Source organism: Echinicola shivajiensis (assembly GCF_018642165.1).
Taxonomy (GTDB): domain Bacteria; phylum Bacteroidota; class Bacteroidia; order Cytophagales; family Cyclobacteriaceae; genus Echinicola; species Echinicola shivajiensis.
This window is the reverse complement of sequence record NZ_JAHHZM010000001.1, coordinates 1-57,671: the sequence shown is the minus strand read 5'-3', so window position 1 is coordinate 57,671 and position 57,671 is coordinate 1. Positions and strand designations below refer to the sequence as shown.

Genomic DNA, 57,671 nt, shown 5'->3' with positions numbered 1-57,671 from the left:
TTCTCGGCGGAGCTTTTCTTCATGTTCACCCATAACAATTTCTTTTTTGTATACTCGGTTAAAAATTTCAGAGACCTTATTTTTGAACAATCCATCTCTATACCAAGCAAGCTGAATAGCTACTAGTTCTTGATGCTTGATTAATATCATTTCTGGCTGATCCTGTTGTATTTCATACTGAGCCTCTAGGATTTTTTCTAAAAGCATAGCTCTAACCCATTCTTTATAAGGGCCAGGTCCTGGCATTCCATTTTTACGAAATTCCTCCCTCCATTCTGGATCATTTCTATAGTCAGCAATAAGGTTTCTAATCTCAACTAATGGGAGCATCCAATCCTCACCATTATCAATTAAGCCCTCCATGGATTTATCCTTTTTAACCACTGTACATACCCAGCAGCCAAAACGACTATTACCACAGGATGGTGTAGTATTATCAATCACTAAGGGACAATCGTCGCTGTTTGCATTTCTATAAAGCGTGACCAATTCTTTATGAGTACCTCCCCAAGGTGGTGACATCTGCATTAAATACTGCCATAATTGATTAGTTGTAATATCTTTTATGGGTGCATAAACAAAAGCATTAGGAAGCACATGTTTTCTTAATCGATCCTGTCCATATTTTTCATGCTTTTTCATAGACCTAGCACGAGTTGAACTTTCATCAGATCTTGTACCCAATAGTATAATAGCTTCCCCTCTCTTTTCAATAATACTTTGAATGTATTTTGTGGTAGGCTTTATTTTTAACCTATCTGTACACCATCTAAAATTATTAATGGGAGCCGGATATCCTCTGCCTATTAGATTTGTCCAAAAGCTATCTTCTAATTCAGGTGTAGTTTGATGAACTATAATTGGAATGTCTGAAGATGAAGCAGCCTCTTGAATTTTTTCTAAGGTCCTATCTATAAAAGTTAATATTCTTGGATTTTCTACAAGAGTATTATTACAAACTACATGTATTTCACGATTTCTTAATTCTTTAGGGATTTTACGCAAAGCATTCCACACTAACTGTAATAACAAAGTCGAGTCCTTTCCTCCACTAAAACCAATGATCCATGGACGATTTACATTTTCGTCATATAAATACTGGGAGGTTATTTCAGATTCAATTTCGAGAAATTGGTTTGACATATTTTTAAAAACTAAACACTAACAATAGTTAAATCACAGATTACCAATAAGATATCGTGGTGCTACAAAATTTAAAGACGTAGTACATCCCTAAAATTAAATACAAAGTAGTATTAAAATTGAGGATTCTGCTAATTTTAGGTAAGCAAAAAAATAAATTTCAAGGTCAAAAAAAATATTATTCATTAGTTTTTTGTTTTTTCTACCTGAAAATGGTCTTTCTTTCTAAATAATACCAAAATTAATGTTCAAAAGTAATCATGTATGACCACATCAAAAATTAAAAAATAAACTGGCCAAAATAACTATACATTCGTGTGGTCGGAACGGCCAGATTTCCTTCAATAGGCAGGTGTGAATATGTTGTTAAATGAAGCTGTGCTGAGAAGAAGATAACTATCAGGAAAGCTTTTCCCTTTTGTATTATTTGAAATTAAGATTCAAAAGTTAGCACTTTGAATAATTACTTGCTTGGTGTTATTTTCTTTCTTAGAGTTTATTCAATATGAATAATTATAATTTAAGCAGTGATTTTAAGCTTCCAACTGATAGCGTGTCAAAGCTTTTGTGTAACATTCTATGACAATTAGAACAGACCAAAGCCAAATCTTCTAATCTAGTATCAACCGTCCCATCAAAATCAGACAAAGGTACTTTGTGATGGCATTCTATATATCCTGCCCCTAAATCACCATATTTTACTTGGAAATTAAAACTGCAAGCCTCGCAATCCAAACTACCATATTTTTGAAGGTGTTGCGATTTCTTTTTTAGCACAAGTTTACTGTTGCGCTCTCGGTACTTGTGCAATTTATACAGCACTTTTCCTTCTTTAAAGATAAAATCCGATTCCTCCTCGTTTTCAGGGATTTTATAGAGCTTATTGCTCAGATTTACGTCTTTGACAGCATTTCTGATAGAATTGGCAATTTTCTTTAATTCATATCGCTTTCCATCAAATTCTTTGAAAACCTGCTCGTCTAGCTTGCTATAGCTTTGCATTCCTTTCCCATGATATTCGGGGTCTATCGCAAGAAAATTGCTCAACTTTAGCCCAACTCCATTTGGGTTTCTGAATTTGACCGCATCAGGTCTTATATCAAAAATAGGTAAGCGATTTAATAATTCCGATAATTCAATCACTGCTGGGTTTCTTCCATGAATTTGACCCGGCTCTAAAGAATGATACAAATCAAGAGCAAGAATAATTTCATCTCTGTGCCACTTAGGATTACGCATTAATGTTATAATGTTATGTTTAAAAATTCAATTGAAGATAATAAAACATAATCTTAAAAAATACCCTACTATCCTGGGAATTTGTAATTCTTGTTATGTAGAACGAATTTAGTTCTCGTGAGTAAGTAGTAGTAAAGAGGAGACATAGAGGGAACATCGAGGAGACGTCGTGGGAACGTCTAGGGAACGTCCAAATTTTATTTGGGGCTTTGTGAGGAGAATCAGCTCTTAAATGAGAGTTCCTGCCCTGCAGGCTGGCTACTCGCTAAAAACAGTCACAGACTGATTTCTTTACGCTCGTCCCCCTATGGATGCTCCCAGTCCTATCCGATGCCTAGTATACTATCCGTTTACTTTTGGCTAAAATCTAAGAATACGTGGTACTTTTTGGAGAGGGTTTTGATGGGAAATATACCTCACGTAGGGTGTTTTAATATTTGAAATAATTCTACCTAAAAATGAAATTTATTTACCTTTAATTGGGTTTTAGTCCAAATACCTTTGTAAATGTAATAAAACAAAGGACTATGATATTCAATGACTTTAAGTTAGGAAAACTGGAATTATCCAACAGGATCGTAATGGCGCCAATGACCCGTACACGCTCAAGCAATGGTATAATGACAGACATGAACGCTGAATATTACCAACAAAGGGCATCTGTCGGACTGATCATTACAGAAGGAACTTCTATTTCCGCATCATCAATGGGATATCTTTACGTCCCTGGCCTATACAATGCGGCACAGACCCAAAGCTGGAAAAAGGTAACCAATGCCGTTCATGAAGAGGGAGGGAAGATATTTACCCAACTTTGGCACGTTGGAAGGGTAGCCCATATTTCCAACCAACCTAACCATTTTGCCCCAGTGGCACCTTCGGCAATACAGGCAAAGGAAAGCACAGCATGGGGAATTGAAGATGGTAAGGAAGGCAGGGTGCAGGTATCCGTACCTCGTGCATTGGAAACTGTGGAAATTGGGGAAATTGTACAGGATTATATTAAGGCTGCCCAAAATGCTATTGAAGCTGGTTTTGACGGGATTGAAATTCATGCTGCCAATGGGTATCTCATTGACCAGTTCTTAAATCCATACACAAATCTCCGTAAAGATGCTTATGGTGGTTCCATAGAGAATCGAGCACGTTTTGCCTTGGAGATTGTAGATGCGATAGCTACCGTCATTGGGGCAAACAGGGTGGGGATTCGGTTTTCTCCATATGGTACCCAACATGATATGGCGATATTTGAAGAAATTGAAGATACTTATCAATATCTTGCCAATGAACTTTCAATAAGAGAAATTGCCTATGTACATCTCCATGATCAAGGTGATTTATACAGGGACCATTATGATTTCATCGAAAAATTCAGAAAATGGTATAATGGAAATATCATGTTTGCAGGATTTTTAACCAAGGAGAGGGCATCTTTAATGATCGAAAAGGACCTGATTGATCTTGCGGCATTTGGCCGTCCATTGATTGCAAATCCCGATTTGGTGGAACGTTTTAAATACAACTATCCTTTGACAGAGGGCAATAGGGAATTTTATTATGGGAATTCTCCTGAGGGATACATAGATTATCCTAGGTACGAGGACGGTCCGGGCGTTTCATAACGACAAATTCATAGCGACAAAATAGTTATAGTCGATTTGCTTCTCTATTAAACAAGCGATTAGTAGGGCCAAATTCTGTGCTAGTCGTTTGTTTTCAAGGAATACATGTATTTAGTATTTATGGGCGATAAATCATCGAATGGTAAATTACATTAATCCGAAACCTGATTCATTGAAAAAATATCTGACCATGGCCATATTAAAACAGTTTGACCCTTTGATTATTGAGGAGGTAGAGGAGTCTTGCTTCAGTTGTTCTCATCATTCCCATAGCTATTATGAAATGGTATATATCGATTCCGGTAAAGGGAAACATTTGTTCAATGATGATGTCGTTCCATACGAAATGGGTAATCTATTTCTGATTGCTCCTGGGGATTATCATTCTTTTCAGATCGATGAGCCCACACACTTTATCTATATCAAGTTTACTGAGTCCTATTTCGAAAGCAAGCAGCATTTGGCACCTGATGAATTTCGTGTAGGATCTCCGGAGATCCTGATGGAAATGAAGTGGCTGAAAGAGGTGAAGATATGCATCAAACCACCATGTGACAGCATCTTGAGGTCGACAGTACATAACCTGATGGGATATGCCAGTTCCTTGGATGTAAGCAATTCTCCGATCGTTTATTATCAGCTACTCAGTATCTTTGGAATGATACGTGAGATTTTACGGGAGAGAAACCTAAACCCAAGTATTAATGGGGTGAACTTTGAAAAATTGTTGTCCTATTTGCACGAAAATATTTACGATAGAAATAAACTTGGGGTCAGCACAGTTGCCAATAAATTTAATATTTCTACCACCTATTTCAGCAATTACTTCAAAAGGCACTTTAATGTTTCCTATCAAAGTTATCTTGATCAATACCGCGTATCGCTGATAAAAAAACGTCTGGCAGTAGGTGGAGTGAAATTAAAGGAAATCGCCCTGGAATTTGGATTTACAGATACCAGCCATCTAACCAAGACTTTCAAAAAGGTGACAGGTCTGACACCAAAACAATATAATGGACATTAGCGCCCATTGCTAACCTTCGGAAAATTGTCCAAAAGGCAGGATAAGATTAAATTGAACTAAAAAAATGGATAACAAAACTAAAATAGCTCATCAATATATCGAATTTCTAGAGAAAGGAGATTCAGATAAAATCATTTCATTATTTGCCGAAAATGGAATTGTAGAGTCTCCCCTGTATGGAAAAATGAAAGCTTCTGAATTTTACAAAGCGTTGTTTTCTGATACTACCCATTCAGTATTGGAGCTAAAGGGCGTTTTTGGGGAAAAAGCTTCCGATAAGCTTGCCTTGTATTTTAATTACAAATGGACTTTGAAAAATAATGAGGTCGCTGATTTTGATGTGGTCGATATAATTGATTTTAACCAATCAGATGAGATAAGGTTTCTAAAGATTATTTATGATACGGAAAAAAGCAGGGAGATAATGAACAGAATAAGGGATTGATCAGTGAAATAGTGGGTATTATTTGCCTGATAAACTAATGAGGTTGTTTAAAGGATCAAATTTAAATCCAATCTTTAACCAGTCCTGACTTTATCAGTAGTAGATTGTTTACTCATCACATGACCTTAAAGATTGGATATATGAGTACACCGCTTCCTCCTAATATCCAGTGAATTTGTAATTCACGTGACGGTGAACGAATTATAATCTCGTGAGCAGGTAGTAGTAAAGAGGAGACGTCGTGAGGATGTCTAGGGAACGTCCAAATTTTATTTGAAGGATGAGGGCTTGGGATTCCAGATTGAAGTACTAACCTTATCAGGTGTTTGAGTGTATCGTTTTACAGCTGATGGTTAACTAAAGAAATATTTAGCTTATTTTTAATCCTTACTACTTTTTCCATTGATGAAAAAGTAGGCAAAAAATCTAGGCCGTGGAGCCTCCCGCCACGGCGGGCAAGATATTCAAATTGAGAGAATTTGATTACTGATAACAATTCAATTGCCTCAATTTAATTTTGTGCCACTTGTTCCATGCTAAAAATGAGTGGATCTCGCTCGCCCACTTCGCGAGCTAACTCATTATTTTAACGCCCCCATCAACTGTCCCAAAACCGAATGCTCCAAAGGCCCATTAATGGAGTTTCGATGAGTAATTCGTTTCTTTAGGGAAAAGGAAGTAATAAAGAAGAATGTCTTACCGATTGGCCAGATGAGCACGAATTCTTGATGGTTAAACAGTGATGATCCGAGAAATCCGTGAGAAACTTTATTACTGGCAAGAAAACGGATAATCTTATATCTCTAAATATCTAAATAATTGAAAAACTTATCCTTGTCAATTCCAATGGGTTTATTCCAATTGAGCAAATCTAAATGTCAAGGGTTAAAAGCAATAGCAGCCATTTGTTCCGGTATTCATATTATCAATCACCAAAACAGCATTCTTTACCTATTTAATTTTAACCACCCTTATTATAAGAGTGGTTAAAATGGACTTTCTTATTGGATAAGCGTTTTAACTTCAAGAAAATCTTTAAGACCATGTAAACCATTTTCACGGCCAAATCCTGAATTTTTATACCCCCCAAAAGGAGCCAGTGGATCATGTTTTAAGGTGTTAACAAGTACCCTTCCTGCTTTCAGTTTTTTAGCTACCTCTTTACCTTTATCCTGATCAGATGTACTTACAAACGCCATAAGTCCATATTCTGAATCGTTCGCAATTGCTATTGCTTCTTCTTCATTATTATATGTAATCACAGAAAGTACCGGCCCAAATATCTCTTCCTGTGCAATGCGCATACTATTATTCACACCAGTAAAAATTGTTGGTTTAACATAATAGCCTTTATCCAGTCCTGCTGGATGACCAAGTCCTCCATAAAGCAACTCAGCACCTTCTTCCATACCTATTTGAATATATTCTTGAACACGGTGGTATTGTTTACTGCTCGCAAGCGGCCCAATATCTACAGTCTCAATCAATGGATTTCCTACTTTGAACTTGTCTGCTTCTGCAACTAATAGTTGTTTTATTTCTTTCATTTTTGATTCAGGAACCAATAATCTGCTCCCCGCTATACAAGCTTGGCCATTATTCATAAAAGCTATCTGAAGCGCCAAAGGAATAGCTTTTGATAATTCGGCATCTTCTAATATAATATTGGCTGATTTTCCACCTAATTCAAGCGTTACACGTTTCATGGTATCCAATGCTTGTTTCGCTAAAATTTTTCCAACTACTGTAGAACCTGTAAAGGAAATTTTAGTAACCTCCGAACTTTCCATGAGCACCTTACTAACTACCTCTCCTCTGCCATTAACCATATTTACTACACCATCCGGTAAACCTGCCGCGGCAATACTTTCCATAATTATTGCCGCCTGCCATGGCGCAAACTCACTTGGTTTAAGTACCACTGTGCATCCTGCTGCCAGAGCTGCGGATAACTTCACTGCAATTGAACCTGCGGTTGAGTTCCATGGAGTAAAGAGGGCTGAAACACCCACTGGCTCCATAATGACAGTTGATTCATTGACCTGCTTTTCAAACGAATAGTTATCTAACACCGATACCTGATCTAAAAAAACAGAGGCAGAAAGTAGGTTAGACCATTTAGAGCGTTCTCTGGATGCACCATACTCTATCATGGTTGCTTCAATTAAATCATCCAATCGCTTCACAATCTCATCATGAATGGATTTTAAATACGTTTTTCGTTGTTCTTTAGAACTATGCTGAAAGCCTTCTAGAGCTTTACTGGCAGCATGTATGGCTCGCTTAGTATCTACTTCATCTGCATACGTTAGCTGAGCTATTGCCTTTTCATCAATTGGACTAATAATGTCCATGATTTCAGTTCCATGGGGTTGCTCAAATTTCCCATTGATGTAAACACTTTGTATCTGTCTCATAATAATTGTATTTATAATTTGTTATTTGAAATGATTGTTTTGTGTGATTTAAATTCAGGCATAGGGGTACACTTTCGACCAAAACCAATTGATCTAACATCTGATTATCATATACTATAATGATTATCCTATTTGACGCTCATGCCTTCAGAATAAGCCAGCCTATGGTATGTTAGATGGAGGATATCCAAAAAACTTTTTAAATGAAAAAGAGAAATGCGAAAGGTTTTCAAAACCAACATCAAGATAAACCTGACTTGCTGTTTGCCCTTTTTTAGCCAATAGATAATGAGCCTCCTTTAGTCGTTTTTCTTGTAACCACTGCCTTGGTGACATTTGAAATATCTTCTGAAAATCTCTTTTGAAGGTTGCCAGGCTTCTCCCTGTTAAATAAGCAAATCGGTCTACTCTCACATTGAAATGGTAATTCTTTACCATAAATTCTTCAAGATCTATCTTATGCGGCTCGGTAAAATCAAATAAGATATTCTTCAACTCAGGCTTAGTTTGCAAAACAAATTGGAGGCATTCCTTAAGCTTTAGATCAATTAAACTTTGGTCAGCTAAGGCTCCCAATTTTTGATACTCCATCAAGGATTGTAGAAAAGACTGCAATACCGGGGTAACTTCAATATTCAATACTGGTTTGGATGGGACATGGGGTTCAGCTGTAAGATTGTTGACTCTGCTAAAATTTTTAAGTATGTCTTGACTTAGATGGATATTAAGAGATTCAAAGTTTCCAAGGGCTGGCGGCTGCTTTGTATATTTCAATAATTGATTTCTTCTAATCAATCGAAAAGCTCCAGCTGAGGCACTGTATTCATTAAGCCCATCGCAAAAAACCATAGAGCCAGCTATCTGAAAACTTAAAGAGTGCTGTGGTACAAAGTGCTCACCATCTCTATTCAGCGTGTGGTAGCAAGAATAGACCACCTCTGATAACTCATTTTTTTGCTTCTCCATCTTAATGATTTCTTTTATTAATCTTCTAACACAAAGACTAAAGGTTATAAAACTATCCCTCGTTGCTTTAAGTAATTCTTCCCCTCATCACTTTGGTAAAATGTACCTGCTTCTTTATGATCGGTCGAAAGACTTAATGCCATCCATTTTTCCATTTCTATTGACCTGGTTTCATCAGCCTTTTTCAAAATACATATTGCTTCACTCCCCAATACCAGATGCATTGGCGGCTCGGGGGTTCGTACAATTTCCATAATCGCCATTGCCGCTTTATCAGGATCACCAATAGGCACAAATTCTCCGGAGGTGAAAAGCGTTTTCATTGCGCCAATAGAATTTTCATAGCCTGGAACATCTGGTGCATAATTCATTGAACTTCCAGCCCAATCGGTTCGAAACCCTCCCGGCTCAACTGATGTTACATTGATACCTAAAAGACTAACTTCTTTATTCAACGATTCAGAGAAACCAGCTAAACCAAACTTTGCAGCCTGATAAATGCTCAAGCCTGCATTGCCAACTCTACCTCCAATAGAACTGATTTGAATAATTCTTCCTGATTTCTGCTTTCTCATGTGAGGTAGTACCGCTCTTGTGATTGAAATAGGAGCATACAGGTTGACCATGAGTTGACTATTTACCTGTTCCTCGGTGAATGCTTCTGCCGCTCCTGTGATACCAAATCCAGCATTGTTGACCAATACATCAATCCGGCCTGTCAATTCAATGGCTTGATTAACTGCTTCTCTTATTTGCACCGTATCAGTTACATCTAGTTTTACTAAATAAATCTGATTAGGGTAAATGTCCTTCAAGTCTTCCAGTTGTTCTACATTCCTTGCTGTAGCGATTACTGTATCTCCTGCTTTTAAAACTGCCTGTGCTAGGCTTCTGCCCAACCCTCGGCTACTTCCTGTGATAAACCAAACTTTTGCCATTTCTCTTAGATTCTGTTAGTACAAATATCCGACAATAATAAAACCTAAGCTTTGTTGTATGGCTCAAAGTATGTTTGCTATATGGCTCACCATTTAAAAGAGTTTAATCAATTATTTTTTTACTTTGTAATTCTCATTTGTAGCGTGAAGCTGCCCGCAAGCAGCATCAATTTCAGAACCAAACTGTGTTCTGCGTGTTGCATGAATACCCTTTTCATTTAAACCCTGAACAAACAGTGACAAATTTTTTAGAGTAGGTTGTTGATATAAAGGATTAGCCCCAAACGCTGGATTGTATCTGATCACACTCACGTGATACAATTCTGATCTTGCTTGTGATTTTATTAGATTTATAAGACCATTCAAGTGTTCTTTCGAATCATTTACTTCAACAATGAGTAAATATGCCAGATAAACTTTGCGTTTATAGGTTTTAACATACTTATCAAGAATTTTTAAGTTTTCACGTAATGAAAATCGTTTTTCCAATGGTATTAATTCTGCTCGTTGCTCTGAAAAAGGAGAATGTACGGATAAGGTTATGGTTACCTGAGGAAATTGATTAATTAAACTTTCCAAATTAGGCGCAAAACCAACAGTGGAGACCGTGATTCTTCTAGATGATATTCCTCCAAAAGCTTTGTTCGTTAAAACATCTATAGCGGTAAGCGTGTTTGGATTTGCCAATGCTTCACCCATTCCCATAAAGGAAATACTATTTGGTAGATGATACTTCCAATAAGGATGAAAGACCTGTGCACAAATTTCATCTACACTAATGTTTTTCATCAAACCCATTGCAGCTGTGGCACAAAATGTACAACCTAGACCACATCCTGATTGAGAAGAGATGCATATTGACTTCCAGCCCTTACGATAGTGAGAAAGAACAGTTTCTATTTTATAGCCAGATTGTGTTTGAAATAATACTTTCTCAACTTGTTTTGAAGCATGTATTTCCGCCAGACTCAAAGGTAAAGGTGTTTGTCCGTATTCAGATTTCAACGTTTCTCGGACATTTATTGGTAACTCATTAATGTCATCAAAATATTCAACACCATTTTGCAGCGAATGAACCAGTTGCCGATAGCGATAGTCTGGGTACTTCATGTTTTTTAGAAAGGAATGTATTTCTGATAGAATCCCTCCATTCGGTGGATTTGAAAGCATTTCATGAGTGATTTTTCTATTCATATTATTAATTGTTTAGCAATAGGGTCTTGTTTATATGCACTTCATCCAGGAAGGTTTCATCATGAGAAACAACAATCAATGTACCCTGATATTCATTGATTGCAGCAGTCAAAATTTCCAGACTTTGTACATCAAGGTTATTTGTTGGCTCATCCAAAATAATCAAATCAGGTGCTTGACTATTGATTGTTAAACAACATAGCATTAAGCGCATCCGTTCTCCACCACTTAATACCATACAGGGTTTATCCCAATCCTTCTGTGGAAACAAAAAACGATTGAGCCGTGTTTTTACCTCGTGCTCCTGAAGTCCGGAAGTATTTACACTTTGTGCTTGCTCATGTACCTTCAAATTATTATCGATAAGGGAATAGTCCTGATCAATATAAACAGCGTTGCCTGACACAAATGACGAAAGCATTCCCAAATCCGGCTCTAGCTCACCCAAGAGAAGTTTGATCAATGTGGTTTTCCCAGAACCGTTTTCACCCTTGAGGGAAACACGCTCCCCACTCAATAGTTGAAAAGACAAGTTGTTTTTCCATAGGTAATTCTGTTCATATCGGAAATTTATTTCTTTAGCTTCAAACAGTATTTTCCCTTTGTGTAAAACGGAATGATCTAGACCAAACTTCATTTTGTCCAAATCAGGCATAGTGTTTCTAAGAGAACATAATTCTTTCGAGATACCATCAATCTTTTCTGCATGAACCCCGGCAATCTTTGAAGAACTATTTTGTGCATCATTCTTCATCTTATCCATCATGGCCTTTCCCATCCCTGCTTTGGTCTGTTTTACTTTTCCACGGGCATCTTGCTTTTGCTGTCTTTGAATGGTTTCACGTTCTTTGTCCTTTGCCTTTTTTAATGTCTTTTCCAGTCCCTGTATGTCCTGATGAAGAGCATTCAACTCTACTTGCTTTTGTTTAGTATATTCATCATAATTTCCACCATAGGCTTTGATACCTTGGGGTGTTAATTCACAAACCGTGTTAAGCAGGTTCAACAGCTTTCTGTCATGACTTACTACGAGAAGCGTATATTTGGTGCTTTTTATAAAATCATAAATTAATGATCTACCTACAATATCTAAGTGGTTGGTGGGTTCATCAAGCAATATGAGATCAGGCTCGTGGATATCAATGCCAGCCAAAAAGATTTTTGTTTTTTGTCCACCACTGAGGGTATGCATCATTTGTGTTAGATTCAAATCAGCTAATCCCCAATGAGCCAAAGAACTCAGACAACGCTCTTCAATGGTCCAGTCATCATTGAGCATCTCATAGTTTTCCATGGATGGGTCACCTTCTAGAATCTTATGAAGTGCATCTATCTTGTGACTAATGTTTAGTGCTTCAGCAACGGTCAGATGATTGTATTGACCGAAAATTTGCGGAACATAATATGGTCTTTGTGCTAAATTTACTTCTCCTTTTTCAGGTGAAAACTGACCAGCAATTATTTTAAGTAAAGTGGATTTTCCTGTTCCATTATTACCTACCAAGGCTATTTTATCCTGTGGCAGTATGGAGAGAGTGATACCTTGAAAGAGTATTTCTTTATTGAGATGTCTGTATGACAAATTATGGATATTAAGCATCTATTTTCTTTTAAACATGAATAATCTGTCTCATTACTAATTGTATATGAGACTTGATTTTTTGTCCTAAAGAAATTTGCTATCACATAATTTATCTAATTATCTCTATGATTTGAGATGGCAAATATAGCTATATTTTAAAAAAAGGCAATTAATTCCTTTGAGTCAATGGTATCTGATAAATATTATTGGCGAAGACATTTTTCTAACTCTGATTAAATTGAAATAGAAAACCCCGGCTAGGTGAAGGTGTGTCACTTCGCCTAAATAGCCTGGGAATTTGTAATTCCAGTATCCTGATTTTATAGTTGTCGTTAGATTGTTAACATATATAATATTTCCAAGAATTAATTTACCTGAAGGCAAGGTATCCCCAAGACATCCCCTAGGTATATGGTAGAAAGATGTAAGGGAGAAGGAGGGTAGGGAAGTTTAATTGGTTAATTGGTTAATTGTTGAACCTGCCTTGCGGCAGCCAGGCTGTCGAATTGGGGAATTGTGAATTGGGAGGGAGTTCGGTAAGGGGGGGAAGTGTGTTGATTATTGGAGATGAGTTTTACTTCTTGCGACCAAACTAAGGTGAGTTTTTGCTTATTTTTAAGCTTTCCTACTTTTTATTCAGGTAATGTTTTATTCTTGATGGTCATCATGAATGCTTCGCATTTCCATCGATGAAAAAGTAGGCAAAAAATCTAGGCCGTGGAGCATTCTTCAATTTGAGTGAATTTGGTTGCTGATAACAATTCTTTTGTCTCAATTTGATTTTGTGCCAATTGCTGTTGGCTTAAAATGAGTGGATCTCGCTCGTCCACTTCGCGAGCTAACTCATTTTTTTAACGCCCCCATCAATTGTCCCAAAACCGAATGCTCCAAAGGCCAATTAATGGGATTTTGACAAGTATTTCGTTTTTTAGGGGTCGGATAGTAGTAAAGAGGAGATGCCGTGTGAATGTCTATGGAAGGGGCTGATTTTATTCGGTGGTTTGGGAGGGGGAAAAGGCCTGCCCTGCAAGCTGGCTACTTGCAAAAAAACAGTTATTGACTGTTTTCTTTATGCTCGTTCCCCTATAGATACTCCCATGCCTAGTATACCCCTAGTATAGGATACGTATATATTTTGGTTGAATTTGAGTGATTGAGCGCGCCTATTTTAATTGATTAATATAAAATGCACCTGTAATTATTGGTTGGCGCTCGTTTTTTTGGGTATATTGCTCCTGTAATTTATTGTTTATGGATAATAGCACTCATTTTTCTCAAAGAAAACCTGTTTTTCATGGAAGGCAAAGCCCGGAAGAAGGTGTGATAGTTGGATATGCAGCTATTATAGCTACTTTGAACCTGGAAATGCCCATGGTCAAGCCCATTTTGCTGGTTTGTGAACATAATAGAAAGTATCAGTCTGAGGACTGGTCAGTCCTTCCAAAAAGTTATTTACCAGAGGATAAGCCAGAATTTAAGGAAATTGAGGCACTTTATAAGCATTTGGTTTTTGCCCTTAAGTATGAAGGGATCAACCTTTTGTTATTTAAAAGACTATCCCAATATTATAGAGAAGCCCAGCTGACCGAGCTGGTCTCCATAGAGCCAACGGGGCAATACAGCAGGCGTATTTGGTTCATTTTGGAATGGCTGATGTGTAGGCCTTTAAGTGGAAAAGAAGGGCTTAGTAAAAAAGGCTATGTTCCCTTAGTGGATTCAAAGCAGCAGTATGGCGTAGAAGGAATAAAGTCACCAAGACATCTAGTGATCAATAACCTTCCTGGTACGCCTGAGTTCTGTCCAATGGTAAGGAAAACAGAAAAACTGGAAAAATATATCCATGCCGGTCTTTCCAATCAGAAGAATGCATTTATAAAAGGAATTCGAAAAGAAATTGTCCAAAGGGCCTCGGCATTTTTATTATTGAGGGATTCCAAAGCCTCGTTTTCCATAGAGGGGGAAAGTCCTAAAAGCAAGCGAGCGACACGTTGGGGACAAGTTATTGGTCAAGCAGGTTTAAATGAATTGTCAAGAGATGAGTTGATCAGGCTGCAGCAAGTGGTCATCGAGAATACCCGCTTTGTGGAAATGGGATTTCGTAAAAAAGGTGGCTTTGTAGGGGAACATGACCGGATAACGGGAGAGCCCATTCCGGATCATATATCTGCAAAATGGCAAGATGTACCAAGCTTATTGAAAGGTCTGATCGAAACGAATACCATACTCATCGAAAGTGAGATAGATGCAGTGATATCGGCAGCAATAGTAGCGTTTGGTTTCGTCTTTATCCATCCTTTTGAAGACGGGAATGGTAGAATCCATAGGTACCTTGTACATCATGTCCTGGCCAAAAAGCAATTTTCCCAGCAGGGCATCATATTTCCCGTTTCTGCTTCTATTTTAGACCATATCGAGGATTATAGGAAAGTTCTCGAGTCTTATTCACATCCATTGTTGGAATATATTGAATGGGAAGAGACTAAAGACCATAATGTAAAGGTCTTAAATGATACGGTTGATTATTACAGGTATTACGATGCTACATCCCAAGCGGAGTTTTTATATGACTGTGTCTTTGATACGATAGAGAACATCATACCATCAGAAATAAATTATCTGACCCAATATGATGAATTCAAGAACCGAATGGATGATGATTTCGAGATGCCTGATCGGTTAGTGGCCATATTGGTCAATTTTCTATTACAGCATAATGGTGTATTATCAAAAAGAGCCAAGGAAAAGCATTTTTCAGCATTGACTGAGGGGGAAATAAAAAAAATAGAAAGGACATTTCAGGAAGTGTTTCAATAACGATCAAATTCAATAAATTCTTGCCCCGACTGGAGGGGGGGCTCTATCCCCTGCTATCTTGGGAATTTGAAGTTCCTGTTATGTGAACGAATTATAATCTTGGGAGCAAGTAGGTGTAAAGAGGAGACATAGAGGAAACATCGAGGAGACGTAGTGGGAACGTCTAGGGAACGTCCAAATTATATTTGGTGTTACTCTTTATGTTCTTTTATTCAGGGATAGAATAGCTTTAATGGTCTTCATGAATGCTCTGCATTTCTCCCGACAGTAGTCGGGACAGGCTATTGATGAAAAGAACCAAATCCCGATAGCTATCGGGACTGGCCTGTGGAACCTCCTTAAAATTGGTCATTTTCATTTTCGATTTCGATACATATATCAAATTTGATTTTGTGCCAATAGTTCCATGCTAAAAATGAGAGGATCTCGCTCGTTCACTTCGCGAGCTAACTCATTTTTTTAACGCCTTCCACCATTGCCTCAAAAACGGATGTTCCAATGGCCAAATAATGGGATTTCGATTTTTAGGGAAAAGGAAGTAATAAAGAGGAGGCGTAGTGGGAATGTATAGGGATATCTAATTTTATTTGGTAGTTTTTGGAGGGGAAAAGGCTAGGGGCTGCTCTGCAGGCTGGCTATCCACTTAAAAGAGAGTATCCCAAAAATCCACATCATTGTGATTGTAGCGATAGCGAAGAGAAGCCTGCCGGACGGAAGACAGGCAATCTCCCCCTATGTACAAAGTGAAAACTTCGAGATCACTTCGCTTCGCTCGTGATGACGTATTTCAGAGCTAAGAGGCAGCCTCTTTTCAATGTGGACGTTCTCCCCATAGATGCATCAAGTCCTGCCCAATGCCTCGTTAAAGATATAGTAGCACTAGGCTTATGCCAGATAAATATTTAACCCTAAAATAGTTTTTTCGTATCTTTCTAAAAAAGCAGTTATAAATGATCGATTATAAAGCCTATATCACCATAGATCCCAATATCCGTTTTGGAAAGCCTGTCATAAAAGGAAGTAGAATAGCTGTTTATGATGTTCTTAGTTGGCTGGCCAATGGGATGACCTATGATGAGATATTAGAAGATTTTCCCGAAATAAAGAAGGAACAGATTCAAGCCTGTCTTGCCTATGCTGCTGACAGGGAGCATAAAATCAGGGTGGCTTGATGAAAGTATTGTTTGACCAAAATGTTTCTTTCAGGATAGTTAACTTATTAAAAGATGATTATCCTGAAGTCAAACAGGTCAGGTTGCTAGGTCTGGAAAATGCCAGTGATTTGAAAATATGGGAATACGCGAAAGAAAATGATTATACAATTATCACTTTTGATGCGGACTTTTATGAACTGTCAAATATTAAGGGACATCCACCTAAGATCATATGGTTGAGAATGGGGAATACCACAACCAAAAGCATAGCAGAAAAAATGATTAGCATGAAATCAGTGATTGCTGATTTTATATTATCCGATGATCAAAAAGAACTTGCATGTTTAGAAATTGATTGATGTCTCTGCGACTACTTTAGTCTGTGACTCAACTACCTATCTCTTGAATTTGTATTGCTGAACGGACGTATTGACTATTGAAGGTGAGCACTGCATTGTAAGATGGATAAAAGTAGCTGCTGAGACGGAGACTCAGTTTTAGGTGGTACTGCACCTGTGCCCCGTGGCGTAGCTCAACTGACAACAGGTTCGCAAAGAGTTGTGGGTGGATTCTCCCTTCAGGGGGGGAGGGGGTGAGCGAAAGGAAAAGTTCGAAGGCTGTAGTAGAAAGCAAGAAAGTTTCTGTTTTCGAAGAATAACCTACCATAATAAATGCTATTAACAAATAGATAACCTTTTCTTTATACCATGTTTTTTTTGATGACTTATGCTTTTTTCTATTTTTGTTAAGCAGAGATCATTTTAAAGCTGCTTATCATACCTGTGAAACAAAGTATTTTCTCTTAAAAGTAAGATTTTAATTGCCAGATCAAAGCCTAAATATTGATTCCCCTCAATTCATCGAGCTGATTGAAAAGGATGCTTCCAAGGCTTTTGAGTTACTTTTTAAATTGTATTATGACAAACTCTTCCACCTCGCCAAATACTATATAAACGATGAGTCTGATGCCGAAGAACTCGTACAGGATGTTTTCTTAAAATTGTGGGAGCGCAGGCAAGGTATCACTCACCTGAATAACAGCTACCTATTTACCATGACCAAAAATGCCTGTATGGATTATTTAAGGCATAAGAAGGTTGTCATGCAAAAATCAAAGGCCCTTTATGATCAGGCAATGACAGACCCTATGCGGTTTCTCCATAATGAAACTGCTTCTAAGGTTTTGGAAAATGAACTCGCGCTGAAAATTTCGGAAAGTATAACTGCCCTGCCCAAAAAACAAAGAGAGGTATTTGTTAAAAGTAGGATTGATGGGAAGAAAAATGGAGAAATAGCCCAAGAAATGAATATTTCCAAAAGGACTGTTGATACCCATATTTCACTTGCCTTAAAATCCATGCGATTACAACTCAAGGATTTTTTGACATTGTTTCTCTAGTCCTCAGTACACGCTGAGTTTATGGAAAGGGACTTTTTAAAACTTAGAAGAGAAAAAAATGAAATTTCTTGTTTTCCCATTACGTACCTTCTTAAGCTGAGCCGTTTATTGTTGAGTTGACCAATAAATAGCAATGGACGAATCTAAACTTTTAAAATATTTTGAAGGAACAGCTACCAGGGAAGAAACCGAGGCCATTGAAGCGTGGATTCAGGTCTCTAGCAGCAATGAAAACCGGTTCTACCAGCTGAAAGCCCAATATATTGCCTCTAAGTTTAAAGAAACTTCGGACCAGATTGACCTTAATACAAAATGGCAACAGTTTCAAAACAAGACTCAAAACAAGTCCATATACAAGTTCAGGTCGCCTTTACTTAAATATGCCGCATCAGTCACCCTATTAGTCGCGCTGGGAGCTTTATTCTATCTATTTCAAGGGATTCCTGATCAATCACCTATACCTTACAGTGATGATAAAGTAATTACCCTTCAGTTGGGCAATGGTGAAACCATCCTAATGGAAGAATCTGCACAACTGTCCATTAAAGACAGTAAAGGTCAGGTAATCGGAAATCAGCAGGGAGGAAGGTTAAGCTATTTATCCAAAAAGGGAAATGGCGATGAGGGCCCCCCTAGCTACAACACCTTGAAAGTTCCCTATGCAAAGCGCTTTGAAGTAATCCTTCCAGATGGTTCTGAAGTTACCTTGAATGCGGGAAGCTCGCTGACTTACCCAACCAGCTTCGACGACATGGAAACAAGGTCAGTTACCTTAAGTGGCGAAGCTTTCTTCAAGGTCAAAAAGGACGCTGACCAGCCCTTTATTGTAAAAGCCGACCTGATGAACATTAGGGTTTTGGGCACGGAGTTTAACGTTTCCTCCTACCCTGAAGATCCTTTGGTTCAAACAGCCTTGGTAGAAGGTAAAGTCAGTATTTATGGGAATGAAAGCGAATACGAAGATACTGCATATATTCTACGACCAGGAGAACTGGCTAACTGGGATAAGGACAGCGAAAAAATCCAGATCAACAAAACAGAGCTGGATATGTACACTGCCTGGCTCAATGGAAAAATCATCTTCCGCAATGTCGCTTTTCCCAACATAATCAAAAAGCTAGAAAGACACTATGATGTAGAGATCGTCAATAGCCAAGGGGCATTTGAAACAGAATATTTCTCTGCAAGCTTCGATGTAGAAACAATTGAAGAGGTGATGGAAACCTTCAAAAAAGCCTATGGCTTACAATATGAGATCAATGGAAACAAGATAATTATTCACCATTAAACCAATGCCTATGAACCATCAGTAATAAAATATTATCTCTCATCAGATCATAAATATCTCTATAAAGAAAAAATCGGAAAATGCGGGAACATTTTCCGATGAAAGATTTTGTGATCAAATACTATTCAACCACTAAATGCATTTCAAAAGTATGAAAAATCTACGTAAGCCGAAAGGCAAATCCTTTTTAAGGTGCTGGAGAGGCATTCAATTTCTCCAAGTGCTTCCCTTATTGCTCATGATCTTTACTTTTAGTCCCATCCAAGCTTATTCTGCCTTGGAACAAGGAGATAAAGTAACCTTGGACATCCAAAACATGCCCCTATCAGAAGTACTTTACCAAATAGAATCGCAGACTTCATTTAAGTTCATCTATAATACCAAAGAACTTGATCCCAGCCAACGCATTTCTTTGAAAGCAATGGAAGAACCGCTGGGAAAAGTGCTGAAAAGACTTTTTCAAGCAACAGATATTGAGTTCGACTTTATTACGGACACCCAAATCGTCCTTAAGAAGAAAAATATCGAAACTATAGCTAAGAGGCCAGAGCAAGATATCATAGTGACCGGAAAGGTGACCGATAAAGGAGGGGAGCCATTGCCTGGTGCTTCCATATTGGAAATGGGCACCAATAATGGCACCATCACAGATATTGAAGGGAACTTTAAGATAAAAGTAGCTGGCCCCGATGCAGTATTAAAAGTATCATACCTTGGTTTTGTACCACAGGAATATAGCCTGGGAGGTAGTACGAGCGTCTCGATTGTCTTGGAAGAAGATGTGACAGGTTTGGACGAAGTTATAGTGGTCGGTTATGGTAGTCAAAAGAAAGCCAATATTACCGGAGCAGTAGCAGAAGTCAAAGGTGAAGTTCTGGAAGGCCGTGTCATCTCATCTGTCGCAGGAGGCCTACAAGGCTTAATCCCTGGATTGACAGTAACCTCTCCCTCTGGTCAGCCGGGAAGTCCCGCTACCAACCTGTTGATTCGCGGAGTCAATACCATCAACAGCCAGACCACTCCACTGATTCTGATAGACGGTGTGGCAGGTGGAGATATCAACCTACTCAATCCAGACGATATTGAAAGTGTGACGGTACTCAAAGATGCCGCTTCATCAGCCATTTATGGAGCCAGGGCAGCCAATGGAGTGATCTTGGTAACCACAAAAAAAGGAAAGGGTGAAGAAAAAGTTTCCCTTAACTACAGCAACTACTTCGGTATTCAAAGCCCTATCGCCACCCCTGCTTTGGTCAGTGGAAGAGATTATATGACCTTGGAAAATGAGGCCCGGCAGGCCAGAGGAGTAGCCATAGCCTACTCGGATGAAGCATTTGAAATGTATGATTCCGGAAATTTCCCTAATGACTATTCCAATACGGATTGGGTTGCGGAAACCTACAAGTCTCACTCCACTCAACAAAACCATAATTTCAACATTCAGGGAGGAACGGATAAGTCAGCCTATTACTTGTCCTATGGATATCTAGAACAAACAGGCTTGGTCATAGGAGACCCTTATTTCTCGTCCAGGAACAATGTCCGCTTGAGAATGGAAACCCAGGTAATCGACCGATTAAAAGTCGATGCCAATATCAGTTATGTGGATTTCTACAAGCGTGACGCCGGCGGGGCTGGTACATCAGGTGTTTTTAGGTTGGCCCAGCGTATTTCGCCTCTTCTCCCTGTCATGTGGCAAAGCCCCACCAATAATGGAGGCTGGGAAGACTCTCCTTATTGGTCTTATGGCTCCGTTTCCAATCCTGTAAGAACAGCATATGAATCGGGATATACCAAAAATAAGTCCCGAACGCTAAATGGAAATTTCAAAGCTACTTTGGACCTGATTGACGGCATGTACATCAATGCCCAATATGCCTATAACTATTACACCAGAGACATCAAGGATTGGACCGACACCATGCCCAGGTTTTTGGCAGATGGTACCCCCCATCCCTCCAATGAAAATATCCGGAACGGTATTTCCAATACCCACAGCAGCACCCTAACCCAAACATTGTTATCTACGCTCAATTATGAAAAAATCCTTGGAAGACATGGTGTCAAATTCTTGGTAGGGTATTCCCAAGAATGGGCCAGCATGCCAAGACTATATGCTTCGAGAAAAAACATTCTGCTAGATGGGATTACTGAAGTGGACGCAGGTACAGAGGATATCATCAATGGAGGGACTTCTGAAGAATGGGCCCTTCGTTCCTATTTTGGTAGGGTAAATTATGATTTTGAACAAAAATACCTTTTTGAGGCCAACCTCCGTATTGATGGTACCTCTAGGTTTGCCAGAAATAACCGCTGGGGTGTTTTCCCTTCCTTTTCAGTAGGTTGGAAATTTTCTGAAGAGCCATTTATGGATTTTGCCAAACCCATCCTGACCCTTGGTAAGATCAGGGCTTCATGGGGAGAATTGGGAAACCAGAATATCAGTGGCAATTACTATCCTTATCTTACAGAAATTCAGAGGCAAACCAAAGCTTACCCTATTGGGGTCAAAGAGAATGTTGGGTTTCAACAGTATGCCTTGGCCAATGAAAATATCCAATGGGAAACCATACAGATGTTCAACATAGGAGCAGACTTCAGTCTCTTGAAAGACCGCATGACCTTGTCGGTAGATTGGTTTAAGAAAAACAATATCAATGCACTGCTCAAGCCTATCTACCCTTCTCTTATCGGAATTACATCTTCCAGCAACCTACCATTAGAAAATATTGGAGCGATTGAAAACAAAGGTTGGGAAATAGCCTTAGGTTGGAATGATCAATTAGGAGAGCTTCAATATGGTTTTACAGCCAATATTTCAGATGCAAAAAACAAAATCACCGATATGGGAGCTAGTGCTGCTTCATTAGGAAACAATATCAGAAGGGAAGGCGACCCGGTCAATGCCTATTATGGATACCTGACCAATGGTCTAGCGCAAATAGAGGACTTTGAATCATATGATGAAGATAATGACCGTTATTTGAACCCCAACTTTCCTGTAATCAGTAGTTATGCTGCTATCATCCAACCTGGTGATGTCATTTATCAAGATATCAGTGGAGAAGCAGGACAACCTGATGGCATTATAGATGAATATGACAAGGTGGTATTTGGAGACCCCTATCCTCGATACAGCTATGGTTTTAGAGGCTACGCCAACTGGAAACAGTTTGATTTCTCCTTTTATTTCCAAGGGGTAGGAAAAGTCAACGGATACTTGCGGGACGAAGCCCGACATCCCTTTATCAATGATTATTCGGTGCCAAAGGTAGAGCACCTCGATCGATGGAGTCCTGAAAATACGGATGCCTCTTATCCCCGCATGTATTATGAGGCAGATCATAATATTGTTTTTTCCAATTATTGGTTGGAAGATGCCTCTTACCTAAGGCTTAAGAACATCCAATTGGGCTATTCCCTACCTCAATATTTAGTCGAGAGAATAAAGATGAACAGATGTAGGGTCTATTTTACAGCTGAAAACCTACTGACCATCACCAATTATTTCGGAGGATTTGACCCAGAGGTACGCGAAACTTCTGGAGATGCCTATCCGCAGGTAAAAACCATGGCTTTGGGAGTGCAGATAGGGTTTTAAAGAATAATCCATTTACAATATTTAATACGACTTACCATGAATTATATAAAATATTCCCTTTTCTTGTTGCTGGTTTTGGCCAGTGGCTGCAATGAAGACTTCTTGGACAAGTATCCCTTGGATAGCGTAACCCATGAAACCTATTGGCAAACAGAAGACCAACTTAGGGCCGCCCTATATCCCTGTTATGAAGGATTGGACTACGAACTGATCATCTACCCCAATATTTATGGAGGAGATGTTGTTTGGGGCAGTTTAAGCAGTGGTTTGAGCAAAGTACCAGGAGGAAGGCATACAGCCATGGACGGTTTCCCGTTTGCCACTTTTTGGTCATGGCTCTACGCTCCCATTTTTACCTGTAACAATTTTCTGGACCACTATAATGAGGCGGCTATTGATCAGGACATCAAAGACAAGTATGCTGCCGAGGTAAAGGTGCTTAGGGCCCTGCAGTATTTCTGGCTAACCAGTTATTGGGGTGATGTTCCCTTGGTGGACAGGGTCATCACTGCATCGGAAGCTTATATGCCAAGGACTCCCAGAGAAGACGTTGTCCAGTTTATACTGGATGATCTGGACTGGGCGGCCAGCAAACTTGGCAGTGAAATCCCTTCTGGAGCTGATGTTGGACGCATCAACCGTTGGGGAGCCTTGGCGTTAAAGGCCCGTGTTGCACTACAAAATGAAATGTGGGAACTGGCTGCCAGTACAGCGAAAGAAATAATTGACAACAGCCCATATGAATTATACAGTAACTATCAGGACATGTACAAACTTGCCGGTAATGCTGAAACCAACCCTGCCAATCGGGAAGCAATCATTTACAGCTTGTTTGTCGAGGATCTACGCACCAATAACCTCAGCAACTACACTTGTACTCCAGTGGATTATGTACGGCTGAATGCTTCCAAACGCTTGGTGGATGCCTATCTATGTACAGATGGCAAACCTGCCAAGGCAGGGCTGGAATACTATGGTCAATCCGTAAGCACCTCTGATCTGTACAACTTTCCCGAGCAACATTATACGGACTATTTTGAGAACCGGGATCCTCGATTAAAAATGACCGTTTACAGTCCAGGTGATGAATGGCCCGGTGGTGATGACGGAGATGCTGATACAGATATTGACAATGATATCTATCAATTACCTAGATTTGCGGTGCTTCAAAACAATAACAGGCTCGGGGCAAATGGATTGACAGGGTTTTATTTTAAAAAATATAACTCAATGGAGTTGGCAGGTTTATATAACCGAGACCATAACAATATCAATGTCATTCGCTATGCCGAGGTCCTACTGATTTATGCAGAAGCACTTTTCAACATGCAGGGTGAAACCCTCACCCAATCCCAAATTGACATGACCATCAACCAATTAAGGGAAAGAGTGGGCATGCACCCCATGAAACTTCAAGAGCTGAATGATTGGGGCATGGACCTAAAGACGGAACTTCATAGGGAACGACGAGTAGAAATGTCCATGGATGGTATGAGGTACTTTGATATTCTCAGGTGGAGAGAAGGAGAAAAGCACTTGGGCAAAGCTATGGTAGGTCCCAGCTTGTCTGTTTGTTTGAATGATTTAGGCGCCAACCCCTACCCAGACAATGGTACAGATGAATTTGGGGACATCATCTATGAAAAGTCTGTGGATGAGGGTGGACTGGATAATTTCGATCCATCAAAGCATTATCTATGGCCTGTTCCTTATGCCGAACGTGTAAAAAATCCAGATCTGGGCCAAAACCCTGGTTGGGAATAAAAAATGGGCTGGAACGATCTATTTTGTTCCAGCCTTTACTCTTTTCAATCATTCCTTTAAGGCCATTACTTACTATTTATGAATTATATATCTTTCCTATTAATATCCTGGACATCTATAATTGTTCCCTATTATTTAGAGCAATTAGTTTACCCAGACGACACCCTCAATGTCATGAGTTATAATGTCAAATACTGTGCACCCTACAAAAGCAGTGAACCCAATATTGACTCCATTGCCAAAATTATCACCTATGCCAATGCGGATATTGTATTTTTACAGGAAATCGATCGAAACACTACAAGAAGCGGTAAGGTGGATCAGTTGGCCATCCTAGCTGAAAAAACTGGCTTAAAGCATTATTTCTATGGCAAGGCGATTTCCTATCAGGGTGGAGAAACGGGCTTGGGCATTCTTTCAAGGTATCCATTGTCTGAGCAAGAAATCCATGATTTGCCCAGGGTTGAACTAGAAGGAAAGTATGTAAGCTATCGTATCCTTATGAGCGCCTCCGTTAAAGTAGGTAACAAACGACTAACTATTGCCAATACCCATATGGAACTGACTTTGGAAAACAGGGAACTTCAGGTTCCTGCTATCGACAGCATACTCTCTCAATCCAGCTATCCCGTTATATTCGGTGGTGATTTTAACGCCACACCAGATGGCCCGACCATGACGGCGTTTTTCCAGAGACATTTCAAAAGTTCCTGTGAAGGGAACGCATCCTGCTATACCATTCCTTCCCGTAAGCCTGACCGAAAACTGGATTATATTCTCTTCAGGCCCCAATCCAGCTTCAAAATAATAGACCACAAAATACTCCACACAGAGGCATCTGATCACCTGCCCATCATTACAACATTTACTTTAAAATAAAAAAACTTATCATGAAACAATTTCTCCCCATTCTTTTTTTCATATGTACATCCATATCCTTACAAGCACAACAAAAATCCGATACACTGACCGTTATCAGCTATAATTTACGGTTTGGGGAAAGGGCCTCCATGAGGGAATTTGCAGAATTCATCAAAGAACAGGATGCCGATTTAGTTGCGTTACAGGAGGTGGATATTAAAACCTTTAGGGAGAGAGCTCCAAATCAAAATGGAAAGGACTTTATCGGGGAACTGGCATATTATACCGGGATGTTTGCTGCTTTTGGCAAAACCATCGATCATGCCGGAGGGTATTATGGAATTGGTATACTTTCAAAATATCCCATTTCTTCTGTGGAAAGAATTCTTTTGCCCCTTACAGAGAACGGAAAAGAACAGCGCGCTTTTATGGTTGCAAATATTGAGTTAAAACATCAAGCCACCATTTCATTTGTCAGCACCCATTTGGACTATACCAACACTGAAGAAAGGCAATTACAAGTTCAGGCCATCAATGAGTCATTGACCAATAATCAAAATCCAGTGCTCTTATGTGGTGATTTTAACGCTCGTCCTGAGTCCGTTGAAATTCAATCAGGAATGAAATTCTGGAAGCCGCTTGATAATAATAAGCCTACTGCTTCATCAGAGCAACCTAGATTTAAAATCGATTATATTTTTGGCTATCCTGAAGGAAGCTGGGAACTGCTCCATTCTTCAAGTCCCCCAATGCTTCTTTCGGACCATCTCCCTATTATTTCGAAGTTATTGGTTAAGTGGTAACACATCCCTTTAGATGTCTTTACCAGCCTTGAACACTTAATTGTTACACACTGACTAAATTGCTTTTCCCTTGGGTGGCATATCAACTATGTATATTTTCATGAAGATCTAGTTTCAAGAAAAGCAATATCATTTGAATGAACTTTAAGGGTTATTGATGCTAATACCATTGGACAAAGAAAATATTGATCGATAGGTGAAGGTTAAATACCCCCGACTTGGTGAGTATGCTAATTCAGCCTTCTTTCCAACGAGTTTGTAATTCCAAGTATGCAGAACGAGTTTTATTCTTAGAACCAAGTAGGGGGAAAGAGGAGGCATAGAGGGAGACTTGAGTTTAGGTAGTCCTGCACCTGTGCGTCGTGGCGTAGCGCAGCTGGAAATAGGTTCGTAATGAGTTGTGGGCGGATTCCCCCTCCAGGGGGGGCAGGGGGTGCGGGAAGTTTGATTGGTTAATTGTTGAAGTGGTTAATTGTTGAGTTGTCGAATCGTGGGATTGTGAATTGGGAGGGGAGTTCGGTAAGGGGGGAAGTGTGTTGATTATTGAGGTGAGGATGTAATGGATTGTAATTCTCAGGGTAGGATAATGGGTTTGATCGGAGTATGGAGACCTGTCTGCTGCCAGGCAGGCTCCTACTATATTAAGTTCCAAGTCACCGCTGTGCTAAAGACTTGGAACAACGGTAGGTAGGATCTGCCCTGCAAGTTGGCTACTCGCTAATTCCGATAGCTATCGGAACTACTGACTGTTTTCTTTAGGCTCGCCCCCCTATGGATACTCCCAGTCCTATCCGATGCCTAGTATAGGATACGTTTACTTTTGGCTAAATTCTAAGAAAACGTGGTACTTTTTGGAGAGGGTTTTAAAGAGGAATATACCCTAAAAAAGGGCAGGTCCCACCTTAATGAATGAAGCATGCCTGTTCATCCTAATAATCTTGGTATTTGTAATTTCTGTAGTGCTGAACGAATAATAATCTAGGGTACTGGTTGTAGAAAAGAGGACAAATTGAGGGATGTCAAAGAACCTGCCAACTTTTGGGATCATATCCACCATTCATGGCATACCTAGCATTTGGCAAAAAGGTGGAGTTTTGTGCTAAAACTAGAATTTTTTGTATTTTTAGAAAACAAGATTTTGACCGAAGGGATTGTGTATTTTAAGTAGGTATTTGGGTATGTCCGAGCTATTTTAGGCAATGAAGGACAAAAACGCAGCTGGAAAAAGATACAGTATTCTTTAATTTAAGGATTAAATAATTTTTGAATCAAAAATAACTTTTAAAATCAAAGCCATGTCTTATCAAATTACTGTTAAAGGAAGTTTATCATTTAACCATTCCAGTGATATTACTGCATCCGTTAAATTGTGGGAGGCGAATAATAAAGGTTCGATCGGGGAATATATTGTGACAGCAGAAATGAAAGGTGAATTTACCATAAAAGCTACTGTTGAATCAGATGGTGTTATCCTCTATATTACCGCAGAACTGGAAGATGCTAAGGTGGTAATGCTGTCTGTACTTTCGCCTAATTTTCGGGAGGATATAGCAAAGAACGGGGTAGTGGTGAATGAGCTGACCACAGTGGCCTCCGCTTTTACCTGTGCCCAGTTTTTTAACGGACTTCAGTTGTCGGGAAATCTACATGGAGTTACGATCGCTGCTAAAAACACCCCCAATCTTGTCAATCCAGTGACAGGCTTCTGGGGTGATGTGTTAATGGACCCATTCAACATCACACAGAATGAGACCCTGGCACGGTTGAATACACTGGCAGCACTAATTACCGCTTATGGTACGGTACAGATAGAGGGATCTGACTGGCAGGATGAATTTTTGAAATACGCCACACCCTTAGCTGGTAAGAGGCCAGAGAATACTGCAGAAGCGATGATAGGTATTGCCCAATCTCCTTGGGCACATCCAACAGATTTATATCATCTTTTTGATAAGGCCTACCCACAGCCAAAAGATGGTTTCCCTGCAAAGCCCAACAGTAAGGTCCCCGTCAGCCGAAGGAGTTCTCCTTTTGTACCTTATTTAAGTTTTGCCCCTGCAGATTTTGCCATGATTTTGGCTTTTGGCCAAGGTGGAATTTGTGCACCCGGAAAGCTCTCTTTGGATGAAGAGGGGAATTTGTGGACCGGATTGAACTGGATGCCAGGGGCACAAAATGGCGTTTATCAAGGTATAGGAGGAGGGCTGGTCAAGCTTGATTCGACCGGTCGATTACTGTCCCCACCAGTTACCGGTTACACGGGAATGGGGGTGGACGGCGCAGGTTGGGGAACGGCAGTCACCAAAGATGATACCTGTTGGGTGACGAGTTTTAACGGAGCAATTGGTGCATACCGGCTGGAAGACGGTGCTCCTGTAGTTGACAAGGTTCCTGCAGACCTGGGGGAAGCCTTAAATGAAATCGGGGGGCTGCAAGGCATTGGGGTAGCACCAAATGGTGATATCTGGGTTGTAGCGACCTCATCCAATAAGATGCTTCATTTCCCTGAAGGGGATCTTTCCAGAGGTAGGGTTGTGGTAAATGAGGACCTTAACGACGCTCTTTCTGCCCCATTTGCAGCTTCGATAGATGATGCTAACCGTGTCTGGATCAGTAATACGAATGGTAAATCCTTGGTCCGTTATTCTCCTTCTGAAAAAAATACGCCGGTGGAACGTTTTATCCTTGCAGGTGGGGGACGTGGTGTGGCCCTTGATTCCAAAGGGAATTGTTGGGTAGCCTGTAATACGAGCCCAGACTTTCCTTCTACAACTCCCACAGACGGCGTTTCTATAATTGAAGGATTTGCCCTTGGCTATCCGCACCTTGAACAAACCGTAGGAGGGAACCATAAAACCGGTTCTGTTTTTATGGTTCCCTCTGATGCCGATCCAAAGGACATGGTTGATGAAAGCACTCATGAATCTAATTTAAAGGCCTATGGAGATGGTGAACTGAATGCACCCTGGGGGGTATCAGTTGATGGAAATGATGATGTTTGGGTGGCCAACTTTATGGGCAGAGGAGTATCATTCATGGCCGGAGCTTCACCGAGCGGGCGTACGGAAGCGTTTAATATAGGAGATGTGATTCACACCATTTGTTCCGGCAGTATTCAGATGCTGACTGATGTGGTCGTTGATCAGGCAGGGAATATATGGTGTGCCAATAACTGGAACCTGCCCCAAACTGTAATGGAAGCGAAACCGGATCCCGCCTTTTCAACATGGGGAGGAGGTTCAGGTGTATTGGTAATTTACGGAATAGCTAAGCCAGCTCAGACTCCTGTTGTCGGTCCGGTTAGCGCTGTTTAAGATATCTAATTGTGTAGACGGTTAGGATCCGTCCCACGCAAACGGGAGGACAGCCTCGATGCCAATTGAACTGGCCCACTTTACTTACTTTCCTGGGAATTTGTAATTCCAATTTTCGAAATCTAAAGCTGTCTTTAGGTTTTAAAAATATATAATATTTCCAAGAATTAATTTACCTGAAGGTAACGTATCCCCAAGACATCCCCTAGGTATATGGTAGAAAGATGTAAGGGAGAAGGGGAGCAGAGATGGGGTTATAGTAAGGAGTAAAGTGTGTTGTTTATTGGAGATGAGATTGCGTTGTAAGATGGATAAAAGTAGCTGAGTCGGAGACTCAAGTTTAGGTAGTCCTGCACCTGTGCGCCGTGGCGTAGCTCAGCTGTCAGGACAACGGGATATGGAAGGGGAAATGACTTCTTAACAAGGGTTCCTGCCCTGCAAGCTGGCTACTCACTAAAAACAGTCATAGACTGTTTTCTTTATGCTCGTTCCCCTATAGATACTCCCATGCCTAGTATACCCCTAGTATAGGATACGTTTACTTTTGGCTAAAATCTAAGAAATCGTGGTACTTTTTGGAGAGGGGGGATTCCCCCTTCAGGGGGCAGGGCTTAAATTTTACTTCGAAACCGTTTTTTTCCATCAGAGCAAAGTAGTCTGACCATGTTTTATAATCCAAAATATCTATTATAAATTACTACTTTAAATAGTGTATATTCCGGCCTATTGTCGTAATAGTCAAAAGTAAACATTAGATGACAGGAAAGAAAGATTTACAACAACCTGCAGCAGCATTGTTCAATGAACTATCAGGCCTTATTGAAAAAAGTAAGGCCCAAGTTGTCTCACAAGTAAATAGTGTCATGACACTGTTGTTCTGGCAGGTCGGCAAACGGATCAATAAATTTGTGTTGGAAGATAAAAGAGCTGAATATGGCAAGCAGATTGTGGTTACCCTGTCGCGACAATTAGAAAAGCAATATGGGCGAAATTTTGAGGAAAAGAACCTGCGAAGAATGCTGCAGTTTGCAGCTACATTTTCTGAGGAGGAAAAAGTCGTTACACTGTCACGACATTTAAGTTGGTCACACTTTTTGGTGTTAATTCCTCTGAAAACAAAATAGGAACGTGAGTTTTACGCTCAGCAAACTATAAAGGAACAATTAGGGGTAAGAAGCCTAAGAAAACAAATTTCACAAAAAGCCTATTAACGAACATTCCTTGCAAATACCCAGTTGCCAAATACGGAACACCATTTGTCCAACAAATTTAAAGACCCGTACCTTCTTGACTTTCTGAATTTGCCAACAGGATACCTGGAATTGGACCTTGAAACAGCTATTCTCAAAGAATTGGAAAAATTTATCATGGAAGTAGGTAAAGGATTTGCATTTGTAGAAAGGCAAAAACGGATGATCATTGATGGAGAAGATTATTATTTGGATTTACTGTTCTATCACCGTTCACTTAAACGATTAGTAGCTATTGAATTGAAAATTGACAAGTTCAAAGCGAAGTATAAAGGCCAGATGGAACTTTATCTGAAATGGTTGAACAAATATGAAAGACAAGAAGGGGAAAATGCTCCGGTCGGACTTATCTTGTGTGCTGAAACAAGTCGTGAACAGGTGGAACTGCTGGAAATGCACAAGGACGGAATTATGGTGGCCGAATATTGGACAGAACTGCCCTCTAGAAAGGAGTTGGAAGCACGGTTGCATACAGCATATATAGAGGCCAAGGAGTTGATGGACAAAAGAAAATTATTGGAAATAAAGAATAGAAAAGAATAAACCCAAATATGTGGACGAGGTACCTCCGACTAGGCGAAGTATGCCACTTCACCTTGTTATCCTGGGAATTTGTAATTCCCATTTTCGAAACCTAAAGCTGTCTTTAGGTTTTAAAAATATATAATATTTCCAAGAATTAATTTACCTGTAGGTAACGTGTCCCCAAGACATCCCCTAGGTAAATGGTAGAAAGATGTAAGGGAGAAGGGGGGAGGGAAGTTTAATCGGTTAATTGTTGAACCTGCCTTGCGGCAGCCAGGCTGTCGAATCGGGGGATTGGGGAATTGTGAATTGGGAGGGCACAGAGTTCGGTAAGGGGAAAAAGTGTGTTGACTGTTGGAGATGAGATTGCTTGCCAGAGGCAGGTAAACTTCACTACGTTTAATATGACGTTTAAGAAGGGGCTTTAGAGGGAGTGAAGTGGATATATAGGGGGAACATTGAGGTTTTATGTAATATAAATTTTAATGAACTATATGTAAAAGGATATAGGGAGATTTTATTCTATCGTATTATATCTAATTGCATATAATTCAAAAATTTAGCATGGTTTTATATCTAATTGCATATAAATTTTTATATTTGATTGAAATTATATTTAGATACATATAATGAAGCAATTATCAGCATTTGTAAAAGAACGAAGAAAGGAAGTAAATCTTACGCAGGAAGAATTTGCCGAACGCACAGGGGTTGCACTAACGGTTATACGTAAAATCGAACAGGGTAAAACAAATCTGAATATGGATAAGGTGAACTTAGTCCTTCAGATGTTTGGGCATGAACTAGCACCTGTCAAAAGAAAAGACCTGAATGAATGAGACAAGGTAAAGTGTTTTATAAGGATCATTTAGCCGGTATCCTAACTGAAACGGATGAAGGCGAGTATGTATTTCAGTATGATGAGATATACATAAAAGATTATCCAAATGATTTCATCACATTTACAATGCCAGTAAGATCAAAACCATATACCGAAAAACGACTTTTTCCATTTTTTGAAGGATTGATTCCTGAAGGTTGGTTGCTTGAAATAGCTTCAGAAAACTGGAAAATCAATAAAAATGACCGTATGGGTTTATTACTGGCTTGTTGTCAAAATTGCATAGGTGCAGTGAGTGTGAAATCCTGTTTACCGGACAGCCTAGCAAAAGAAGGAGAAGATGGAAAATAGATGTTTATATTGTTATAAACCTGTAGAAGGTGAAAATGACTTTCACAAGAGATGTTCGATGGAATTCTTTGGAACACCGACTCCTCCTGAAATTGAATATTCCCTTGATCAGATGGATGAGCTCGCGAAAAAAGTGGTTGAGAGAAGTGTTGCTGTTCCTGGTGTTCAGGCAAAACTATCCATGTCAATAGTTAAAAAAACCAAAGAGAAATCCGACACAAGATTGACCGTGGTTGGGGCATTAGGAGGTCATTTTATTTTCAAACCACCTTCTGATAGATTTCCGGAAATGCCCGAAAACGAGCATGTAACCATGCGGATAGCAGAATCCTTTGGAATCCAAGTCGTGCCATCATCATTGATTCGATTATCATCAGGTGAACTCTCCTATGTCACAAAACGAGTAGATCGAACACAAAATGGATCGAAGATTCACATGATCGATATGTTTCAAATCACGGAAGCATTTGATAAATACAGAAGCTCTATGGAAAAAGTAGGAAAAGCATTGGGTAGCTATTCAAGTAACACTTTACTAGACAAAATTTTTTATTTTGACCTGGCCATATTTTCTTTTTTAACTGGAAATAATGATATGCATCTGAAGAATTTCTCAATGATCGAAGGTCCTTCAGGCTGGGTGTTGTCTCCGGCTTATGATTTGTTAAATGTTGCAATAATATTCCCAGAAGATCCGGAAGAACTTGCACTGACACTGGTTGGAAAGAAAAAAAAGTTGAAAAGAGAACATTTTGAAGAATTGGGAAATGGGCTAGGGTTGACTCCTAAACAGATCAAAGGAAGTTTCAATAGGATGATGAAAAATAAATCAAAAGCAATTGATTGGATCAATCGATCTTTTTTATCAGAATACATGAAAATAGCCTATAAAAATTTACTTGAAGAAAAATATAAGCAATTAGGACTAGAACAATAACGGCAAATAGCAATATTTAAACTGAATTAAAGCGGAGTTATTTTAATCGTTTTATACAAACTAAAAATAGGCAGATAATTTGTCCTGACTCCTCAGGTATAATAATTCATGCCTCAACTTTTGGTAATTGTTTGATGTCACAAATATTTACCAAAATTGTGACATACTATTCTTAGAAGTAAGAAGTTATATAGTAAGTGATCAATATATGTTTACATAAATTTGGGTGGTTAAGTGCACCTGTTTTTTATTATTTATATGGTGAATACGTCTATAAATATTGTAGAGAATCCGTTTATTGTTTTTGGATATTGATACTCATTTTTGTCAATTAAAACTGCCTTTCATTGATTGATCCATTTTCTGAATGCCTTTACCTTTTTTTGGCTGATTATTACTGGCTGGGGAGATTGTGGATTTAGTTCCAGTTTTACCTTTCCATACTCAGCAGGTTCAAAATGTCTGCAGGCATTATAATTGACTATAGTTTGACGGTTGGCCCTGAAGAAATCATGCTCATCCAGGATTGCTTCAAGGTCATCCAAACTATAATTGCAGGTATGCTTTTCTTGATCAAAAGTAATTACCTGTACCAATTCCCCTACACGGAGAATATGACTGATTTTTGATTGTTGTAAGGGGATGTTTTTATGCCCAGAATGAACTACCAATATTTTTCTGCCTTTTTTTCGCGTATTGGATTATGGAGTTACTACCTTAGCTTGGTGACCTGTCTGCTGCCAGGCTGGCTCCTACTATATTAAGTACCAAGTCCCCGCTGTGCTAAAGACTTGGAACAACGGTAGGTAGGGTCTGCCCTTCAGGTTGGCTACTCGCTAAAAACAGTCACTGACTGTTTTCTTTACGTTCGTCCCTCCACTTCGCGAGCTAACTCATTTTTTTAACGCCCCCATCAACTGTCCCAAAAACGAATAGTCCAAAGGCCGTTTAAAGGGATTTCGATGGGGATTTCGATTTTTAGGGAAAAGGTAGTAGTAAAGAGGAGATATAGAGGAAATATCAGGGGACGTCCAGATTTTATTTGATGATAATAAAGGAAAAGGGTAGAGGTGCCCTGCAAACTGTACTCGCTAAAAACAGTCACAAACTGTTTTCTTTATGCTCGTTCCCCTATGGATGCTCCCTGTCCCATCCGATGCCTAGTATACTATACGTTTACCTTTGGCTTCAAGCTTAGAACGGTTTTGCTTTACTTTGGCTGTAGTATGACTCCTCAAGTAATAACGCTTCTTGCTTTTTAATAATTTGTTTGCGCAAGTAAAAACTTGCGTATATATTTGCAAGTAATCACTTGCGTATAAAATCTACCATAATGAGAAGAGATGTATTTCAAGCTATTGCAGACCCTACCCGAAGAGATATACTATTGACACTTACGAAAGAGACTAAAAATGTAAGTACCCTAGCAGAGCAGTTCGACATGACTCGTCAGGCAGTTTCATTGCATGTAAAATACCTGCAAGAATGTGGGGTCATTACTATAAAAAAAGAAGGCAGGGAACGCTATTGCAAATTGGAAGCCGACCAATTGGAACAGGTTGTAGAATGGCTTGAACCTTTCAGAACACTTTGGGAGGCACGACTCGACAGATTGGGCAATATCATAAACAAACTTCAAAACAAAAACAAATAATCAAGAGATGGAAGACATAAGTAAGCGATCATTGAAAATGATAAAAACATTTAATGCAACTGCAGAGCTGTTTTGGAAAGTACTAACCTCACCTGAACATGTTGGAGAATGGTGGGGGCCTGATGGATTTACCAACACAATTCGCAAAATGGATGTGCGTGAAGGAGGAAAATGGGAATTTATCATGCACGGTCCTGATGGTATAGATTATGAAAATGAATATGTGTACAGCAAAATCATTCCTATGAAAAAAATGGTATTGGATCATCTAAAGGAACCTAAGTTTACCATTATCATTTCAATTCATGAAGAAGGCGGCCAAACAACCGTTGAGTGGTGCAATATATTTGATTCGATACCTACAAAGGAGGAAGCAGTGAGAGCGTTTAAAGCTGATGTTGGCCTTGATCAAAACTTACAAAGATTGGCTGCACATATTAATCTACAATGACATAAAACCAAAAAATAGAATAATGAGTAAAATTATATTTGACAGCGGGATATCTCTTGACGGATTTTTTGCTGGAGACAATAGAAGTCCTAAAAATCCTATGGGTGGTGTTTCGGGACAAATTCATTCATGGATGTTTAATCAAAAAGCATTTTGGGAGTATCTTGGAATGGAAGGCGGAAAGGAAGATGGAAAGGATGGGATATTCATTAGACAGACTACTCAAAGAACTGGAGCATTCATTATGGGAAAACGAATGTTTGAGGAAGGCGAAGTAAGTTGGCCAAATGACCTCTATAAAGCAGACGTTTATGTTCTAACACACGAAAAGCGTGAACCTTGGGTTCAGAAAGGATCGACAACTTTTTATTTCATTAATGATGGAATAGAGCGTGCACTTGAGAAAGCTATTCAATCCGCAAAAGGAAAAGATGTGAGAATACAAGGTGGGGCAAATACTATTCAACAATTTCTTAATGCAGGACTTGTTAATGAATTTTTTATCCATATTGCCCCCGTTTTCTTGGGTAGTGGGATTAGGTTATTTGATGGAATCGACAAAGACAAATATGACCTTAAAATCTTAGATGTCATCCCATCTGACTTGACTACTCATTTGAGATATAAACTGATAAAGAAATAAAAAAAATACCGTCAATAGCATTCTGACGGTTTGAACAGCCTCGACTTGGTGGAATAGGTAGCTTCATCCTTATATTCTCTGATTTTTTAATTCCAGTTATGCTGAGTGAATTATATTCTTGGGACCTGGTAGTAGTAAAGAGGAGAAATGGAGGGAACACCGAGGAGACGTCGTGGGAATGTCCACAGAAGATTTCGATTTTATAGTGTGATATTGACTGGTAATTTACAGGGGAATAGGGTTTTGTTTAGCGTTTTGAATGGTGATCACGTATTGTGAAAGAACAAACTTTTAGCAAAATGAAAAAACTTGCCCTACTTACATTACTGTTCATTTCCTTTTTTTCCTGCAATGAGGATGAAATCAAGCCTTTGGGAATGCATTTTAATGGAACCTATGAACAGACCATGTATTCCGAAGAAGTTGAGGTTTGGTATGTACATAGCCTGGTATTCCAGGATAATGGTGATCTGGAGCAACGGATTACTATACGTGAAAGTGAGGATGGGGATGATTTGGGATACTCTAGCTCAATGCTAGGAACTTATGAGCTTAATAAAGAGGAACTGACTGTGGTATGGGATGAATTTTATGCTTTGGAGGACCCAGAGGAGCTGTATGCTCCCAGAGCTGGATTGAAAGCCGATGAGGAGCCCTCTAATATTACGCAAACAGGCATCCTTGAGCAAATAGATGGTGGTCAGAGAATAGTCATCGAATTTTCTTGTAATGATGTACTATCAAATTGTACAGGGAAGACAATTTATACAAAAGTGGACTGATTGGCTATTTCGGTCTGACCATGCCAGTGATTTTGGTCAAACAGTGCCACTCAGAAATAGACAGATTCTTTATAACAAGGCCATTGAATTGGCGGAAGAAAAAGATGTGGAATACGTTTGGTTGGGAGTTTGGGAACAGAATCCAAGAGCAATCCGATTTTATGAAAAAAATGGATTTAAAGCTTTCGATAAGCACGTTTTCAAACTAGGGAATGATGAAACTAAGAATGAAATAAATCCAGCAACTACCAATGTATATAAACAACAGCGGTTCAAGTGCAAACTTGAACCTTTTTTTATTTTATTAAAGTTTATTATACTCAGATAAGTAGTCATTTAAATCCGCTACTGCCCATGAGTGAGACCGTTGTTGTACATTCGGCATGACAAACCTTTTCTCCTTACACTTTTAAGTATTAGCCGCTTGATTTTGACCTAAGTCAATGATTTATAAAATCTAAAATCGGAACTTTGACCTTAATTAATATCCTTAGAATGTTGACAGACTTAATTCGAACAAAAACAAAGTTGGATGATAAACAGATTGAAGAAGTCCTTTCATATTTTAAATCAATAAGTGTCAAGAAAAATATGCATTTGCTAGAGCCTGGTAAGGTGTCTGGTCAGCTGTTTTTTATCAAAAAAGGCTGTCTTCGTTTGTATTATATCAATGAGAATCATCAGGTATTGACAAGAATCATGGCCTTTGAAAATACCTTCCTAACCTCAATAGTTAGTTTTATTTCCAGAGAACCTTCAACTGAATACATTCAAGCGATCGAGGACTCTGAGCTTTTGGTGATTTCCTATGATCAGTTTACCCTATTAAGGAATTTGATACCTGAATGGGATAAAATGTACATACATATACTGGAATATGGGCTAACAGTTATCAATTCAAAGCTCAGTAGTCTTTTGACACAAAACGCGGTTGAACGTTATTTGACATTGCTTAAAAACAACCCAGAACTTGTTCAACGTTTATCAAATTCGAATCTTGCAGCCTTCCTCAATATTTCGCCAGAAACATTAAGCCGGCTTAAATCAAAGATATAATCAATTATCTCTATTATTATCAGTACAATCATGAGAAGCGATGAAGTAAAAAAAGGGCATCAGAGAACTCCACACAGATCACTATTTAGAGCTACAGGATTAAAAGATGAAGACTTTGCAAAACCATTTATCGGTGTAGCAAATTCCTTTATAGAAATTATTCCGGGTCACTTTTTTTTAAATAGCGTCTCAATGATTATTAAGGAAGAAATCAAAGCAAATGGGTGTGTACCTTTTGAGTTTAATACTATAGGAGTAGACGATGGTATTGCCATGGGGCATGATGGAATGCTTTTTTCCCTACCCTCCAGAGAGATTATTGCCAACTCTATAGAAACAGTTATGAATGCACACAAGCTTGATGCGATGATAGCCATTCCAAACTGTGATAAAATTGTACCAGGAATGATAATGGGAGCTTTGAGAGTAGATGTTCCTACTATATTCGTGAGTGGTGGCCCAATGAAAAAAGGCCATACCAAAGATGGTGTGCCTATTGACCTTGCAACAGCTTTTGAAGCAGTAGGTAAATTCGAGGCAGGTAGTATGTCTGAGAAAGAGCTACTGGATATCGAATGTAATGCTTGTCCTTGTGGGGGTAGTTGTTCGGGTATGTTTACAGCTAACTCTATGAATACGCTTATGGAAGCGATGGGAATAGCCTTACCTGGCAATGGCACTATACTCGCCCTTACTAAAGAGCGAGAGGAACTTTATAAACAAGCTGCAAGAAGAATTTGTGAAATAGCCAAAAGTAAAGAACAAACCAAAAAATTCAAGCTGAGAAATATTCTGAATGAAAATGCAGTAAGGAATGCTTTTGCAGTTGATATGGCTATGGGAGGAAGTTCAAACACTGTCTTACATATGCTGGCGATCGCAAGAGAAGCACATGTTAATTTTAATCTAGAAGATATCAATCACATTTCTAAAAAGGTGTCTCACATTGCTAAAATATCACCAAGTTTATCAACGGTGCATATGGAAGATATCAATACAGCAGGTGGTGTAAATGCCGTGATGAAAGAAATGACCAAAAGAAATGATGATATTTTGAAAGATAATCTAACAATAACGGGAGAAACAGTATTAGAGAAAATAAAAGATGCTTATATAAAAGATACTAATATTATACACACTATTGATAATCCATATTCTAAAGTAGGAGGCCTTGCAATCTTGTATGGAAACTTAGCAGAAGAAGGGGCAGTAATTAAGACGGCTGGAATTACTGGGAAAAGGGTTTTAACCGGGACTGCTATCTGTTTTGATGGACAAGCTGAGGCCATTGAAGGTATTTTAGGAGGTAAAGTAAAAGAAGGTAACGTTGTGGTAATTCGATATGAAGGGCCTAAAGGAGGTCCAGGCATGCAAGAAATGCTAGCACCAACTTCTTTAATTATGGGTATGGGATTGGGAGATAAAGTCGCATTAATTACCGATGGAAGGTTTAGTGGTGCAACTAGAGGAGCAAGTATTGGTCATGTAAGTCCTGAAGCAGCTGAGGGCGGTATGATTGGGTTGCTCAAAGATGGAGATGAAATTCATATTGATGTACATCAATATGAATTATCAGTAAACTTGAGTGAGGAAGAAGTTACAAAAAGAAGGGCTGAATTTATTCCAATAAAAAAAGAATTAAACTCCAGTTGGCTTCGTCAATATAGAGCATTAGTAAAGAATGCCAGTAGTGGAGCTGTTTTAAGAACAGACTTATTTTAATCTAAATGTTTTCTCAAAAGGAATGACACCAACCGTTGAAAAAACTATACAAAAACTAAGCATGATTGAGGCTGGAACAGCCAAGACTTCCATAGCAGATAAACCTTTTAAGAGAAGCTGTCTTAACTTTTGGTGGGTAAACTTCTACCTAAGACAGGCTTGAATTTAGTGTTAAGGGATATTGGGAATTGGATTATTATAGGGATGGCTTTTCCCTGATTGGATGAGGAATGCTTCTTCATGATACTATTCTTGGCATTTGAAATTCCCGTTGTGCAGAACGAATTGTATTTCTAAAAGCCAATGGTAGTAAAGAGTAGATAGACTATTTTTCGGTACTGTTCTTGGTTTATTTCTATTCTAACGAAGGCTTCTTTGCCGGCGATATTGCGATGGAAACCCGTCAATGTCAATATATGGGTGGTAAGTACGACTTTATATGTCTCAAAGAGATGGGATAAATAATATATAAATGTACACTTGTGCACATGGAGTGTCCGCAGGTGTAACATTTTTCAGCCACATTTGACTTTCAAAAATGGAGCAACAAAAAAAAGATTAGAAAATGAAGATGAAGTACATTATCCGAGCTATTTGCCTATTGGTCGTAGGATTCCTGTCCTATCAATATCCATGGTTTGTCTTTTTGCTACTGGCCCTAATGGTTGGGGTATTGTTGTATATGGGGATGGCAAGTGTTGTTTGGTTGATCAGAAATAGGTTTGCATGGCGACGGTTAAGGGTATCGTTAATCCTAGCGGTTATGATAATGATCTGTTTGGGAATAGGGCTCCTTAAACCATTACCAGAGCCCATTTCCTGGACACAGGAGGTAGGAGAGGACCTGCGATATGCCCATAGTACTGACCAAGGGGACAGGATGAACTTAAAATTTTTTCTTCCACCATTTACGGAACAAATGAAAGCACGGGATAGCATACGGTTTGAAGTGGTCAGGGAAATGATTGGAAAGGGACAAATAGAGAAGCCCTGGGACAAGTTCTATGCTTCCTTTATCCTCCATCATAATCCCATGAAGGATAGTTCGATGTATGAACTTGCTCATGAACTCGCCCGCCAGGCTGCTGCTGAGCCAACTATGACAGGGGAATATCAGGTCCAGTGGTTGGCCAAGGCTACCTATGACCGTTGGATGCTTTCTATTGGCCAGCCCCAAAAATATGGAACGCAGGGAGGAGTGAGTTTTTCTATTGAATAGCAAACTATGCTCTATCCTCTAGCCTGTCATGTCTCAGTATTGGTCATACCATACTTTGACGATGGATCGGCTTACAACTTTATTCTGTTTTTTGATTTATTATTAAGATATGAATCTGTAACTACACCTTTCTAATCTGGGAACTTGCAATATTAGTTACGCTAAAAAATATTTAATCTTAGAACCAAGTAGAAGACATAGAGAAAACATCGAGGAGACGTCGTGGAGACGCCGTTGGAATGTCCAATTTTTATTTGGTGGATATGGAAGGGGGGGATTACCTCTTAAACGAAAGGGCCTGCCCTGCAAGCTGGCTACTCATTAAAAACAGTCACTGACCGTTTTCTCTACGCTTGTCGCTCCTATGTGGGGTATTTTGTTTTGGATGTTTTTGTTTTAGAAGGTGGCTTAAATTGAAAATAATGGCAAACAATTAGTTCACTGGTCTTGCCATAAGGTAAGAGACTTTTTGGGGAGGGTAAACTAGGTAGCGACTATTCAAAATGCGCCTATTCTCTGGCTGGGGACAATTTATGAGCGGCCCCGTGAAATATCAATCCATTCAATCTAAATTATAATTTTCAAAGAAAAGATGGAAATTATTTGCGTAGCTAAATAACTTCATTTAAATTGTAGCCAAATAACTACATAATGAAATTAAGAAGAGACATATTTCAAGCTATTTCCGACCCTACAAGACGAGCAATTTTGGTTTTGCTGACCTCACAAGCGATGACTGCAGGAACAATTGCAGAAAACTTTGATGCAGCGAGACCAACGATTTCCAAGCATATTCAAATTTTAAACGAATGTGAGCTTGTAGAAGGCAAGCAACAAGGGAGGGAAATCTACTATGTGCTGAAAATAGAAAAAATGAAAGAAATCGATAAGTGGTTGGAACAGTTCAGAAAAATATGGGAAAATCGTTTTGACCAACTTGACAATTTATTATCAAAACTAAAAAAATAGAAAAATGAAAAATAATCTGTTATTCGACTTTACTGTTGATAAAAAAACAAGCACCGTTTTCGTAAACCGAGAATTTGATGCAGAACAACCAATGGTTTGGGATGCTTTTACAAAACAGGATCTCCTAGATCAATGGTGGGCACCGCAGCCCTGGAAATCGAAAACAAAGTATATGAACTTTGAAGAAGGCGGACGAAGATTTTATGCCATGGTTAGTCCTGAAGGCGAGGAACATTGGTCGGTTCAGGACTTTACTTCAATTTCACCAAAGGACAATTTCCAGTTCATGGACGCTTTTGCTGACAAGGATGAAAACATCAACGAGCAATTTCCATCTGCTAAGTGGAGTCTGGACTTTAGTGAAAGCAAAGGCACTACAACAGTGAAAATTTCCATTAAACACGAAAAACTTGAAGACCTTGAAATGCATATACAAATGGGCTTCAAAGAAGGGTTTACAGCAACATTGAACCATTTAGCGGAATTATTATCAAACCTTAAAAATTAAGACAATGAAAAGGAACCTAATCATTTTTTGGACGGCCATTATTATCATAGCACTTTGGGAAGCCGTTATGCCAATAAGTACTTGGATTTTTGCATCGGAGTATATTACTGTTGGTACAAATGCCTTAGGTTATCCCGATTATTTTGCCTACTCATTAATAATAGCAAAAGTCCTGGGGGTTATTGCAATCACTTACCCTAAAACACCAGAAAAGCTAAAAGAATGGGCTTATGCAGGCCTTTCATTTACCCTTATTTTTGCATTCATTAGCCACGCTCATGTAGATAAAAATATGGGTTATATGATCATGCCCTTGGTTTTCTTGGGCATACTTGCACTATCCTATTATTACAAAAACAAAATTCAAACAATAAATTAACGACCGAAATAAAATGGCAAAACAAATCTTTATCAACTTACCAGTAAAGGACGTGGATAAATCAATGGACTTTTACACGGCATTAGGATTTACAAATAATCCTCAATTTTCAGACAACACCACAAAATGTATGGTGTGGAGCGAAACCATTTTTGTAATGTTAATGGAACACGAAAAGTTTTCAACCTTTGCAACGAAGCCCATAGCAGACACAAAAGGGAATATAGCAGGACTTTTTTCTTTGTCTGCCGATAGTGTAGATGAAATGAATGAAATCTTGGGAAACGGATTAAGAGGAGGCGGAACTGAACCAAGCGAATTAAGGGATTATGGTTTTATGCAACAGCGGACAATTGAAGATTTTGACGGACATACTTGGGAAGTATTCCATATGGATATGTCAAAAATGCCAACTGAATAAACAGATGGAAAATAAGCTGTTTTTATCCGGATAGCTTGGTACAGCGGCTACTAATTGTCCACTTATGATTGATGTCTACAAGTGGACAGAAAGAAAAACACCATAACAATAAATAAGCGTTTTTTGGCTGACCGTCCATTGGTTTGGGCCAGAACCACTATCAAACAAAACCAAATCAATGGATTTTAGAGAAGGTGGACATTGGCATTTTGCAATGGCCAAACCTAATGGAACGGAATATTGGAGTTTGGTAGAATATCAAAGAATTCAGCCAATTGATTACTTTACAGCCATAGACGGAATTGGTAACGAACAAGGCGAAATCAACGAATAACTTCCTCGGGCCAAACAGAAAGTGACATTTTTGGATAATGCCGATTTTACAATGTTTCAAACTGTTATAACCTATGATTCACTTGAGGATTTGGAAACGATAATAAAAATGGAAGACGGAATGAAATCCACATTAGAAAGGTTGGGCAAAATATTATTAATCTTAAATAAAACCAGTCAAATATGAAATCACAAACAACAGATTTTGGCAAGCTTTCGATTTTTTCAAGCATTTTAGCAGTTGTTCTAGCAATTATTGTTCATTTTATAAATCCCGAAATTGACCCATCTTGGCAGCCAATTAGCGAAACAGCTCTCGGTAATAATGGTTGGCTAATGAACATGGCATTTTTATTAATGACTATGGGTATTGTGTTTTTCATTTTGCAATCAAGAAGGTGTTATACAAATCTTGGAGGAAAAATCGGAAAGATATTTTTGGCAATTACGGCAATAGGCTTTTTAATGGCAGGGTTCTTCAACACAGACCCGGCAATTATTCCAAAAGAGCAAACAACTATCAGCGGATTAATCCATAGCGTGGGGGCAGGTTTTTTGGTTTTTTTAGTAATTGCTTCATTGCTATTCACTTGGGTTTTTATTAAAAATCCGAACTATAAAAACCATAAGACTCCAGTCTTGCTAATAACAATTCTGCTTTGGGTTTTGGAAATTTATGTGATAATGGATATGGTAACGGAACTACCTAAAAACAATGGGGATTTGGGTCCGAATGTTTTAATCGGTTGGTCAGGAAGAATAGTTTTGTTATGCTGTGTTCTTTGGTTAATCACCATTTCATTGCAAACGAAAAAATATAAAAATGGACAAACCCAAAACGGTTGAGGACTATTTTAATGCTCAACCAGAAACAACAAAAAAAGCACTTATAGAATTAAAAAAGTGTATTCTCAAAGTTAAACCTGATGCGACTGAAATGTTTAACTACAATATTCCTGCCTACTCATTAGTGGAAGGAGGAAAGAGAGAACAGCAAATTATGATTGCAGGCTACAGAAAGCACGTTGGACTATATCCTCACCCAACAACTATGAAAAAGTTCGACTCGGAATTAAGTGAATTTAAAAGAGGGAAAGGTTCGGTCCAATTCCTATTGGACAAACCGTTACCAAAAGACCTGATTGAGAGAATGGTTAAGTACCGAATGGAACTAATATTGAAGGAAAAAAGCAACAGTTAATAAAGCATAACTGCAAATGCTGCAGATTCAACTACTTCCGAATCCACTCGAAATTACTAACATCAGTGCTTAACGGAAAATTAACGAATGCAAATCCGAAACTGACGGTTATTCGAGACCGTTGGCTGCATCGGAGAAAACTATTTTCAAAAATCAAAAGTGGAGCAATAAACAAATATGAGGAAAATAATTGCAGCATTAAATATGACACTTGACGGGATTTGCGACCATACTGCTGGAATACCCGATGAAGAAATACATCGACATTATGCCGAATTATTAGGTCAAGGAGGCGCAATTCTTTATGGTAGGATAACGTATCAACTTATGGAGTTTTGGCGAACGATTTTAGAAAATCCATCCGAGCTACAATCAATGAATGACTTTGCTATGGCTATTGACAAAATCCCAAAAATTGTTTTCTCCCATACGCTTACAAATATCGAATGGAAAAGTGCGACGATGGCAAAACGCGATTTAGAAAATGAAGTATTAGAACTTAAGATACAATCGGGAAAAGATATTCTTGTTGGTAGTCGCAGTTTAATTATACAACTATTGAAACTTAACTTAATTGATGAATTGCAACTTTGCATATATCCAATGGTGGAAGGAAAGGGTTTGCCATTCTTTGAAGATATAAAAGACAGGATTATTTTTAAACTCGTTAAGACTAGAACCTTTAAAAGCGGTGCTTTACTTCTTTATTATCAACCGAAAAACAAATGAGAAAAAACACTTGGTTTTAAAGGAATAAGTATGTCAGATCTTACTATCCTGGGAATATGTTATTTCTTTTATTTTGGACGAATTATAATCTTGGGAGCTGGTAGGAGAAAAGAGGAGATGAGGAGGGGACGTCCAAATTTTATTTGGTAGATATGGAAGGGGAGAAAGGGTAGGTGCCTTATAGGGATGCTCCAATGACTAGTCAAGATATAAATGAAGTATATGGTCCAACTGAAGAGGGTAATAATCAAATTCAAGAAAAAATAAATACACTTTTCGACATTAAATAATGACTCAAACTGAATTAATCATTTTAAATTTTAAAGAAATAAGGAGGAGAAGCATAGCACTCTGGAAGGGACTTCCAAAAGGTCATTATAGCTGGAAACCTGATGAAAATGCCATGACGGCTATTGAAATGGTTAGACACGTGCTAGAAGCTGACTACGGTTGGGATATTATCATTAATAATGGTGACATGTCAAACTATAGCAGTCCTTGGGAGAATAGACCCTTTCAGAGCGTTGAAGATGAGCTTGAATTTGCTCAACCGTATCGGGAAATATTTCTGAATAGTGTACAGAAATTTTCAGACAGAGAGCTTATTGAAACTAATATTATTCATCCGGGTAATGGGGAATTAAAACCACTCGGCCAATATTTATTACGAATAGGGTATCATGAATCTGTCCATGCGGGACAATTTATTTCGTGCCTCAGAGGAATGGGAATAGAGCGACCATTTATATGGGATTAATAAATGAAAATTACATTCAACAAAATCTAAATGCATGCGGGCGGGCAGGGATGAAATGATAGGCATCGACTGGGTGAAGAATGCTTCTTTAAACGTATCTTCTGGGAATTTGTAATTTCCATTTTCGGATTTTATAGCTTTCTCGAGGATGTTAAAATATATAATCTTTCCAAGAATTAATTTACCCGAAGGCAAGGTGTCCCCAAGACATCCCCTAGGTATATGGTAGAAAGGTGCTAGGGAGATGGGAAAAAGTAGGAGGGGTATTAGTCAGGAGTATTGGGTCTTGATACGGAAGACTGAAGATAGGGGATTTGTCGAACTGTTGAACTGTTGAACCTGCCTTGCGGCAGCCAGACTGGGAAATAGGGAGGGTGCGAAGAGGGAAGAATGGGACGGGAGACTGGGAATCACGGAGGGCGTGGAGTTCACTGAGGATGTAATGGGTTGTAATTCTCAGGGGAGGATAATGGGTTTGATCGGAGTCTGGAGACTCCTACTATTATTAAGTTCCAAGTCACCGCTGTGCTAAAGACTTGGAACAACTGAATGGAAGAAAGTAGCTGAGTCGGAGACTCAGGTTTAGGTGGTCCTGCACCTGTGCACCGTGGCGTAGCTCAGCTGGCAGGACTACGGGGAGTAGTTTAGCTGTCAGGACAACGGGAATTCACTAAATTGTAATATGAAGGAAAGGAAAGACGATATCACTAGACAGATAGAAAACTTCAAACGCAAGATGAAGTCACAAATGCCTAAAATAAGGAAGGAAATTAAGGTATATGAAAATAACGTGGCTATGGGGATCCAAAACAAACATCCCCAAATAGCTCCTCAATTTAAATAATTCATGCCTCAACTTTTGGTAATTGCTGGATGAAATGGAGCAGGGGACGTTTTTCTGAATACTTTAAAGGGCATTGAAAGTACGGGGGACGCGGAGTGAGCTGTGGAAGATAGTAGTTGAGTCGGAGACTCAAGTTTAGGTGGTCCTGCACCTGTGCGCCGTGGCGTAGTTTAGCTGTCAGGACAACGGATTCGTATGACTTTTGGGAAGGTACTGGAAATTCGGGATTTTTTTATTTTCTTGCACTTTCATAAAAAGTTGGCTTTTTAAAAGAATAATGTTGGAGTTTTTCATCCGATCAACCCGATTGAAGGGTTTTGTTTTGATATCCATTTTACTGGTACTTATTTCTTCTCAGGGCAAGGCCCAATATTCCAAGTTGCTTCATAAACCACATGTTGAGCAAAAGGAGATATTATCTGAATTATATTTTAGTGCCAGCGACGGCGGTTTTCCTTTCAAAGCTTTTGCTGATACCATAGCAGGGATGCGTGAACTAGCCACTAAAGAAAAGGATCCTAACTTGTTGATGGAAGCAGATCTGTTGGAAGCTTTTTATAAAGTCTTTAATGGATTGGGAACGGTGGATCTGTTGATACAGGTTCAAAAGGAAAGTAAAGCAAAAGGATTTCAATATATTGCCAGTAGAGCTGCCAATGCCATCGCTGGCGTCTATTGGGGGGATATGGAATTTCAAAAATCCATTCATTGGCACCTTCTGCTGGATGAGCTGATCAGTAAAATGGGCATTGAAGAATTTCCTGACAAAGCCATCTTCCTCCAGCAAATAGGAAATGACTTCTTTTTTTTCGGAGATTATAAAAAGGCAATTTCCTATTTTCGAAGAGTGGCGGAGCTGACCTTGGATGATTTTTATATCTACGCCTATCGACATTCATTCAATAACCTGGGGCTTTCTTACCGTGAAATCGGTGATTTGGATAGCTCAGACTATTATTTTGAACGCTTGTTGGTGCATGCAGATACCACTTCTGAACAGTGGGTCGGGATAGCCTCCGGAAATTTGGGTTTCAATCATTTCCTCAAAGGGGAATTTGATGCTGCAATTCCCTATTTGGAAACCGACAACCGGATTGCCGAACAATTTGAGGATTTTGGATTAGCAGCGGGCTCATGTATTCCGATTGCTGATATCTATATTCAGCAAGGGAACCTATCGCTGGCAAGAACCTACATCGATAAAGCCATAGGATATATTCAACGTTCTGGTCAGACCGATCGCTATGCACAGTTGTATCCGGTGATGAGCAAATGGGAAGCGTCAATGAATCAGCCCGAAATGGCAACTGCCTACCTGGATTCTGCCCTTATTTTCCAAAAAAGAGTGAATGAGAAATTCAGTGCCCTCAAGCTGATGCGGGCAAATCAAGAAGTAATGGCTAGCAAAAGGGAAAGGGAAATTCTAAGACTACAAGACGAGGCGGAAAGAAATAAAATGACCCGGAATTTTATTATTGGAGGCTTGGTATTATTGTTGCTTGTCTTTTTGATAGTATATCAAATTCAGGTTGGACGAAACAAAGCAGAAAGTAAGCTGAAGACCATTGAGTTGGAACAGACCCATCTAGATTTGGAAAATGCCAGAAACCAGCTGAAAACCTACCTCAACAAAATCAAGGACAATTCCAGACTTATTCAATCGCTTGAAAAATCACAGCCCACAGTTGTGCAGCAGAAATTATTGGATGAGCTTAAAGTAAGTACGATTTTGACAGAGGTAGACTGGGACTCATTTCAGAAGCAATTCGCCAAAGTTTTTCCTGATTTGATTGCAGACATGCAAAAAAAATATCCATCTCTTTCACCAGCTGAACTTCGCTTTTTGCTCCTTACCAAATTGGAAATTCCAAAAGCGCAAATCGCAAATGCCCTGGGGATTTCTCCGGCATCTCTTCGGGTGACCTGGTATAGAATCCGAAAAAAGCTGGATTTACCCAAAGATTATTCAGCTTCCCAGTTTTTGGAAAAGCTCGTTTCTGAGCCCTGAAGGCCTGTTTTTTTATTTGTAACGCTTTTGTAACGCCCCAGAATGTTATTTTTTGGAAGCTTGGAACTATGTTTAACCCTTTAGTTAAACTTGTTCTCAAATGTCAAAACGCAAATCAATTCTTTGGGGGGTAATATTTCTGTTGGTGGTAGTTGGGTTTTTGGTCTACTGTTTTTTTGAGAAAAAGGAAAGAGCGATAGAAGAAAACATTCAACAATTAGAAAAAACTGATGGTTTCAATTCCAAATAAGTTCTCCAATTTTTTGTTAAAAAATGGAGTTATTCCACACTGGGTTCAGCTTTCAAAAAGCTATTTCATGCGGTTTCCATGGTGTTGCAGTAAAACTACCAAAAGCGCAGAAATAGGCTTGCACAGATTATGAATGCGTCCAAAAAAACTGACGTCTTATTGATTTTACATTTAAATTCCATGAAAAAACTTTACTCTTATCACCATTTAAAATGGGTTTCCACTTTATTAATTTTCCTGTTTTCAATACCATCTTTATTGGGTCAGTCTTTTACAGAGGATTTTGAAGTTCCTATTGTGGGTAGCCCTTCCAGTTTCAGTAAAACAATAGCAGGTGTACAATTTAATTTTGTTTTTACAAATGCGGGAGATCATGGGAGGTTTTTATCTTACAATCTCGGAGAATCGCATAATCCTGCTGCTGTCTCTGTGGAATCCAATACATACATACCCTATACTCAGGAAGTAGTAACTATTTCAAGGGATGATGGACTGCCGTTTGAGTGCACAAGCCTTTTTATAAGAAATTCAGGAGGAACAAACGTTCAGATTCAGGGATCTTTGGCTGGGACTTGTGTTGGTTCTCCAAACCTTTTGCTTAAGAAATTTCATCAAGGGATTTTTTCATCTCTCTTAAAATCAAAATACTCATGAATCGAATTACGAACTTCTTTGCTGGAATTGTTCTCTTTTTCCTATTCTCTATTTCTCAATCATTTTCTCAGACAATAGGTTTTGAGTCCTTATCCAATTATCAAGGCTTGGGCTTAAGCTATTCTGAAGGAGGTTTTACTTTTTCTATCAATGATCCAGGAGGAGGAAAACAGATAATTGCTAGAACTGGTTTAGGCTATGTGAATTCCACCACGCTTTATGATAATAATTTGGCAGTAGGGGGAATCAATACATGGACTATAATCAAAAATGATGGAACTGAGTTTCAGTTTAAAAATATTTACTTGCAGGATGCAGGCTTTGCGTCAACATCTGGTACCATCCAGGGTTTTAAGGATGGATTTGCGGTAACGGCGAAGAAAAACATCAATTTTAATGGATATAAGGATTATTCCTCAGATGCTGACTTTTTTGATGTTGATGAAATAAGAATAGAGGCGCTTGATATCAATTTTTATCTGGACCATTTTGTCTATGGCCCTGTTCCTCCAGCTAATACTCCCCCTACTGCTTCCAGCTTTACCGCTGGCAGCGGCCCTTATGAGAATTTGACCTATGCTTTTTCAACAGCAAACTTTGGATATTCTGACAGCGATGGGGATCCTATCAGCCATGTCTTAATAGAATCCCTGCCAGGTGAGGGAACCTTATATATGGATGCCGATGATGATGACGTTTACGATGCAGGAGAGGAAGTCAGCATCAATGACCAGATCAGCAAAGCGGATTTGGATGCAGGCAATTTACAGTATATCCAAAATGGCAGCACCGATACCTCATTCCAGTTTGAGGTAAGTGATGGATTAGATTACAGTTCAGGAGATTATATCGCGACATTAAATATTACCCCTGTTCCCACGGTTACACTTTATTTGACTAAGGCAGAAGACTTTGAAGGAAACTCCTCAGATAAGATGATCCAGGTTAATCTTTCACATTCTTTTGTGGCACCAGTCACGGTGAATCTAGATTTCGGAGGTACGGCAACTGGGTCAGGAGTTGATTATTCGGTTCTTGTAAACCCAGTTATAATCAATCCTGGAACTACAATTGGGATGAGTGCTATTAGATTGGTTCATGATGCCCTGTATGAAGGAGATGAGACTATAACCATTGATATTGCTTCTGTGATGAATGGGGTTGAAAATGGTGCTCAACAACAAACTTTTACAATTTTGGAAGATGATCTCGCACCAACAGTTTCGCTCGAAGTAGTGGATTTTTGGAATCCTATTACTGATGAAAGTGGCGGTTATGCTTTTGTTAGGGGGAAAATTGATGCAGTAGCAGGAACGTCGATAACTATCCCTTTAAGCTTTTCAGGAACGGCGGTTGAAGGAACCGATTATGAAACTACTTATCCCACGATTACCCTATCTCCAGGACAAACCATGGACAGTATTCGGGTGAAATCCCTTTTGGATGGAATAGAAGAAGGAGATGAGACCATTATTATTGATATGGGTGCTCCGACCAATGCAATTAAAGGCAGCCCGGATCAGGTGACTTTGACCATCAAGGATGAAGATTTGGCTGCTCCTAAGGATTATACCGTAGAAATTAATCAGGGCCCGATTCTTCCGTCCAATTCATCCGATGTCAGTTTTACCTTTACCAATGCCGAAATAGACGCGACCTATAATTATCTATTTACCAGTGCTGCAGGGGGAAGTACCGTTTCGGGGTCTGGAACAATTTCTTCCACTGATCAAACCATTTCCAATATTGATCTAAGTGGATTGTCAGATGGTACCATTACACTTTCGGTGGACCTGACGGATTCATTCAATAATACCGGTGCCACAGTCCAAGATATTGCAGAAAAATTGGCCAGTATCCCTCCTTTCATGACGGGGGTTCCAACGGATATTACTGTGACCGAAGGAGTACCAAGCAGTATTGATCTGTCAGGATCCACTTTAGGTGATCCTGATGCAGCACCTGATGATGTGTTGGGAATCACATATATTGCTTTGGGAGGAACACCTTCTTTTAATCCTGGAGTTGGTATTACAGTCAGCCAGCCAGTTCCTGGAGTTTGGACTACTTCGGGTACTATTTCAGACTTAAACACCTACCTGAGTGATCTATCCTCTATTATGTTTACCAGCAATCCAGGAGTAATAGGGGATAATGCCGGAAGCATTGATTTAATCGGGAACGATGGACTAGTAGGTGCGTCATTTGGTACTGTTAATATCGATGTGGTCACACCTACTTTAATTTCCATCAATGATGTTACGGTAGCTGAAGGCGATGCAGGTACTTCCCCCCTACGGTTTACCGTATCATTAGATGCTCCAGCTCCGGCAGGCGGAGCTACGGTTGATTATGCCACATCGGATGGAACTGCGATAGCAGGATCTGATTATACAGCTATTAGTGGAACACTAAGTTTTGCAGCAGGGGAAACAAGCAAGACGATTGATGTGCCCGTTTCCGGAGACACAGAAGTAGAAGGAAGTGAAATATTTACATTGACTCTTAGCAATCCAAGTGGAACTGGTGTATTACTTGGTGATGCTGCAGGGACAGGATTGATTTTCAATGATGATTTCAAAAAAGCGACCAGGATTTATTGGACCAATGAAGAAAAAATACAATCTGCCAAGCTAGATGGCTCCGATATTCAAACAGTGCTGACTGGATTTTATGTAGGGGTTCGTATTGATAACATTAATCAAAAGATTTATTTCAATGAGGTTGATGGTGGTATATTCAAAGCAGACCTAGATGGATCCAATGTAGAAACTTTAATTCCCGGAGCAGAAGCAAATGGATTTGCATTGGATCTTGCCAATAACAAAATATACTGGTCACAATTTGTTTCCGGAAAAATAAGAAGAGCGAATTTAGATGGGACAATTGCGGAAGATATCATCTCATCAACAAATGATCCTTTTGAAGTCTGGGTAGACAATTTCAACAATAAATTATTTTGGGCTTCCTACAATAATAAGACATTTTCAAGTTCGAATTTGGATGGAACAAATAAAGTGCAAATAATATCTGGAGGGGTCAGTCAGCCATGGGGTATTCAGTCGGATGCATTGAATGGTAAGGTGTACTTTACAGATCATTCTCAATTGAGAAGAGCTGATTTGGATGGATCGAACATTGAGAGTTTGTCTGCCAATGGAATTCCAGAAGGATTGGATATTGATCCAGAGGCAGACAAAGTATATTATGGAGGATCAGGTATCCGAATAGTAGATTTAGATGGAAATGGTGATGCGGAAATAATACCATTTGCATCTTCAGGCACTGTTAGGGGAATTGCACTGAGTACTGAAGATATTGATGTTTCTGTCTCTGTGGATGATCCAAGTGTAACTGAAGGAAATTCAGGTACTACCACCTTAACCTTTACTGTAAGTCTGGATAATCCAGCTCCGGTAGGCGGCGCAACCGTTGACTATGCCACATCCGATGGATCAGCGATAGCAGGATCTGATTATACAGCTATTAGTGGAACTTTGAATTTTGCAGAAGGAGAGACCAGTAAGACGGTAAATATCAGTGTTATAGGTGATGAAACAGTGGAGATGGATGAGACTCTTACTCTTACCCTGTCTAACCCGACGGGTACCGGTGTACTCCTTGCAGATGGTTCTGGTCTAGGAACTATTATTAATGATGATCAGGCATCCGTCACCATCGCAGATGTATCTGTGAATGAATCCGATGGAAATGCAACGATTACTGCGATATTGGATCATGGGGTTCAGGGAGGATTTTCTGTAGATGTCATTACGGCAGATGGCACTGCCACCACCGCAGATGCAGATTATACAGCTGTGACATCTCAAACTCTCACTTTTGCTGGTACGTCTGGTGAGTCTAAGACTTTCCAGATTCCAATTACAGATGATTACAAAGTAGAAACAGACGAAACGGTGTCCATTTCTATGAGTAACCTTGCAGGTACTACATTAAATGTAGACATCTCAGATGCAGCGACATTGACTATATCGAATGATGATCAAGCTTCTGTGACTATCGCTGATGTTAGTGGAAATGAAGATGATGGGGCTATTACGGTTACTGCAAGCCTGGATAATGCAGTTGTAGGTGGATTTACTGTGAATGTCAGTTCATTGGATGGAACAGCCATAGCTGGAGTTGATTATACTTCTGTTTTGACTAGTCTAATCTTTGCTGGAACAGCTGGAGAAACTCAAGCATTTACTGTTATTCCTACTTCAGATGCAGTTGTTGAAGCTAATGAAACAGTACTGATATCCATGAGTGGTCTGGTACCTTCTATTGTTTCTCCTGGATCGATTGATATTACAGATGGGGCGGTGGTCACTATTTTGAATGATGATGTAAATGCTCCAAGCACTCCAGATTTAGCTGCAAGCAGTGATTCGGGAAGTAGTCAAACAGATAATATTACCAATGATTTAACACCGACCTTCTCAGGGACAGCATTGGCAAATAGTACTGTTACTGTTATCAGTAGTAAAGATGGTTCATTGGGTACCACAACTGCCAATGGATCCGGTAATTGGACCTTTACTGCTGGAAGTGTATCTACAGGAAGACATACCATTACTGCTACCCAAGCTGATTTGGCAGGCAATAACAGTCCTGCCTCGAGTGGTTTGTCGGTAACTTTTGATGTCAACCCTCCATCTCTGATATTAAAATCCGGTTCCACTAACCGTACTTTGAACCAAGATGGAATTTCACCTCCACTCTCCATATCTGAATTGTTGCTCATTGCGATTTTTGACGATTATACACCACAAGGAAATATACAATCAAGCTTAAGTAAATCAGTTTTCAATTGCTCTGATGTTGGAACCAATTCTGTAACTGTTACAGTAACCGACCTTGCAGGAAATGCTAAGATTGGGAACGCCAATGTCAATATTGTTGATGCAACAAAACCAACCATTCAAGCAAAATCAACGATCACACTTAATGTGGATTCTTTTGGGACAGTTGATTTGAACGTTGGAATGATTGATGAAGGTTCGACAGATAATTGTGGTATTAGCTCACAAGTTTTAAGTCAAACTTTATTTGACAGAACGGATGAAGGATCCAATACAGTGAAATACACTGTTACCGATGTTAATGGTAATTCATCTGAAGTGGATATCGAGGTTATTATCGTGGTGGTTCCCAAAGTACTCAATGTGACAGTTGATCCTGGACAAAGCAAAGTATATGGGGATCTCGACCCAGCATTTACTTATCAGGCTTCTGGCTTCGAAGGAGGAGATGATAAAGGGATTATAACTGGAGCTCTCTCGAGAGATGCAGGAAGTGATGTAGGGACTTATGCCATCAAACAAGGATCACTTGATGCAGGTCCTAATTATACGATCAACTACATCAGTGCAGACTTTGGAATTACCCCAGCAGCATTGACGGTAACGGCTGATGACAAGAGCAAGGTTTACGGTGAGACTGATCCAGCCTTGAGCGTTTCCTATTCAGGCTTTGTGAACAGTGATGATGAAACATCCCTAGGCGGGACATTGAATATCAGCAGAGCAGCCGGAGAGGATGTAGGCACCTATGCCATTACCGCATCAGGTTATACCTCATCGAACTATACTATCAGTTATACCGATGGCAATATGGAGATTACCCAGGCAGCGCTGACAGTAACTGCTGATGACCAGAGCAAGGTCTATGGAGCAGCAGATCCAAGCTTAACAGTAAGCTATTCAGGCTTTGTAAACGGAGATGATGCCACTACCCTGGGCGGCATCTTGGATGTAAGCCGAGCAGCCGGAGAAGACGTTGGCACCTATGCCATTACCGCATCAGGTTATACTTCATCGAACTATACCATTAGCTATACAGACGGCAATATGGAGATTACCCAGGCGGCCTTAACAGTAACGGCCGATGACCAAAGCAAGGTCTACGGAGCGACCGACCCAAGTTTAACAGTAAGCTATTCAGGCTTTGTAAACAGTGATGATGCCACTTCCCTTGGCGGTACACTATCAGTAAGCCGAGCAGCAGGAGAGGATGTAGGAACCTATGCGATTTCGGCTTCGGGTTATACTTCATCCAATTATGCCATCAGTTATGTGGACGGCAATATGGAGATTGCCCAGGCAGCCCTGACGGTAACCTCAGATGATCAATCAAAAGTCTACGGTTCAGCAGATCCAAGTTTAACAGTACGCTGTACCGGTTTTGTAAACGGAGATGATGCGACAGCATTGGGCGGTAGTTTGGATGTAAGCCGAGCAGCCGGAGAGGATGTAGGCACTTATGCGATCACTGCATCGGGTTATACTTCATCGAACTATATCATCAGCTATACTGACGGCAGCTTAGAGATTACCCAGGCGGCCTTAACAGTAACGGCCGACGACCAAAGCAAGGTCTACGGAGCAGCAGACCCAAGTCTGAATGTTTCTTATTCAGGTTTTGTGAATGGAGATGATGCCACTGCCCTGGGCGGGACATTGAATATCAGCCGTGCAACTGGTGAGGATGTAGGCACTTATGCGATCACCGCATCAGGTTATACTTCATCGAACTATACCATTAGCTATACCGATGGCAATATGGAGATCACGCAGGCAGCCTTGACGGTAACGGCCGATGACCAAAGCAAGGTCTACGGAGCAGCCGACCCAAGTTTAACAGTAAGTTATACCGGCTTTTTAAACGGAGATGATGAAACAGCCTTGGGCGGTACCTTGGATGTAAGCCGAGCCGCCGGAGAGAATGTTGGAACCTATGCGATTTCGGCTTCGGGTTATACCTCTGGTAACTATACCATCAGCTATACAGACGGTAACTTTGAGATTATCCAGGCGGCCTTAACAGTAACGGCCGACGACCAGAGCAAGGTCTACGGAGCATCCGACCCAAGTTTAACAGTAAGCTATTCAGGTTTTGTGAACGGAGATGATGAAACAGCCTTGGGCGGTACCATGGATGTGAGCCGAGCAGCCGGAGAGGATGTGGGCACTTATGCGATCACCGCATCAGGTTATACCTCATCCAATTATGCCATCAGCTATATGGATGGCAGCTTAGCGATTAACCAGGCGGCTTTAGCCATATCAGCAGATGATCAATCCAAAGTGTACGGTGAAACTGATCCTGCCTTGAGCGTTTCCTATTTAGGCTTTGTAAACGGTGATGATGCCACATCCCTTGGAGGTACACTGGATATCAGCCGTACAACTGGTGAGGATGTGGGCACCTATGCGATCACTGCATCGGGTTATACTTCTTTTAATTATACCATCAGTTATATGGACGGCAACCTTGAAATAAGCCAGGCCAGCCTATCGGTCATTGCCGATGAGCAGACCAAGGTCTATGGCACGGCAGATCCTGTATTGGGCTATACTGCTTCCGGTTTTGTCAATGGTGATGATGAGAACATTTTGACAGGAAGCTTAAGCAGAGCAGCAGGTGAGTCAATTGGTGTATATGATATTAATTTGGGCAGCTTGTCCGCAGGGGATAATTATAATATTGTCTACCAGTCAGCCACGCTTACCATCCAGGGCATGAAGATCGAGGAGGTCTACGAGCCTGCTGCAGTTACCGTGGACTGGGGAGTGGCCGTTGATGGCATATTGCTACCTGAAACGGTACTGGTAAGG

At 39.6% G+C, this 57,671-nt stretch carries 49 protein-coding genes (1 of these 49 running past the window's edge); 40 read left to right on the top strand and 9 right to left on the bottom strand.

Translation table 11 applies throughout. From position 1 onward, the window contains the following. Together dndC and KMW37_RS00235 are read right to left on the bottom strand one after the other, a co-directional pair. On the bottom strand, positions 1–1,143 hold the 5' portion of the coding sequence (dndC, locus tag KMW37_RS00240; RefSeq protein WP_215222602.1) for a DNA phosphorothioation system sulfurtransferase DndC. The gene continues 165 nt to the left of window position 1, outside the view; 1,143 of the gene's 1,308 nt are visible here — the first part of the coding sequence; the start codon lies at positions 1,141–1,143; its stop codon lies beyond the left edge, outside the window. A 513-nt stretch (positions 1,144–1,656) separates the two neighbouring features. Then, complete coding sequence (locus KMW37_RS00235; protein WP_215222601.1) at positions 1,657–2,382, bottom strand: HNH endonuclease; 726 nt, start codon at positions 2,380–2,382, stop codon at positions 1,657–1,659. A 527-nt stretch (positions 2,383–2,909) separates the two neighbouring features. Between KMW37_RS00235 and KMW37_RS00230 the strand changes: the two genes are divergently transcribed. The 3 genes from KMW37_RS00230 (at position 2,910) to KMW37_RS00220 (ending at position 5,473) form a co-directional block, all read left to right on the top strand. After that, entirely contained in the window at positions 2,910–4,004 is a 1,095-nt protein-coding gene (locus KMW37_RS00230) for an alkene reductase (RefSeq protein WP_215222600.1), read from the top strand. A gap of 172 nt (positions 4,005–4,176) precedes the next feature. Further along, entirely contained in the window at positions 4,177–5,028 is an 852-nt protein-coding gene (locus KMW37_RS00225) for a helix-turn-helix domain-containing protein (protein WP_215222599.1), read from the top strand. 64 nt (positions 5,029–5,092) lie between these two features. After that, positions 5,093–5,473: a nuclear transport factor 2 family protein gene (locus KMW37_RS00220; RefSeq protein ID WP_215222598.1), complete on the top strand. Its 381-nt coding sequence runs from the start codon at positions 5,093–5,095 to the stop codon at positions 5,471–5,473. 1,001 nt (positions 5,474–6,474) lie between these two features. On the opposite strand, the gene KMW37_RS00215 is transcribed toward KMW37_RS00220, so the two are convergent. The 5 genes from KMW37_RS00215 to abc-f form a co-directional block, all read right to left on the bottom strand. Beyond that, positions 6,475–7,890, bottom strand: a complete 1,416-nt coding sequence (locus KMW37_RS00215) for an aldehyde dehydrogenase family protein (protein ID WP_215222597.1) — start codon at positions 7,888–7,890, stop codon at positions 6,475–6,477. A gap of 162 nt (positions 7,891–8,052) precedes the next feature. Beyond that, a complete protein-coding gene (locus KMW37_RS00210; protein WP_215222596.1) occupies positions 8,053–8,856 on the bottom strand; it encodes a helix-turn-helix domain-containing protein in 804 nt (267 codons plus the stop codon). 44 nt (positions 8,857–8,900) lie between these two features. Beyond that, positions 8,901–9,794 (bottom strand): oxidoreductase, encoded by an 894-nt coding sequence (locus tag KMW37_RS00205; protein ID WP_215222595.1) that lies wholly within the window; start codon positions 9,792–9,794, stop codon positions 8,901–8,903. Positions 9,795–9,905: 111 nt separating this feature from the next. Further along, entirely contained in the window at positions 9,906–10,988 is a 1,083-nt protein-coding gene (locus KMW37_RS00200; protein ID WP_215222594.1) for a radical SAM protein, read from the bottom strand. A gap of 4 nt (positions 10,989–10,992) precedes the next feature. Continuing rightward, positions 10,993–12,588, bottom strand: coding sequence for a ribosomal protection-like ABC-F family protein (gene abc-f, locus KMW37_RS00195; protein WP_215222593.1), 1,596 nt, complete (start codon positions 12,586–12,588; stop codon positions 10,993–10,995). Positions 12,589–13,821: 1,233 nt separating this feature from the next. Between abc-f and KMW37_RS00190 the strand changes: the two genes are divergently transcribed. Further along, complete coding sequence (locus KMW37_RS00190) at positions 13,822–15,384, top strand: Fic family protein (protein ID WP_215222592.1); 1,563 nt, start codon at positions 13,822–13,824, stop codon at positions 15,382–15,384. A gap of 229 nt (positions 15,385–15,613) precedes the next feature. Here KMW37_RS00190 and KMW37_RS22500 read toward each other — a convergent pair whose 3' ends face one another. Next, positions 15,614–15,736 (bottom strand): hypothetical protein, encoded by a 123-nt coding sequence (locus tag KMW37_RS22500; RefSeq protein WP_262898184.1) that lies wholly within the window; start codon positions 15,734–15,736, stop codon positions 15,614–15,616. A gap of 598 nt (positions 15,737–16,334) precedes the next feature. On the opposite strand from KMW37_RS22500, the gene KMW37_RS00185 reads away from it, so the two are divergent. The 14 genes from KMW37_RS00185 to KMW37_RS00120 all read left to right on the top strand — a co-directional run bounded on the left by KMW37_RS00185 (position 16,335) and on the right by KMW37_RS00120 (position 33,472). Further along, positions 16,335–16,556 carry a DUF433 domain-containing protein gene (locus KMW37_RS00185; protein WP_215222591.1) on the top strand — a complete coding sequence of 74 codons (222 nt, stop codon included), beginning with the start codon at positions 16,335–16,337 and terminating at the stop codon, positions 16,554–16,556. Further along, complete coding sequence (locus tag KMW37_RS00180) at positions 16,556–16,897, top strand: DUF5615 family PIN-like protein (protein ID WP_215223385.1); 342 nt, start codon at positions 16,556–16,558, stop codon at positions 16,895–16,897. Before KMW37_RS00185 ends, KMW37_RS00180 begins: the two co-directional genes overlap by 1 nt. 461 nt (positions 16,898–17,358) lie before the next feature. Then, positions 17,359–17,937 carry an RNA polymerase sigma-70 factor gene (locus KMW37_RS00175; RefSeq protein ID WP_215222590.1) on the top strand — a complete coding sequence of 193 codons (579 nt, stop codon included), beginning with the start codon at positions 17,359–17,361 and terminating at the stop codon, positions 17,935–17,937. A gap of 133 nt (positions 17,938–18,070) precedes the next feature. Then, entirely contained in the window at positions 18,071–19,225 is a 1,155-nt protein-coding gene (locus KMW37_RS00170; RefSeq protein ID WP_215222589.1) for a FecR family protein, read from the top strand. 151 nt (positions 19,226–19,376) lie between these two features. Further along, a complete protein-coding gene (locus KMW37_RS00165) occupies positions 19,377–22,826 on the top strand; it encodes a TonB-dependent receptor (RefSeq protein ID WP_246581265.1) in 3,450 nt (1,149 codons plus the stop codon). Positions 22,827–22,862: 36 nt separating this feature from the next. After that, positions 22,863–24,590, top strand: a complete 1,728-nt coding sequence (locus KMW37_RS00160; protein WP_215222587.1) for a RagB/SusD family nutrient uptake outer membrane protein — start codon at positions 22,863–22,865, stop codon at positions 24,588–24,590. A gap of 78 nt (positions 24,591–24,668) precedes the next feature. Next, entirely contained in the window at positions 24,669–25,469 is an 801-nt protein-coding gene (locus KMW37_RS00155) for an endonuclease/exonuclease/phosphatase family protein (RefSeq protein ID WP_215222586.1), read from the top strand. An 11-nt stretch (positions 25,470–25,480) separates the two neighbouring features. Beyond that, positions 25,481–26,254 carry an endonuclease/exonuclease/phosphatase family protein gene (locus tag KMW37_RS00150; RefSeq protein ID WP_215222585.1) on the top strand — a complete coding sequence of 258 codons (774 nt, stop codon included), beginning with the start codon at positions 25,481–25,483 and terminating at the stop codon, positions 26,252–26,254. A 1,295-nt stretch (positions 26,255–27,549) separates the two neighbouring features. After that, on the top strand, positions 27,550–29,568 hold the full coding sequence (locus KMW37_RS00145; protein WP_215222584.1) for an NHL repeat-containing protein: 2,019 nt from the start codon (positions 27,550–27,552) through the stop codon (positions 29,566–29,568). 755 nt (positions 29,569–30,323) lie between these two features. Beyond that, on the top strand, positions 30,324–30,692 hold the full coding sequence (locus KMW37_RS00140; protein WP_215222583.1) for a DUF1016 N-terminal domain-containing protein: 369 nt from the start codon (positions 30,324–30,326) through the stop codon (positions 30,690–30,692). Positions 30,693–30,824: 132 nt separating this feature from the next. Beyond that, positions 30,825–31,361, top strand: coding sequence for a PDDEXK nuclease domain-containing protein (locus KMW37_RS00135; RefSeq protein ID WP_215222582.1), 537 nt, complete (start codon positions 30,825–30,827; stop codon positions 31,359–31,361). A gap of 611 nt (positions 31,362–31,972) precedes the next feature. Continuing rightward, a complete protein-coding gene (locus KMW37_RS00130) occupies positions 31,973–32,182 on the top strand; it encodes a type II toxin-antitoxin system Y4mF family antitoxin (protein WP_215222581.1) in 210 nt (69 codons plus the stop codon). Further along, entirely contained in the window at positions 32,179–32,535 is a 357-nt protein-coding gene (locus tag KMW37_RS00125; protein WP_215222580.1) for a HipA N-terminal domain-containing protein, read from the top strand. Before KMW37_RS00130 ends, KMW37_RS00125 begins: the two co-directional genes overlap by 4 nt. Before the next feature lie 58 nt (positions 32,536–32,593). Continuing rightward, on the top strand, positions 32,594–33,472 hold the full coding sequence (locus KMW37_RS00120; RefSeq protein WP_246581264.1) for a HipA domain-containing protein: 879 nt from the start codon (positions 32,594–32,596) through the stop codon (positions 33,470–33,472). Positions 33,473–33,816: 344 nt separating this feature from the next. Here the strand turns inward: KMW37_RS00120 and KMW37_RS00115 are convergent, their stop codons facing one another. Next, positions 33,817–34,143, bottom strand: a complete 327-nt coding sequence (locus KMW37_RS00115) for a LytR/AlgR family response regulator transcription factor (RefSeq protein WP_215222578.1) — start codon at positions 34,141–34,143, stop codon at positions 33,817–33,819. A 662-nt stretch (positions 34,144–34,805) separates the two neighbouring features. Here KMW37_RS00115 and KMW37_RS00110 point away from each other — a divergent pair. From KMW37_RS00110 to KMW37_RS00005, 22 genes are all read left to right on the top strand, one after another. Then, positions 34,806–35,126, top strand: a complete 321-nt coding sequence (locus KMW37_RS00110) for an ArsR/SmtB family transcription factor (RefSeq protein ID WP_215222577.1) — start codon at positions 34,806–34,808, stop codon at positions 35,124–35,126. Between the two features lie 7 nt (positions 35,127–35,133). Continuing rightward, positions 35,134–35,577, top strand: coding sequence for an SRPBCC domain-containing protein (locus KMW37_RS00105; RefSeq protein ID WP_215222576.1), 444 nt, complete (start codon positions 35,134–35,136; stop codon positions 35,575–35,577). Between the two features lie 22 nt (positions 35,578–35,599). After that, positions 35,600–36,220 carry a dihydrofolate reductase family protein gene (locus KMW37_RS00100; RefSeq protein ID WP_215222575.1) on the top strand — a complete coding sequence of 207 codons (621 nt, stop codon included), beginning with the start codon at positions 35,600–35,602 and terminating at the stop codon, positions 36,218–36,220. A 299-nt stretch (positions 36,221–36,519) separates the two neighbouring features. After that, the gene (locus KMW37_RS00095; RefSeq protein WP_215222574.1) at positions 36,520–37,002 is read left to right on the top strand and encodes a hypothetical protein; all 483 of its coding nucleotides are present in this window, start codon (positions 36,520–36,522) and stop codon (positions 37,000–37,002) included. Further along, complete coding sequence (locus KMW37_RS00090; protein ID WP_215222573.1) at positions 36,950–37,330, top strand: GNAT family N-acetyltransferase; 381 nt, start codon at positions 36,950–36,952, stop codon at positions 37,328–37,330. Before KMW37_RS00095 ends, KMW37_RS00090 begins: the two co-directional genes overlap by 53 nt. A 167-nt stretch (positions 37,331–37,497) precedes the next feature. Beyond that, complete coding sequence (locus KMW37_RS00085; RefSeq protein ID WP_215222572.1) at positions 37,498–38,058, top strand: Crp/Fnr family transcriptional regulator; 561 nt, start codon at positions 37,498–37,500, stop codon at positions 38,056–38,058. Between the two features lie 30 nt (positions 38,059–38,088). Continuing rightward, positions 38,089–39,780 carry a dihydroxy-acid dehydratase gene (gene ilvD / locus KMW37_RS00080; protein WP_215222571.1) on the top strand — a complete coding sequence of 564 codons (1,692 nt, stop codon included), beginning with the start codon at positions 38,089–38,091 and terminating at the stop codon, positions 39,778–39,780. Positions 39,781–40,345: 565 nt separating this feature from the next. After that, on the top strand, positions 40,346–40,999 hold the full coding sequence (locus tag KMW37_RS00075) for a hypothetical protein (RefSeq protein ID WP_215222570.1): 654 nt from the start codon (positions 40,346–40,348) through the stop codon (positions 40,997–40,999). Positions 41,000–41,650: 651 nt separating this feature from the next. Then, positions 41,651–41,968: a metalloregulator ArsR/SmtB family transcription factor gene (locus KMW37_RS00070; protein ID WP_215222569.1), complete on the top strand. Its 318-nt coding sequence runs from the start codon at positions 41,651–41,653 to the stop codon at positions 41,966–41,968. Between the two features lie 4 nt (positions 41,969–41,972). After that, complete coding sequence (locus tag KMW37_RS00065; protein ID WP_215222568.1) at positions 41,973–42,476, top strand: SRPBCC family protein; 504 nt, start codon at positions 41,973–41,975, stop codon at positions 42,474–42,476. Between the two features lie 4 nt (positions 42,477–42,480). Beyond that, positions 42,481–42,855 carry a DoxX family protein gene (locus tag KMW37_RS00060; protein ID WP_215222567.1) on the top strand — a complete coding sequence of 125 codons (375 nt, stop codon included), beginning with the start codon at positions 42,481–42,483 and terminating at the stop codon, positions 42,853–42,855. 13 nt (positions 42,856–42,868) lie between these two features. Then, entirely contained in the window at positions 42,869–43,276 is a 408-nt protein-coding gene (locus KMW37_RS00055) for a VOC family protein (RefSeq protein ID WP_215222566.1), read from the top strand. A 112-nt stretch (positions 43,277–43,388) separates the two neighbouring features. Then, positions 43,389–43,610 (top strand): SRPBCC domain-containing protein, encoded by a 222-nt coding sequence (locus KMW37_RS00050; RefSeq protein WP_317195550.1) that lies wholly within the window; start codon positions 43,389–43,391, stop codon positions 43,608–43,610. Positions 43,611–43,792: 182 nt separating this feature from the next. Continuing rightward, positions 43,793–44,455: a DUF998 domain-containing protein gene (locus KMW37_RS00045; RefSeq protein ID WP_215222565.1), complete on the top strand. Its 663-nt coding sequence runs from the start codon at positions 43,793–43,795 to the stop codon at positions 44,453–44,455. Beyond that, positions 44,433–44,810, top strand: a complete 378-nt coding sequence (locus KMW37_RS00040; RefSeq protein WP_215222564.1) for an iron chaperone — start codon at positions 44,433–44,435, stop codon at positions 44,808–44,810. Before KMW37_RS00045 ends, KMW37_RS00040 begins: the two co-directional genes overlap by 23 nt. A gap of 177 nt (positions 44,811–44,987) precedes the next feature. Further along, on the top strand, positions 44,988–45,539 hold the full coding sequence (locus KMW37_RS00035) for a dihydrofolate reductase family protein (RefSeq protein WP_215222563.1): 552 nt from the start codon (positions 44,988–44,990) through the stop codon (positions 45,537–45,539). A 289-nt stretch (positions 45,540–45,828) separates the two neighbouring features. Continuing rightward, positions 45,829–46,296: a DinB family protein gene (locus KMW37_RS00030; protein ID WP_215222562.1), complete on the top strand. Its 468-nt coding sequence runs from the start codon at positions 45,829–45,831 to the stop codon at positions 46,294–46,296. A gap of 682 nt (positions 46,297–46,978) precedes the next feature. Beyond that, positions 46,979–47,140 carry a hypothetical protein gene (locus tag KMW37_RS00025; protein WP_192010082.1) on the top strand — a complete coding sequence of 54 codons (162 nt, stop codon included), beginning with the start codon at positions 46,979–46,981 and terminating at the stop codon, positions 47,138–47,140. A gap of 277 nt (positions 47,141–47,417) precedes the next feature. Next, positions 47,418–49,148, top strand: coding sequence for a tetratricopeptide repeat protein (locus KMW37_RS00020; RefSeq protein ID WP_215222561.1), 1,731 nt, complete (start codon positions 47,418–47,420; stop codon positions 49,146–49,148). 100 nt (positions 49,149–49,248) lie between these two features. Then, the gene (locus tag KMW37_RS00015; RefSeq protein ID WP_215222560.1) at positions 49,249–49,398 is read left to right on the top strand and encodes a hypothetical protein; all 150 of its coding nucleotides are present in this window, start codon (positions 49,249–49,251) and stop codon (positions 49,396–49,398) included. A 180-nt stretch (positions 49,399–49,578) separates the two neighbouring features. After that, the gene (locus KMW37_RS00010; protein WP_215222559.1) at positions 49,579–50,052 is read left to right on the top strand and encodes a hypothetical protein; all 474 of its coding nucleotides are present in this window, start codon (positions 49,579–49,581) and stop codon (positions 50,050–50,052) included. Further along, on the top strand, positions 50,049–57,671 hold a 7,623-nt coding region (locus KMW37_RS00005), incomplete at its 3' end, for an MBG domain-containing protein (RefSeq protein ID WP_215222558.1). The genes KMW37_RS00010 and KMW37_RS00005, both read left to right, overlap by 4 nt.

Bases quoted from the DNA above. Each gene is read 5' to 3' on its own strand.
- KMW37_RS00235 (WP_215222601.1), bottom strand. From the start codon at position 2,382: ATGCGTAATCCTAAGTGGCACAGAGATGAAATTATTCTTGCTCTTGAT.
- KMW37_RS00230 (WP_215222600.1), top strand. From the start codon at position 2,910: ATGATATTCAATGACTTTAAGTTAGGAAAACTGGAATTATCCAACAGG.
- KMW37_RS00220 (WP_215222598.1), top strand. From the start codon at position 5,093: ATGGATAACAAAACTAAAATAGCTCATCAATATATCGAATTTCTAGAG.
- KMW37_RS00215 (WP_215222597.1), bottom strand. From the start codon at position 7,890: ATGAGACAGATACAAAGTGTTTACATCAATGGGAAATTTGAGCAACCC.
- KMW37_RS00210 (WP_215222596.1), bottom strand. From the start codon at position 8,856: ATGGAGAAGCAAAAAAATGAGTTATCAGAGGTGGTCTATTCTTGCTAC.
- KMW37_RS00205 (WP_215222595.1), bottom strand. From the start codon at position 9,794: ATGGCAAAAGTTTGGTTTATCACAGGAAGTAGCCGAGGGTTGGGCAGA.
- KMW37_RS00200 (WP_215222594.1), bottom strand. From the start codon at position 10,988: ATGAATAGAAAAATCACTCATGAAATGCTTTCAAATCCACCGAATGGA.
- abc-f (WP_215222593.1), bottom strand. From the start codon at position 12,588: ATGCTTAATATCCATAATTTGTCATACAGACATCTCAATAAAGAAATA.
- KMW37_RS00190 (WP_215222592.1), top strand. From the start codon at position 13,822: ATGGATAATAGCACTCATTTTTCTCAAAGAAAACCTGTTTTTCATGGA.
- KMW37_RS22500 (WP_262898184.1), bottom strand. From the start codon at position 15,736: ATGACCAATTTTAAGGAGGTTCCACAGGCCAGTCCCGATAGCTATCGG.
- KMW37_RS00185 (WP_215222591.1), top strand. From the start codon at position 16,335: ATGATCGATTATAAAGCCTATATCACCATAGATCCCAATATCCGTTTT.
- KMW37_RS00180 (WP_215223385.1), top strand. From the start codon at position 16,556: ATGAAAGTATTGTTTGACCAAAATGTTTCTTTCAGGATAGTTAACTTA.
- KMW37_RS00170 (WP_215222589.1), top strand. From the start codon at position 18,071: ATGGACGAATCTAAACTTTTAAAATATTTTGAAGGAACAGCTACCAGG.
- KMW37_RS00165 (WP_246581265.1), top strand. From the start codon at position 19,377: ATGAAAAATCTACGTAAGCCGAAAGGCAAATCCTTTTTAAGGTGCTGG.
- KMW37_RS00160 (WP_215222587.1), top strand. From the start codon at position 22,863: ATGAATTATATAAAATATTCCCTTTTCTTGTTGCTGGTTTTGGCCAGT.
- KMW37_RS00155 (WP_215222586.1), top strand. From the start codon at position 24,669: ATGAATTATATATCTTTCCTATTAATATCCTGGACATCTATAATTGTT.
- KMW37_RS00150 (WP_215222585.1), top strand. From the start codon at position 25,481: ATGAAACAATTTCTCCCCATTCTTTTTTTCATATGTACATCCATATCC.
- KMW37_RS00145 (WP_215222584.1), top strand. From the start codon at position 27,550: ATGTCTTATCAAATTACTGTTAAAGGAAGTTTATCATTTAACCATTCC.
- KMW37_RS00140 (WP_215222583.1), top strand. From the start codon at position 30,324: ATGACAGGAAAGAAAGATTTACAACAACCTGCAGCAGCATTGTTCAAT.
- KMW37_RS00130 (WP_215222581.1), top strand. From the start codon at position 31,973: ATGAAGCAATTATCAGCATTTGTAAAAGAACGAAGAAAGGAAGTAAAT.
- KMW37_RS00125 (WP_215222580.1), top strand. From the start codon at position 32,179: ATGAGACAAGGTAAAGTGTTTTATAAGGATCATTTAGCCGGTATCCTA.
- KMW37_RS00120 (WP_246581264.1), top strand. From the start codon at position 32,594: ATGGAATTCTTTGGAACACCGACTCCTCCTGAAATTGAATATTCCCTT.
- KMW37_RS00110 (WP_215222577.1), top strand. From the start codon at position 34,806: ATGAGAAGAGATGTATTTCAAGCTATTGCAGACCCTACCCGAAGAGAT.
- KMW37_RS00105 (WP_215222576.1), top strand. From the start codon at position 35,134: ATGGAAGACATAAGTAAGCGATCATTGAAAATGATAAAAACATTTAAT.
- KMW37_RS00100 (WP_215222575.1), top strand. From the start codon at position 35,600: ATGAGTAAAATTATATTTGACAGCGGGATATCTCTTGACGGATTTTTT.
- KMW37_RS00095 (WP_215222574.1), top strand. From the start codon at position 36,520: ATGAAAAAACTTGCCCTACTTACATTACTGTTCATTTCCTTTTTTTCC.
- KMW37_RS00090 (WP_215222573.1), top strand. From the start codon at position 36,950: ATGATGTACTATCAAATTGTACAGGGAAGACAATTTATACAAAAGTGG.
- KMW37_RS00085 (WP_215222572.1), top strand. From the start codon at position 37,498: ATGTTGACAGACTTAATTCGAACAAAAACAAAGTTGGATGATAAACAG.
- ilvD (WP_215222571.1), top strand. From the start codon at position 38,089: ATGAGAAGCGATGAAGTAAAAAAAGGGCATCAGAGAACTCCACACAGA.
- KMW37_RS00075 (WP_215222570.1), top strand. From the start codon at position 40,346: ATGAAGATGAAGTACATTATCCGAGCTATTTGCCTATTGGTCGTAGGA.
- KMW37_RS00070 (WP_215222569.1), top strand. From the start codon at position 41,651: ATGAAATTAAGAAGAGACATATTTCAAGCTATTTCCGACCCTACAAGA.
- KMW37_RS00065 (WP_215222568.1), top strand. From the start codon at position 41,973: ATGAAAAATAATCTGTTATTCGACTTTACTGTTGATAAAAAAACAAGC.
- KMW37_RS00060 (WP_215222567.1), top strand. From the start codon at position 42,481: ATGAAAAGGAACCTAATCATTTTTTGGACGGCCATTATTATCATAGCA.
- KMW37_RS00055 (WP_215222566.1), top strand. From the start codon at position 42,869: ATGGCAAAACAAATCTTTATCAACTTACCAGTAAAGGACGTGGATAAA.
- KMW37_RS00045 (WP_215222565.1), top strand. From the start codon at position 43,793: ATGAAATCACAAACAACAGATTTTGGCAAGCTTTCGATTTTTTCAAGC.
- KMW37_RS00040 (WP_215222564.1), top strand. From the start codon at position 44,433: ATGGACAAACCCAAAACGGTTGAGGACTATTTTAATGCTCAACCAGAA.
- KMW37_RS00035 (WP_215222563.1), top strand. From the start codon at position 44,988: ATGAGGAAAATAATTGCAGCATTAAATATGACACTTGACGGGATTTGC.
- KMW37_RS00030 (WP_215222562.1), top strand. From the start codon at position 45,829: ATGACTCAAACTGAATTAATCATTTTAAATTTTAAAGAAATAAGGAGG.
- KMW37_RS00025 (WP_192010082.1), top strand. From the start codon at position 46,979: ATGAAGGAAAGGAAAGACGATATCACTAGACAGATAGAAAACTTCAAA.
- KMW37_RS00020 (WP_215222561.1), top strand. From the start codon at position 47,418: ATGTTGGAGTTTTTCATCCGATCAACCCGATTGAAGGGTTTTGTTTTG.
- KMW37_RS00015 (WP_215222560.1), top strand. From the start codon at position 49,249: ATGTCAAAACGCAAATCAATTCTTTGGGGGGTAATATTTCTGTTGGTG.
- KMW37_RS00010 (WP_215222559.1), top strand. From the start codon at position 49,579: ATGAAAAAACTTTACTCTTATCACCATTTAAAATGGGTTTCCACTTTA.